The organism is Brachybacterium sp. SYSU DS0246 (assembly GCF_059391765.1).
This window is the reverse complement of the sequence record NZ_JBZXYT010000006.1, coordinates 56,159-112,816: the sequence shown is the minus strand read 5'-3', so window position 1 is coordinate 112,816 and position 56,658 is coordinate 56,159. Positions and strand designations below refer to the sequence as shown.

Here is a 56,658-nt window from a genome sequence, read left to right as displayed (position 1 = left end):
CTCGGCACCACCTTCGCGGCGCTGATGGGGGTGGGCTCCGACGCCCCGCCGGACGGGGTCGAGGTGTGGTCGACCGACGGGGGCAGCTGGTCGGTGCTGCTGGACGCGATCGACACCGAAGGGCTGTCGGTGGAGACGTGGAAGTGGAAGCTGACCGGCGATGACGTCTACCAGGGCGGCTCCGGCGTGCCCTCGCCGGGCACGATGATCCACGTCATCGAGGGCGCTCTCGAGATCGTCGACGGAGATGATGTCCAGCTCATCGAGGCCGGGGGCTCGGGCCGCGTGGTCACCGAGGACGACTACCTCTACCGTGCCCGGGATGCACAGGGGGCCGTGTTCACCTGCGTCTCCCTGCAATCTCGTGGGGGCCCGGCGGCCCCCTGAGCAGCCGGGGCGTCAGTTGCCGGTCGTGCGGCCGATGTACTCGTCCGCCGCAGCGGCGATGCGGGGCCCCATCTCGTAGAGCAGCGCGAGGTCGACCTCTGTCCCGGCGGCCGCGCGCACGTGGGCATCGAAATCCTCGATCGCCGTGCGCAGCGTGGTGAACAGCTCCGTGCCGCGCTCGGTCAGCGCGATCTGCTGTGTGCGCTGGTTCTCGGGTGGGCGGTATCGGGTGATCAGGTCCCGTTCGGCCATCACGCGCAGGTGCTCGCTCAGGGTGGCTTCGCGCAGGTCGACCACCGCGGCCAGCTCGCGCTGAGTGGTGCGGTCCTTCTCGTGGAGCGCGAGGAGGATGAAGTAGATCGGCCGACTGCCGCCGTGGCGGGCGAAGAGGGTCTCCGCCGCCTGGCTGGTGTGCTGATCCATGTGCCGGATCAGCGCCGCCACCGGTTTCCTCGTCCAGTCGATCATGCCGGACAGCTTAGAGGCCACTCGCCGTCACCCGAGCCCTTGACGCAGATCACTTCGGGCCCTAACGTTCAGGGAGCGAAGTGAACTCTGCACTCGTCTGCCGAACCCCGCAGGAGCCACCATGACCGCCGTGCCCGCTCTGGCCCGCTCACTCGGCCGCAGCTTCCTCCGGCCGGGTTCGCCCGGCTATGACCTCGCCACCGACATCCCCTTCGCCACCCCCGGACGTTCCCCGCTCGCCGCCGCTCGACCCACCAGCACGCGGGAGGTCGCCACGATCGTGCGCGGCGCCCGCGAGGCCGGGGCGCCCCTGGCCGTGCGCAGCGGCGGCCACTCCCGCCGTGGCATCGTCGACGGGGCCCTCACCCTCGACATGCGGGGACTCGATCAGCTGTCCATGGACCCCGACTCCCGTATCGCGACCGTCGGCGGCGGGGTGCTGGCCGCCGACTATCTCGCCGCCGCACACGAGCACGGCCTGACCACCGGCTTCGGCGACGCCCCCACGGTCGGCATCGCCGGCATCACCCTGGGCGGCGGTGTGGGTTTCCTGACCCGGCGCGACGGGCTGAGCATCGACAACCTGCGCTCGGCCGAGGTGGTGCTGGCCGACGGCAGCGTGATCATGGCGGGCCCCGACGAGCACCCCGAGCTGTTCTGGGCACTGCGCGGCGGGGGCGGGAACTTCGGAGTGGTCACGCAGCTGAGTTTCGACCTGCACCCGGCAGGCACCGTCGCCGGCGGGATGCTCGCCGTGCCCGCCACCGCCGAGGTGCTCGCCGGCGCGATCCGGGCCGTGCGCACCGGGCCCCGGGAACTCGGGGCGATGCTGAATCTCATGGCCGCCCCTCCCGTGCCGTGGCTGCCCGAACGGCTCCACGGCACCCCCGTGCTGGTGATGGCCCTGTGTTACTCCGGGGCCCCCGAGGATGCGCCATCCGTGCTGGATCCGCTGAGGCAGCTGGGCGAGCCCGCGCTGGATACGGTCGGCCCCACGCCCTACCCCGAACTGATCAAGGGCCCTCCTCCGGCGCCGGCGAAGCTGCATCCGGTGGTGCGCTCCGGGTTCGTCGACGGCGCCGACGCGTCCTGGGCGGCCGCCGCGCTCGAGGCCCTCGGCCGGCGCGCTACAGATATGGCCGCCGTACAGATTCGCTTCCTCGGCGGCGCCGTGGCGGAGGTGGCCGAGGACGCGACCGCCTTCGCCCACCGGCAGCGCGAGGCCACCGTGGCCGTCGTCGCCGCCACCGCGGATCCCGGGCAGCTGGAGCCCGCGAGGCAGTGGGCCGACGCCACCGAGCAGGCACTGGGCCTGACGGGGCGCTACCCCAACTTCCTCTCCGACCCCACCACCGAGGAGGATGTGGCGGCTGCGTATCCGGGCGAGACGCTGACGCGACTGCGCGAGGTCAAGCGCGCCTACGACCCCGACAACACGTTCTTCTCCGCCCTCAACATCGCCCCGCTCTGAGGTGGGCGGCCATGTACGCCGGGCGAGGGTGACGCTAGGGTCGACGGGACGAGTACACGATTGCTGTCGTACTCCCCGCCGCCACCTGCTCGACGAGGAGCATCCGTGCCCCCAGCACCAGTCCGCCTCATCCCCGGCGCCAAGCGTCGCCTGCTCGACGCCTCCCCGTCGGCCGACGAGCCCTGGTACGTCAACGACCACACTCTCATCCGGGACGCGGGCGGCAGCTGGCACGTCTTCGGGATCTGGCATCCCGAACCCGCCGATCCGCTGGGGGAGAACCTCTTCCTCCACGCCACCGCCCCGGACCTGACCGGCAGTGAGTGGACGATCCACGACCCGGTGCTCCACGCCCGCACGGAGATCGGCGAGATGCACGTCTGGGCACCCCACGTGATCCACCACGACGGCCGCTACTGGATGTTCTACTGCGGCGGCCGCGCAGACCACGCCGATTACCGCATCGAGCTCGCCACCAGCACCGATCTGTTCACCTGGACCCATCACGAGGGCGGGTCGCTCTTCGCCGACGGCTTCGACGCCCGCGACCCGATGGTCCTCCGCGACGGCGAGCGCTGGCTGCTCTACTACACCCGCACCTCCGAGCCCACCGGTGGCTTCCACGAGGTCGGCGTGCGCACCGGCACTGATCTGGTGACCTGGTCGGAGCCCTCGGTCGCCTACCGCTCCACGGTCTCCGGCACCGTCGGCGGGCCGACGGAATCACCCTTCGTCATCCGCGCCGGCGACGGCTGGCTGCTGTTCGTCTGCGAATCGGGGGAGTACGACCGCACCCTGGCCTACTACTCGCGCGACCCGTTGCACTTCGGGGACGCCGGGCAGGTCGACGTCGACCTCGACGAGCACTGCGCCGAGATCGTCACCGACCCCGAGAACCCTGCCCGCACCTGGATCACCGGCGGCGGCTGGGACCGGGGCGGGCTCACTATCCGAGACCTGGAGATTCGCGCATGAACCCCACCGACCTGACCGGCCACCGCCTCTCCGCCGTCGAGACCCGGCCGATCCGCAGCCGCTACCCGCGCCCCATCGGCCGCAATGCCCGCCTCGGCGCGCACGGTGAGGGGCCGACGGCGCTCGCCGTCGTGGCACGCACCGACTCCGGGCACGTCGGCTGGGGCATGTACGAGGGGCCCGAGGCGGACTTCACCGCGTGCGTCGGCGCGCCCCTCGAGGAGATCTTCGACCCGGCCATCGGCGTGCTGGACCCGGCGGCACTGCCGCTGGACGTGGCGCTGCACGACCTCGCCGCCACCATCCTCGACGTGCCCGTCCACCAGATGCTCGGCGGGCTCGGCACCGCGCCCGTGCCCTGCTACTCCGGCGCGATCTACTTCGATGATCTCGACCCCGACGACTCCCCGCGCGGCGTAAGCGGCGTGCTGGCCTCCTGCGCCGCCGACTGGGACGCCGGATACCGCGCCTTCAAGCTCAAGATCGGCCGGGGCAACCGCTGGATGCCCTCCGAGGCGGGGCTGGCCCGGGACCTCGAGGTCGTCCGCGCGGTGCGCGAGGCGTACCCGGACGCCCGCCTGCTGGTCGACATGAACGACGGCTACACCCCCGAGCAGACCCTGCGGTTCCTCGAACAGGTCGAGGACTGCGACCTGTACTGGATCGAGGAGCCCTTCGCCGAGCACGCCGAGGGTCTGCAGCAGGTTCGAGCGCACCGGGACCGCAGCGGCTCGAACGTCATGGTGGCCGATGGGGAGTACGACCCCGACGTCGACCACGTGCTCGATCTCGCCCGGGACGGGCTGCTGGACGTACTGCTGATGGACGTGCTCTCCTTCGGATTCACCGCCTGGCGGCGCCTCATGCCCACCGTCCGCGAGATCGGCGTCGTCGCCTCGCCCCACGCGTGGGGGTACCCGCTGAAGACGCTGTACGCCGCGCACCTGGCGGCCGGACTCGGCAGCGTGCCCGTGGTCGAGGCGGTTCCCGGCACCACCGAGGGCGTCGACGCCTCGGCGTACTCGCTGCAGGACGGGCAGATCGTGCTCCCGCAGACCCCGGGCTTCGGGCTGATGCTCGAGAACTGAGGCCTCCCATCGCTGCGTTCCGTGTGTACACAGTGACCGGTAGTGCTACAGTGGCTGCATGTCGAGCGGTGAGAACAGCATGAGCAGTGAAGTGTCCACACGAGAACTCCGGCGCCAGCTTGCCGACGTACTCGGCCGCACGATGTACGGAGGGGAACGAATCGGCGTGACGCGCAATGGAAAGCTCGCAGCAGTCCTGGTGAGCCCTGCAGATTTCCAGGTGCTCGAGGAGTACGAGATGGCTCAGGATGTCGCTGCGTATCGAGAAGCCAAGGCGGCTGATGACGGGGAGCGCATCGACCTCGACGACCTGCGCCGCGACATCGCCTTGTGAGGTACCGAGTCGTCTTCACGAGCGCTGCCGCGCGCCAGGTGAAAAAGCTGCCGAGGCCGGCGCGGGAACGTGTCCTCGCGGCCGTGGAGGACCTCGCTGCGAATCCACGGCCCCACGGGGCCACGAAGTTGGTCGGTGAGCGGACGGCGTGGCGGATCAGGGCCGGTGATTATCGGGTCATCTACGACGTGCTCGACGAAGAGCTCACGGTGACGATCGTCCGGGCAGCGCACCGCCGAGATGCCTACGACCGATAGCAGACTGCCGTCGGGCCGAAGAACGGAGAGGGACTGACTGATGGCAGAGACCGACGGTATGTCGCTGGTGCTCGACACCGACATCGGTACCGACGTCGACGACCTCCTGGCGCTCGCGGTCATCCTGGGTTCCCCGGAGCTGAACGCCACTGCGGTCACGACGGTCTACGGCGACGTGGAGCTGCGGGCCCGCCTGGTGGCGAAGGTCTTCGCCTCCGCCGGGCGGGCCGCCCCGATTATCGCGGCCGGCCTCGCCGAGACCCGGTCCGGCAAGCCCGCGTGGTGGGCCGGGCACGAGGGCTCCACCGTCGAGGACCTGGACGAGCAGGAGTTCGCGGAGAACGTCAGCGCGGTGGATGTGCTGGCAGCCGGCGGCCACGTCGTCCCGATCGGCCCGCTCACCAACGTGGCCGCAGCTCTCGAGCATCCTCGGTGCGCGATCGGAGAGATCACCATGATGGGCGGCGCCTTCGACGGGCGCACGGAGCACAACATCCGCTCCGACGTCGACGCCGCCCGCGTGGTGTTCGATGCCGATGTCCAGCTCACCGCCGTCGGCCTCGAGATCACCGAGCAGGTCCGGCTGACCGAGGGCGACCTGACCGGTCTCGACGGTGAACTTGGACAGCTGCTCCTCGGCGAGGTGCACCGGTACTGGTCCGTGATCGGGCACGACTGGAACACGCCGCACGACCCGATTGCAGTGCTGACGATGGTCGCGCCCGAGCTGTTCCGGTTCGAGCGCGGCCGGATCCGCATCGACGGCGCGGACGGTTGCACCGACTTCGACCCGGATCCCGACGGGCCGCACCGGATCGTGCGGGCGCTGGATATCGAGGGAGTCCGCCACGAGCTGACCACGCGACTGCGACGGGCATGCGCCCGGTGAGACGCGGGACGCGGCCGGAGACGGCCCGGAACGAACCGAGTACCCGGCCGGTCTGATCGGTCAGCGCGGATCCCAGCTGAGCACCGCCTCCACCAGCTCCCCGAGCGGGCGGGCGCTGTCCAGTCGCAGGACGGGCTTGTCGAGTCCCTCCAACCACGCCTCGTGAGCGGTGCGGCTTCGCCCGGTGAAGGACGGGTCATCGTAGTTCCGTGCCCACTGCAGAAAATGAGCCCACGCCCCCTCGTCATGGGGACGTCCCGCGCGCCGAGCGACCTCGCGAGCTTCGAGGCGGCGCAGGCGCTCCTGCGGCTCCAGCGTCAGGAACACCACGGCATCACACTGGGCGACGACGCTCTCGCCCCAGCCGACCATCGATCCGGACAGCACCCACGCCTCACGGGGTACGAACACGTCGTTCATGAGAGCCAGGCGCTGCTCGACCGGACGCTTCTGCGTGTACGGCGGATCCGTGGGAATCCAGAAGTAATCGTCCGCGTCGGCGTGCGGCACCGACCACCGGTCCGCCAGCGCCCGCGCGAGGGTGGTTGTGCCGGAACCGCTGGCCCCCATGATGTGAACTCTGGAGCGTCGCATGGCCCTATTCTCCGGGCTCGGTACCGTCCGACGCTCTGCACGCGCCGGTCGTGACGGCTTCGCGCGCCTGGTCGATCCGTCGGGTCGAGTCGGCGACCATGGGCCCATGGTTCGGATTGCAGTGGCGCAAGGACTGGGTACCCAGAGGTTCGACGCGGCCTCGATCGCCGCGCAGGGGCGCGAGGTCCGGGAGCTGATGCGCGTCGCGGCAGCCGGCTCGGCGCGCCTGGTCCTGTTCACTGAAGGGGCGCTGTCCGGGTATCCCCACAAGCGGCTCATCTCCAGCGATCCCGCGCAGGTTGCGGACGCCGACTGGGCACTCGTGGCGTGGGACGTCCTCGCGCGCGAACTCGAACTGACCGCGCAGCTGGCCGGCGAACTCGAGCTGTGGACGGTCGTCGGATCTGTTCACCCGTCGTCTGAGGGCGGGCGTCCCTCCAACAGCCTGCACGTGATCAGTGACGCCGGGGTGATCGTGGACCGCTACGACAAGCGGTACCTCTCGACCACGGAGAGCTCGTTCCTCTATGCCGCGGGCACTCGGCCGACGACGTTCGAGGTCGACGGGCTCAGATTCGGGTGCGCGCTGTGCATCGAGGCCGGGCTCCCGGAGGTCTTCATCGAGTACGAAGCGATGGGGGCTGACTGCGTACTCCTGGCCAGCTACAGCACGGACCCGGACTCGCTGGACGAACAGCGCCCGCTCGCGCACGCCCTGCTCACCCAGATGTGGATCGCCTTCGCCGCGCCCGGCCTCGAACCCGGCCACCCTCGCTCGGGCGTCGCCTCCGCCGACGCCCGGTGGCTGGCTCGCGGCGCGGAGGACGGGGCGCCCCAGGTCGTCCTCGCCGATCTCGATGCAACCGATGACGCAGCACAGACCGGCTACCGGTACGGCCGTCCCTGGCGCGCACGCCACCGCGCAGCATCCGCCGTTGCCCCTGATTCGGTATGCCCGCCGGGCGCCGAACATCGAGGGGCCGACAGGTCGCGGGGCCGGCCTGCGGCACACTGATCGCCATGGGAACGATGGAGCCGCTCAACTACGCCTGGCGTGACGACGTCTCCGATCAGGAGGTCGCCTCCCTGCACGCCGCAGCCTTCGCGCACGCCGAGGAGATGGAGCCGTGGGTCGAACGGCTGCAACGGCACTCGCTGGGGTGGGTGACGGCGCGCAGAGGCTCGGACCTGGTGGGCTTCTGCAATGTCGTCACCGATGGGGGCCGGCACGCGTTCCTGCTCGACACCTCCGTGCACCCTGACCATCAGGGCTCAGGCATCGGGCGCGAACTGGTCCGTCGGGCGATCGAAGAATGCCGAGCCGGCCCCGTCAAATGGCTCCACGTCGACTTCGAGGTTGCTGCGGGGCCGTTCTACCTGGCTGACGGGTTTTTCCGGCCCACCGCCGCCGGCATCGTCGACGTCTGACGCGGTCCGCCGAAAAGACGGTGCGGTCTTCGCCGGCCCGTGGAAAGGTGGGCCGATGACCCCGAGACTGACCTGGACGGACCTCGATACCTCGCTGCGCCGGCGCCTCGAGGAGCTGCTCGGTGAACCCGTGGTCCACACCCACTCGTGTCGCGGCGGGTTCTCCCCGAGCAGCGCCGAGATCCTGAGCGGAGCCTCCGGCCGCAGCATGTTCGTCAAAGCCGTCCGCGAGCAGGACAACCCCGACTCACCGGCCCTGAACCGCGCCGAAACCACGGTGCTCGAGCAGATGCCGACGCAGGCCCCGGTGCCCCGCCTCGTGGACGCCTTCGACCACGGCGACTGGTTCGTGCTGGTGACCGAGGCGGCGCCCGGCGCCCTGCCGCAGCAGCCGTGGACAGCCCGGCAGCTGGACCAGGTGCTCGCGGCGCTCGAGGCACTGCAGGCAGCCACCACGCCGTGCCCGGTGGCCGGCCTGCCCACGGTGCCGGAGCATCTCGGGCCGGACATGCTCGGCTTCGAGCGCGTCGCCGAGAACCTTCCGGACGATCTGGATCCGTGGCTCGCCGAGCGTCTCGACGCCCTGCGCGCCGCAGCACTCCGCGGCATCGACGCCCTGGCGGGAGACACGCTCTCCCACTCCGACGTGCGCGCCGACAACATGCTGATCACCGACGACGGCGACGTGAGCCTGGTGGACTGGGCCCACGCTTCCCGCGGCAGCCGTGTCTCCGACGCCTCCGACGCCCTCCAGCTGCTCTCCAGCATCGACGACGTCGACGGCACCCTGCGGGTCAACGATCGTGTCGATGAGGTGCTCGCTCGCCACGGACACCCCCGGAGGATGGGCACCGATGTCCTCGTCGGGATCCTCGGGTTCTTCGTCGACGCGGCGCGGTTGCCGCACAATCCGACTCTGCCCCTGCTGGGGGAGCACCGCCGGCGCCGTCGCGATTCGCTCTTCGCGATCGTCCGGGAACGGTGGGGCGGCGGTTGAGCGACGGCTGACGTGTCGATGCCGAATGCGCGACTTGTGTCCGGTCCGTATGACAGGCTCACCGTGTTATCCGGTGTGAGGCAGCGGGCTCGCAGCACACCGTCCGGCTGGTGATCGACGGAGATTCACATGGACGACTGGACACAGACATTGGGAGCAGGTCCGCTGCTCGGCATCGCCGCCGCGGCGGTCGCCCTGATCCTCATCCTCATCATGCGCTTCCGCGTACATGCGTTCATCACCCTGGTGGTGGTCTCGGCGCTCACCGCGATCGCCGCCGGCGTACCGATGGCGGCGGTCTACGAGACCATGTCCGAGGGATTCGGGTCCACGCTGGCCTCGGTCGCCATCCTCGTCGCCCTCGGCGCGATGCTCGGCCGCCTCGTCGAGCACTCCGGGGGCGCCAAGGCTCTGGCCGACCGCATGATCGACACCTTCGGCGAGAAGCGCGCCCCCTTCGCGCTGGGTATCTCGGCACTGATCCTCGGGTTCCCGATGTTCTTCGACGCCGGCCTGGTCATGATGCTGCCGATCGTCTTCGCCGTTGCTCGCAGGCTCTCCAGCCGCTCCGTGCTGCTCTATGCCATCCCCACCGCGGCGGCGTTCTCGGTGATGCACGTCTTCCTGCCCCCGCACCCCGGCCCGGTCACCGCCACCGAGCTCTACGAGGCCAACCTGGGCCTGGTGCTACTGATCGGCGCCCTCATCGCCTTCCCGCTCTGGTACGCCGCAGGCGCCGTATGGGGCCGCATCGTCGCCGCCCGCGTCCCGCTCCCGGTGCCGACCATCTTCGGCACCGTCGACGACGACCAGCCCGCCGCCCCGCCGGCCGTCGGCACCGTCATCGCCCTCCTGCTGCTGCCGATGCTGCTGATCCTCATGAACACCGGCCTGGACGCCCTGGGCTCGGTGGGCGCGGTGGATGCCGACGCGACGTGGGTCGCCGTGCTGTCCTTCCTCGGCACCTCGGCGATGGCGCTGCTGATCACCGTGATCGTGGCGACGTTCGTGCTCGGCCACCGGCGCGGCGAGAGCGGCTCCGCCCTGGAGAAGGTGCTGGACTCCGCGCTCGGCCCCATCTGCTCGGTCGTGCTGATCACCGGCGCGGGCGGGATGTTCGGCGGCGTGCTGCAGGCCTCCGGCATCGGAGATGCCCTGGCCGACTCCCTGGGCGGCATCGGGCTACCGGTCTTCATCGCCGCCTACCTGATCGCGGTGATCATGCGACTGGCCCAGGGCTCCGCGACCGTCGCCCTGGTCACCGCTGCCGGTCTCGCATCCCCGGCGGTCATCGCGGGCGACTTCAATTCGCTGCAGGTCGCCTGCATCGTGCTGGTCACCGCGGCGGGCTCGGTCTTCGCCGGCCACGTCAACGACTCCGGATTCTGGCTGGTGGGCCGGCTGCTGGACATGGACGTGAAGACGACGCTGAAGACCTGGACCGTCCAGCAGGCGCTGCAGTCCGTGATCGCCTTCGCGCTCGTCGGCATCATCTACCTCATCGTCTCGGCCTTCTGACGCGATCGCCGGGGCCCGAGCCGCGCCAGGCTCACTTGAACCCGGAGGACTTGATCGACTCCACGATCTGGCGCTGGAAGAAGAAGAAGATCAGCAGCGTCGGCATCGCCGCCACCGTCGAGGCGGCCAGCACGTAGTTCCAGTCCGAGGCGTATTGCTGCTGGAAGGTGGCGATGCCGAGCTGGACCACGCGCAGGTCCGGATCCGAGGTGATCGTCAGCGGCCATACGAACGAGTTCCAGTTGGTGAGGAAGAAGAACACGGTCAGGGCCGAGAGGATCGGGCGAGACAGCGGCAGGATCACGCTGCGGTAGATCCGCCAGTAGCTGGCGCCGTCCATCAGCGCCGCCTCCTCGAGCTCGGCGGGCAGGGAGACGTAGAACTGGCGCAGCAGGAAGATGCCGAAGGCGTTGAAGATCGCCGGGATGATCAGGCCGGCATAGGAGTCGACCATGCCGAGGGTGCGGACCACCACGAACGTCGGGATCAGGATCACCGGCAGGCTCACCAGCAGGGTCGAGAAGATCAGCAGGAAGATCGTCTCGCGACCGGGGAAGCGCAGCCGGGCCAGGGCGTAGGCCGCCATCGAGTGGAACCACAGCGCCAGCACCGTCACCGCGGCCGAGACGATGAAGCTGTTGAACATGTACCGCAGGAACGGCACCTGGGTGAACACGTAGGTGAAGTTCTCCAGCGTCGGCTCCGAGGGCAGCAGCGCGGAGCCGTTGACCTCGGCGGCGGGCTTGAAGGCACCGGTGACCATCCAGACCAGCGGGAAGATCGTCATCAGCGCCAGCAGCACGCCGAGGATGAACAGGAGCGTCGTCGTCGGCGTCCAGCGTCGCCGGCGGCTCGGGCGCACCGCGGGCCGGTCGGATACGGATCCTGCCCGGTGCGGCTCGCCCCGGTGGGCGGGGGAGGGGTGCGGGGTGGAGACTGCGTCGCTCATTCGAAACGACCTCCCTTGGTCAGAGCGAACATGACGGCGGACCAGGCGAGCATGGCGACCACCAGCACGGAGCCGATGGCGGCCGCATAGCCGAGCTCACCGAACAGGAAGGCCTGCTCGTAGATGTAGAAGATCAGCAGGGACGTGGCACCGGCGGGGCCGCCGCCGGTGAGGACGAAGATGAGGTCGAGCCCGCCGGTCATCACGGCCACGGTCGACGTGATCAGCACGAAGAAGCTCGTCGGCCGCAGCAGCGGCAGGGTGACGCGGCGGAAGCGCTGCCAGGCGCTCGCGCCGTCGATGCGCGCCGCCTCGTAGTACTCGCCGGGGATGTCCTGCAGCCCGGCCAGGAAGATGATCATGTAGTAGCCCATCTGGAACCACACGGTCACCAGCACCACCGTGCCGAGCGCCAGGTTGGGCTGGCCCAGCGGGGAGATGTTCTCGAAGCCGAGCAGGCCCAGCATCCGGCTGAGCACGCCGACCCGGTCGGCGAGCATGAACTGCCAGACCATCGCGACCACCACGAGGCTGACCACGTAGGGCACGAACAGGGCGCTGCGGATGAGGCCGACGAAGGGCAGCTTCTGCTGGACCAGCAGCGCCAGCCCCAGGCCGAACACGAAGATCAGGGGGACCACGGCGACCAAGTACAGCAGCGTCACGCGCACGCTGGACCAGAACTGCGGGTCGCCGATCATGCGCACGTAATTGTCCACACCGATGAAGTCGAAGGACCCGAAGCCGTCGACCCGGAAGAAACCCAGGACGATGGCGAGCACCATCGGCACCGCGACGAAGACCAGCAGTCCGAGGGTGTCGGGCAGGAGGAACCAGAAGGCGGCGCGGCGTTCCCGGCGCGCCCGGGTGTTGCCCAGGGTGGAGGGCCGGGAGGTCCCCGTCCCGGTGGCGGTGCCCGCGGTGCGGGCGAGGCGGACGGTGTTCACAGCAGGGGCCCTCCCTCGTAGGTCTCGAGGTAGCTCTCGATCGCGTCCTGTGCGGTCGCGGCCTCCTCGGCAGGGTCGGCGCCGCCCAGCTGGGTGGCCTGGATGGCGTTGGAGACGGCTTTGTAGATGACCGGTGGGAAGCGCGGCTCGGCGCGGCCGGTCGGGAGGATCTCGTCGCGGAACTGCTGGAGGATCCGCTCCTCGAAGGCGCCGGTATCCCCGATCGCTTCGGTGACCGAGGTGCGGGCGGGGATGTTGCCCTTGGCGACGCCGTTCCACTGGACGCCGGCGTCGATGGAGTCCTGGCTCATCGAGCCCATCACCTCGACCGTGAGCTGGGCGGCGGCCTCGGGGTCGCGGCCACGGGCATTGACGCACCAGGCCCAACCGCCCAGCGTGGTCACGGATTCGCCGCCGGGTGGGGCGGGCAGCGAGAAGACGCCGTACTCGTAGTCCGGCGCGTTCTGGCGCAGCGCCTCCACGTCGAAGATGCCGCCCTGCCACATGGCGGCATAGCCGCCGGTCAGAGCGCTGACGATGTCGCCGTTGGCCGGGCGTGTGCGGGGAGCGGCACCGCTGGTGATGGCGTCCTGGAACAGCTGGAGAGCCTGGATGCCGGCCTCGCTGTCGAAGACGGGGCGCTGGCTCTCGACGTCGATGACGTCCCCGCCGGCCTGCCACAGCCAGGGGTAGAAGGTGAAGTTCTGGTAGTAGCCCGGCAGGGTCTCCAGCACCAGGCCGGCGCGTTCGCCGCCGGTCATGCGTTTGCCGAGCTCGAGCATCTCGTCCCAGGTCGTCGGCAGGTCGCCCTCGGAGAGCCCGTGCTCCTCGAAGGAGGCGACGTCGTAGAAGATCGCCAGCGGCTCCTGCTCCATGGGCAGCCCGTAGATGCCGTCGCCGACGGTGCGGGTGGCCAGCGCCTGGGGGTAGAAGTCGTCGATCGCCTCCTGGCTCATGTACGGAGCGAGGTCCACCAGTACGCCGCCGTTGTAGTAGCGCAGGAAATCGCCGGGGGAGATGAGGAAGATGTCCGGTCCGGCCCCGGAGGCGAAGGCAGTCACCAACCGGGTGTTGGTCGGATCCGTGTAGCCGGGGATGTAGACCGGTTCGACGGGTCGGCCGCCGGCGTCCTCCCAGGTCTTCAGCACGTTCAGGAACCAGTCGTTCTGGGCGACGAGGTTCGGGTCCTGCTGGTCGATGGGCGCGTAGAACTGCCAGAACTGCATCGGATCGGACGCGCCCGCACCGCCGGCGGAGCCGCAGCCGCCGATGGTCAGCGCGCCGCCGGCGCCCGCGGCCGTCGCGGCCCCGCCGCGCAGCAGGTTCCGCCGGCTGAGGAGATGTTCTCTGCTCGCAGGGTGGGTTCTCATGGTCGCCTTCCGTGGCGTGGGGAGGTCTGCACGTGGCCTTCCTCGGAACACGTCGTCGTGGCGCAGCCGCGGTGCGGTGGCGAAGCTGCGGAGGTCTCGACTCGGCCGTCTGGAGGAGGGAGCATGGGCGTCCGCTCCGGCGTCTATGCCCGGCCGTCGTCAGTAATCGATTTATCGCTACGGTAGAGGCAGGGGCGATCGGCGTCAACCACGGCTCGTGGGCCGCTGTCGGACTCCACCCTCCCGCACCCAGGCCCGGGTGGATTGACGGTGCGCGCCGCCTCTCGTATCGTGCCAGTAATCGTTTCCCAACCGCCGTCCTCTGCCCCGGTTCCTCCCTGCGATATGGCGGGGTGGGGCCACCGACGACGAATCACCGTTGATCCGACTCCCAGGGAGTACCCGCGTGACCCACCTTCTCAGCCCCGTCGCCCGCCTGCGTCCCGTGCAGACCCGCTCCATCAGTCCCGAGAACTTCGACGGCTCCCCGGGCGGGGGAGGCCGCGCCACCGAAGGCACCGGCGCGGAGGCCGCGCGCGATCTCGGGCAGGGCTGGAAGGTCTCACCGAGCGTCGACGTGAAGGCGGGGGAGACCTTCACCCTCGCCGACATCGACTCCGCCGGCGTCATCACCCACATCTGGATCACCACCCACACCGACCACTGGCGCCACCTGGTGGTGCGCGCCTACTGGGACGGCAGCGAGGAGCCCGCGGTCGAAGTCCCCTACGGCGACTTCTTCTGCAACGGCTGGGGCGTGTTCTCGCAGGTCGACTCGCAGATGGTCGCCGCCAATCCGCACGGCGGCTTCAACTCGTACTGGCCGATGCCCTTCCGCGAGGGCGCGCGCCTGACCCTCGAGAACACGGCCGACGTCGACGCCCGCGTCTACTACCAGGTGACCTACGAGCTGGGCGGTGACCACAGCGAGGACGCCTACTTCCACGCCCAATGGCGGCGCTCCAACCCCCTCGATGAGGCCACCGAGCACGTGCTGCTCGAGGACGTCGAGGGTCACGGACAGTACGTGGGCACCTACATCGCCTGGGGCGTGAACTCCAACGGCTGGTGGGGCGAGGGCGAGATCAAGTTCTACATGGACGACGACCTCGCCAGCGGCCGGGACGGTGGCTTCCCGACGATCGCCGGCACCGGCACCGAGGACTACTTCGGCGGCGCCTGGAACTTCGACATCCCCGGCCAGGGGTACACCGCCTTCTCCACCCCGTACCTGGGCATGCCGCAGGTGATCCGGCCCGACGGGCTCTACATCGCCCAGCAGCGCTTCGGCATGTACCGCTGGCACATCGCCGACCCGATCCACTTCTCCACCGGCCTGCCGCGCGTGGACATCCAGGCGCTGGGGTGGAAGTCCGCCGGGCGCTACCTGCCGCTGCGCGACGACATCGCCTCCACCGCCGTGTTCTACCTCGACCGGCCCGCCACGGCCCGCCCGTCGGCCCCGACGTTCGAGGACATGGAGATCCACCTGGGATCCGGCGCCGCTCCCCACAGCCCCGCCGGTCCCGCCCGCACCGACCACAACTCGGGAGAGCGCTCATGACCACCACCACCGCCGCCCAGCGCAGCTACGACCTCCCGGCGCCCCGCGAGGTCGCCCCCGCCCCGGAGAACACCGTCTACCTCATCCCCAGCGGTGACTCGCGCGAGAGCGCGAACCTCCCCGCCTGGCCGTTCCAGCAGGAGCTCGAGCGTCTCGTCTCCGACGCCGTCGGCGCCGCCGGAGGGCAGGTGCGGCGCGGCTTCGAACCGGACCCGGAGGTGGGCCACGGCTTCATCCGCTCCCAGCGCATGGGCATCGAGGTGTTCAAGCACATCCCGCCCGAGGCGCCGCTGATCGTGGCCACCGCCAACTGGCAGTACAGCCACCACGTCCTCGCCGGGCTGCGCAGCCACCGCGGCCCGATCCTGACGGTGGCGAACTTCGCGCCCGAGTGGCCGGGCCTGGTGGGCCTGCTGAACCTCAACGGCGGCCTGACCAAGATGGGCCGCGAGTACTCCACCCTCTGGACGGTCGACGGCACCGACGACTGGTTCCGCGAGGGCGTGGCCACCTGGCTCTCCACCGGCCGCCTCGAGCACGACGAGCGCCACGTGCGTCCGCTGCCGCCCCTGCCCGCCAATGCCGAGGTCGAGCTGGGCCGGGCCCTGGCCGATCAGCTCCGCGCCGACAAGGCCATCATCGGCATATTCGACGAGGGCTGCATGGGCATGTACAACGCGATCATCGACGACGAGATGCTCAACCCGCTGGGCATCTACAAGGAGCGGCTCTCGCAGTCCGCCCTGTGGGCCGAGATGCAGACGGTCACCGACGAGGAGGCCGACGCCGTCGGCGCCTGGCTGCAGGAGGCCGGGATGACGTTCCGACTCGGCACCGACGAGGCCACCGAGCTCACCGAGAACCAGCTGCGCGGGCAATACAAGATGTACATCGCGGCGCTGCGGATCAGCGACGACTTCGGCCTGGACGCCGTGGGCATCCAGTACCAGCAGGGACTCAAGGACGTCACCCCGGCCTCGGACCTCGTCGAAGGTCTGCTCAACAACGTCCAGCGCCCCCCGGTGACCAGCCGTGACGGCTCCCGCGTGCTGTGGGAGGGCCAGGCCCTGCCGAACTTCAACGAGGTCGACGAGGGCGTGGCCGTCGATGCGCTGGTCACTAATCGCCTGTGGACCGCGATGGGCATGGACCCCGCCACCACGCTGCACGACGTCCGCTGGGGCGAGGAGTACGACGGGCAGTACGTGTGGGTCTACGAGATCTCCGGCTCCGTCCCGCCCAGTCACTTCCCTCGCGGCTACGCCGACGCGGAAGGCTGGCGGCAGGGCCCGGCGTTCTTCCCTGCCGGCGGCTCGACCATCAACGGCGTCTCCAAGCCCGGCGAGATCGTCTGGTCCCGCGTCTACATCCAGGACGGCGGCCTGCACGTCGACCTCGGCCGCGGCAGCGTCGTCGAGCTGCCCGAGGAGGAGGTGCGCCGCCGCAAGGAGCTCACCAACCCCGAGTGGCCGATCGCGAACGTGGTGCTGCACGGCGTGAGCCGTGACCAGTTCATGGGCCGGCACAAGGCCAACCATGCCCAGCTCGTCTACGCTGATGACCAGGGCGCGGCCGACCGCGCCTTGACCGCGAAGGCAGCTTTCTTCGAGCGTCTCGGGGTCATCGTGCACCTGTGCGGCGATGCCGAGATCGTCCAGGACTGAGCGACGTCCGGGACCGAGCGACGGGCACGGGCTCTCCCGTCGCCGCCCGAAGAGGGCATGAACCGACCGGACCACCGGAACGACCCAGGAGAAGCACATGGTGACGCCACGGCCGACGATCATGGACGTGGCGCGCGCAGCCGGGGTCTCCTCGGCGACGGTCTCGCGGGTGATGAACGGTGCCTCCACGGTCGACAAGGAGCTCACCCGGAGAGTGCGGGCGGCGGTCCGCTCGACCGGGTACGTGCCCAACGCCATGGGCCGGTCCCTCCGCCGCGGCGGTACCTCGCAGATCGCCGTGGTCGCGCCGGATGCGGAGAACCCCTACTTCACCCAGATCATCAGTGAGGTGGAGCGGATCGCCCGCGGCCGGAACCACTCGGTGACGGTCGCCCACACCGAGGACGACCTCGAGGTCGAGCGCGAGTGCTTCGCCCAGCTGGTGGGTCGGCACGTCTCCGGGGTGCTGCTGGTCCCGGTACACAGCACGCTCACGGACCTGACGCCCCTGGCCGATGCCGGCATCCCGGTGGTGCTGGTGGATCGCTGGATCGAGGGGGCGAACACGGACCTGGTCGCCACCGACAACCTCGACGCCGGCCGCCAGGCCGCCCGCCATCTGCGCGAGCGCGGTTTCCGCCGCCCGGCCGTGATCGCAGGGCCGACTGACCTGCGCACCACCGAGGATCGCGTGGCCGGGTACCTCACGGCATGGCGCGAGGCCGGCGTCGACGTGGACGACTCCGCCGTGCTGCGCGGTGACCTCCACGTCGAATCCGGCACCGCGATGATGGAGCAGATCCTCGAGGGCGCCGCGGCGGACTGCGTCTACGTCACCAACAACCGCATGTCCGCCGGGGCCTTCGAGGCGGTGCGCGGCAAGAGCGAGGTACCGGCGCTGCTGGCCACCGACGACGATCTGTGGACTCGCCTGGTCACCCCGTCGATCTCCGTCGTCCACCAGCCGGTGCGCGCCACCAGCCGGGCCGCGGCCCGCATGCTCGGACAGCGCATGGCCAACCCCGACGAGGACCCCTCCACCACGCTGCTGCGCTCACGGATCATCGAGCGCGAGTCCACGCAGCCGCGCTGAGGCCTGGGCGCGTCACCGACCTGCGCGGGAACTGCAGAGAGGCACGGGCGAGGACGGAGACGGGCGGATGCGCGGGCGGGAAGCCTGGGCGCGGCTCGGCCGCCTTGATACGTTCCTCGCATGACCGGTTCCGTGCCCCCGCCGCACCCTGCGGCGCCGGGTGCCATCTCGCGGCGGCGACTGCTGCGTGCGGGAGCGGCCGGTCTCGGCACCGTCGGCCTCGGCACCGCCGGTCTCTCCGGATGCTCCCTGCTGCCTGATCTGCCCGGCTTCGGAGGAGGCGATGGCGGTCTCGAGGGGATGCTGGGGCGGGTCGACGGTCCGACGTTCGGCGACGGCGAGGGGATCGTCGTGAGCTGGAGTCGCCCTGCCGCCGCCGCGGAGGCGCTGGGGGTCGAGGGGTCCGCGGACATCCTGATCGCCTCCGGCCCCGCGAACCGCCTGGCGGCGCTGACGGTCACCGATCCGACGCTGCTGTTCTCGCCGGGCCCGGAGGCTCAGATCGATGCGTCGTTCCTCAGGACGGCCGAGCGTGTGAGCACCCCGTCGGAGGCGGTCGCGGTGCGGCGCGGGCTCCAGGAGGTGGTGCTGTGGCAGGACGCCGCACCACTGCTCGACGAGATGGAGGAGGCTCTGGCGGACACGTTCACGCGGGACGGGGACGAGCTCCGCCGCGATGCTCCGGAGGTCGCGCCCGGAGCGCCGCTCGCTCTGATCGCTGTGGTCGGCGAGGATCTCCTGTTGACCAGCGAGTCCTCTGCCGACGTGGTGGATGCGGGCCACGGCGCCGAGGCACTCTTCGACGATCTGTCGGAACTGGTCGACGCTCTGGATCTCGGGGACATGCACCTCGCGCGCGGCGCATCCCTGAGCCAGGCCACGCAGGAGGACGGCCACGCCGTCGAATGGCTGTGGGCGACGCGCTTCGATGCCGAGGACGAGCACACCACCCGCGGCGCGATCCGGGTCGACGGCGATGCCGAGGCGTACGCGCAGCGTCTCCTGGAGGGAGCCGGCGAGGACCCGGACCGTCGGATCGTCGTCCAGGAGGCCGAGGCCGACGGCGACCTGGTGCGCGCCACCGTCTCCGCCCCGCCGCCCGAGGAGGACGACCAGTGGAACGATGTCTCGACGTTCTACTTCTCGATGCCGGAGATGACGGGGCCGGGGGTGCCTCTCGCCTGAGCACGTCCGGCCCGCCTGGCCTCGTCCGGCCCGCCTGGCCTCGTCCGGCCCGCCTGGCCTCGTCCGGCCCCCGGTCGAATGATGGGATGCCCTGATTGCCGGGTGCGGGAGGGCTAGGGTCGGATCATGACTGCACCCACGCGCCGCATCGGATCCCTGACCGTCTCCGCCCTCGGACTGGGCGCCATGCCCGTCTCCTTCGGCCGCTCCGAGCCCGTCCCGCACGAGCAGGCGATCGCGACCATCCACGCCGCCCTCGACGCCGGGATCACCCTCATCGACACCGCGGACATCTACGCCCCCAGCTGGGACACGATGGGCCACAACGAGAAGCTGGTCGCCGAGGCCCTGGGCTCCTGGAGCGGGGACAGCTCCGCGATCACCCTTGCCACCAAGGGCGGCATCACCCGCAGCGAGGGCGAGGTCAGCGGCCGCGACGGCTCCGCCGCCTACCTCCGCTCCGCGCTGGAGAAGTCGCTGAACGCCCTGGGCGCCGACAGCGTCGACCTCTACTACTGGCACCGGCCCGACCGCAGCATCCGCTACGCCGAGGGTGTCGAGGCCCTGGCCGCCCTGCGCGAGGAGGGCCTGATCCGCGAGATCGGTATCTCCAACGCCAACGTCGAGGAGATCGACGTGGCCCGCGAGGTGCTCGGCGACGGCGGTCTCGCCGCCGTGCAGAACCAGTTCTCGCCCACGTTCTTCCACACCAGCGCCGGCGAGCTGCGCCACTGCGGTGAGCACGGGATCGCCTTCGTCCCGTGGTCGCCGCTGGGCGGCACCGGCGGCGGCGCCCGCGCCGTGGGGGAGCGGTTCCCGCAGATCCAGCGCATCGCCGAGGCCCACGCCGTCAGCCCGCAGCAGGTCGTGCTCGCCTGGGAGCTCTCCCTCGGCGAGCACGTGGTCCCGATCCCCGGCGCGGGCCGCCCGGAGTCCATCGTCGATTCCGCGCGCGCCATGACGCTCGAGCTCACCGACACCGATCTCGCCGAGCTCGGCGAGATCATCGCCTGACCCCGGGGAGTGTCCGTCTGATCCCCAGGGATGCTTGCCTGATCCCGGGAGATGTCCGTCTGATCCCGGTGAGATCATCGCCTGGTCCCTGGGATTGTCCGTGTGATCCTGGCGCCGACACCGCCGTAGTGGCCGCTATGCGTACGCCATAACGACAACGACGGCGGTGTCGACCGGTGGCGGGCAGCAGCAACGGACCTTTCCGGCCCTGGCGGGGCGATGCGCGCCTCAATCGGGTTGCCGGCTGCCCACGCCGGGCGTAGCGTGTCCGCGTCCATGACGGGAGAGGAGCACAGCATGCCCACGACGCATGCAGGAAGCGGGGCGGCCCACGCGGCCTGCTCGGTGTGACCTCGGCGTGCCCGCACGCCACCACGACGCTCACCTGAACACTCTCCCGCGCGCAGGGACACCCGTCCGAGTACGGGGCGGTCCCGCGCGCCCGTCGTGAGGACGCACCCATGAACCCCCTGACCGAATCCCAGATCCGCAGCTCCTTCGTCAACGCCAGCAAGGGCGACGCCAAGCGGGCGAGCCTGCCCGACCTCGCCCAGGTCCGGTGGGACCAGCTGGACTACCTCGGCTGGCAGGACGCCAAGCGGCCCCGTCTGCACTACGTCGCCCTCGAGGTCGACGACTCCGTGGCCTGCCTGTTGCTGCGCGGCAACGACACCGCTCCCACCCGCAAGATGCTGTGCGCGTGGTGCGAGGACGTCATCGACGGCCTCCACGCCGCGTCCTTCGTGGCCCCGCTCGCCGGGGACTCCGGCCGGCGCGGCAACTCCATCGGCACCGCGATCTGCGCGGACTTCCGCTGCTCGAAGAACGTGCGACGGGCGCCGACCCCGGTCGAGATCCGCACCGAGGACCCGGCACTGCTGGAGTACTACCGCGAGCAGAAGATCGCGGGGCTGCAGGAGCGCTCGGCAGCGTTCGTGCGCTCCGTGCGCACCCGCTGACCGGCGTCAGCCGCAGCGCACGACACGGAGCCGTTGCCAGGGCCAGCACCGACGTGCCCCCACCCCGAGCATCCTCGTTGTGGGGCCGCTCCACGTCGAGCAACCTCGTTGTGGGGCCGCTCCACGTCGAGCATCCCCGCTGTGAGGCCGCTTTGAGGTGCCCTTAACGGCCACTCAGAGGGGGTGCTCCGGCGGGCGTGGGGAGACTGACCGGAACGTGCTGGACAACTGGCTCGGGCAGGACCGGGCACGTGGCTCGGCGAGCGCTGGCGGGCGCTGACCGGCAGGCCCGGTCAGCCGCAGCGCACGACGGCATCGGCCCGGTCCCGCGTGGCGGCGACCAGGCGGGCATTGGCCTCGTCCGGGCCCAGCGCCCAGTCGCGGGCCCGGGCGGGGCTCTTGCCGAACCGTTCGTGGCGGGCGATCAGGCGTGCGTGGCGCTGATCGTCGGGCGTCTCCACGAACCAGCGGGCATCGAGCATTGTGCGCACGTGGGCGAACGCATCGTCGGCCAGGAGGTAGTTGCCCTCGGTGATCACCAGCGGCACGTCGCCGGCAACCTCGATCGCTCCGGCCAGGGGCTGCTCGAGGTCGCGTTCGAACATCGGCGCCCACACCGGCGGATCCTGCCGACGCGCGGTGCGCAGCCGCTGCAGCAGCGCCACGTAGCCGTCTGCGTCGAAGGTGTCCGGGGCGCCCTTGCGCTCCAGCCTGCCCAGTCGCTCGAGCGCGACGTCCGCCAGGTGGAAGCCGTCCATGGGGACGACGATGCAGGATCTGGAGGGCAGCTGCTCGGTCAGCACATCCGTGAGCGTGGACTTCCCGGCGCCGGGTGCCCCGGCGATGCCGAGCAGGCGGCGCGTCCCGGACCGCATCGCCTCATCGAGCAGGGTCAGCGCGCGGGCCGTCGCCTCCTCCATCGACAGCACGGGCGGCCCTCCGCCGCCTTCTGCTGGTCTGGCGCGGGTAGTTGGCTCGCTGCGGACGGCGGGCTTGCCACGGTCAGCGGACCTGCCACGGTCAGCGGGCGTGCTCATGCAACATCACCTCCACGATCTCACCGCGAAGGGGAAGGTGGATGAGGATGCGCTGGGGCCGGGTGCCGGCTGCGGTGAGGGCGCGGGAGTAGGTGGACATCTGGCCGAGATACTGTTCGCGCACGTGAGTGACGGGGTCCGTGCCGGGGTAGCTCTTATGGTCGACGAGGACGAGGTCACCGTCGGGAACTCGCAGCAGGGTGTCGATCCAGCCCTCCATCACCTGCGCGTCCTCGTTCCACCAGGTGATGGGCTGCTCGGTGAGCTGCACGGCGCCGGGGAACTCGGCGGCGAGGAACGAGGCCCAGGAGGCACCGGCCTCGAGCAGCACCGATGGGCCGACGGTGCGGGTCACGGACCAGCGCTTCAGCAGCCGCTCGGCGGCCGCCTCGCGCTGCTCGGCAGAGAGCGCCGCGAGCGGCAGGGCCAGGTACGCGTGGACCGCCTCGCCGACCCGTTCCCACTGCGGGCCGCCACCGGAGACCAGAGCGGGGCCGATGGACCGGGGTGGGGCCACCTCGCCGAGGGTGTCGGCCGAGTCTGTGGCCGAGGCCTGGAAGCGCGCGGCGGAGTGCACGACACCTGCTGCGGCGGTCTGCTCGGGCCGTAGGGGCACATCGGTCGCGGCCAGCGGGTCCTCCCCGGGTGGGAGTTTCGTGGGCACGGTATCCATGAGCTCGTCGATGTCGACCCGGGTCACACGAGCGGGCAGCGGGTCCGCCGTGCCGAGGACCGTGATGGCGTCGTCGGACCAGCGCACCAGCTGCGCCGGCTCACCGACGGTGGCTGCCACGGTTGCGCCGGTTGCCCCAGCAGCGTCGGCGCCGGAGCCTCCTGCTGCGCCACCGGAAGCAGAGGCAGAGGGTGAGGCTGCCGCCGCGGCCTGCGGCGGCACGAGCCCGTCCAGGACCGTCGCCGGGCCGGGGACGGCCAGCACCGCGGTGCGGGCGGCGCGGGTGAGGGCGACGTAGTGCAGGCGGCCCGCCTCCTCGGCCTCCGCCCTCGCGCGGCGGGTGGCGAACTCGGAGGCCGCCAGATTCTCGGCGATCTCCTGCGGAGCGGGGACCTCGGGCCAGAAGCGCAAGGTGCGGCCGGCCAGCGGGGAGGTCACGTCGATGTCGCCCGGGGTCGAGACCAGCACGCCGTGGGCGTGGTCGCGCTCCTTCTCGGAAGCGGCCAGGTAGGTGACGACGTGGTCCCATTCCAGGCCCTTCGCACCGTGGATGGTGCCCACCCAGACCGCGTCGGGCAGCCCGGAGAGATCGGGGCCCTCCTCCCAGGCGTCCAGATCTGCCCGCAGGCCCGTCAGGGTCACCGGAGAGCCCTCGGCGCGGCGCCGGGCGGTGGTCTCCTCGGCCAGCGATCGCAGGGCATCCAGGGTGCGGCGGCGCGAGCCCTGCTCGGTCCAGCTCTTCAGTCGCTGGGGCAGGTCGAGGGCGTCGATCAGGGCGCTGATCATCTCGGCGGGAGTGAAGCCGATGCAGGCCCGCCGCACCTCGCGCAGACCGGCGAGGGAGTCGTCGTTCCACCAGGTGGCGAAGACCGCCCGGCGCGCCTCCGCGTCGGGAGCGGCCATCAGGTCGCGGAACCAGCTGTCATGGGCAGCGTGGTCCTCGAGCAGGGTGACCAGCTCGGTCAGGGCGAGCGTGTCGCTGCCGTCGAGCGTGACGGCCAGGGCCGCGCGCACCAGCTGCGCCTCGCGGGTGGCCAGCAGGGGATGGGCGGCACCGGCGGTGGGCACACCGCGTCTCTGCAGGGCGGCGACGACGGCGTTGCGCTGAGCGTTGCTGCGCACCAGGACCGCTGTGCTGGCGGGGGTGAAGGTGCCGTCCTCGATCCGGCGGCGGATCTGTTCGGCGATCATCGCGGCGTGCTTGTCGGCCCCGAGCACTCCTCGGCGCTGCTTCCTGGCCTCCCACACCTCGAGGGCGCCATCGCCGGCGCTGGCCGCGCGGGCCGGCGGAATCGACAGGGTGATGCGCGAGGTGTCCCCGCCGTCGGGTGCGAAGACGGGGGTGAACACGGCGTTGGTCAGCCGCACCAGCAGCTCCTGGGAACGCCAGGAGTGGGACAGGTTCTCGACCGTGCCCTGCCCGAACACGGTGCCGCCGCCCTCGAGGGCGGCGATGATGTCGCCCATCAGACGCGGGTCGGCGTCGCGGAACCCGTAGATGGCCTGCTTGGGATCACCCACCCAGATCTTCTCCTCGATCAGCTGGGAGAGCTCGAGGAACAGGGCGAGCTGGATGGGGGAGGTGTCCTGGAACTCGTCGACCGCGAGCAGGCGGAACCTCGAGGCGACGGAGGCGCGCACGCGCGGGGACTCCTGGAGCAGGCGCAGGGCGCGCACCTCCTGGTCGATGAAGTCGATCAGGCCCAGCTCGCGCTTGTAGTCCTCGTAGGCCTCCAGGGACTCCGCCGCGGTCTCCAGGATCAGCGTGATCAGATCCCGGAGGTCCTGCTGCCAGGCAGGGTTCTGGGCGAAGGTCTCCGAGATCTCGATCGACAGCGGCAGAAGCGCCTGGTTCGCCGGCGCGCGGAAGGCTCCGCGGGACTTCCCCTTCGCATCGGTCTCGGCGCCGCGGGCGAGCTTCAGCCAACTCGACCACGGCGCACGGTCCTGATCGGCGAGCCGGCGCTGCAGCGTCCGCAGCGCCTCGAGGTCACTGCGGGCCCCGGGGACGCTGCGCGCTGCGATGGGCCCGCCGCGCACGGGCTCGCCGTCGGGGCCGACGGAGGCGGTCAGGTCCGCCTCGAGGTCCTCCAGGCACTGCCCCAGCCGGTGCAGCCAGCGGGGGCGGAGGTCCTCGCCGGGCTCCGGCAGCCCGGCCGAGGCCCGGAACTCCTCCCACGAGGCCGGGGCGACGGCGCGCAGCTCCTCGGCGCCGAGGAGGTTGGTGCGGGCGGCGTCGGCGACGTCCTTCACCCGGCCGCGCCAGGCCTGCTTGCGCACCCCGAATCCGGTGTCGTTCTCGTCGCCGTCGTGCTCGGTGCGCGCGAGCATCGCCGCCCAGCGGGCCCCGGCCACGGCGGCCGTGCGGGCGATGGCGGCGGAGAACGCGGCCTTCTGCGTGGTCTGGTCCAGGACCTCGACGTCCGGGGAGATCCCGGCGTCCAGCGCGTACTCCGTCACGAGGCGGCCGGCCACCGAGTTCACCGTGCCCAGCAGGGCGCTGTCGATGCCTCGCGCCGCCTCGATCTGGCCCCGGTCCAGCAGGGTGGAGCGCACGCGCTGGGCGAGCTCGTCGGCCGCCTTGACGGTGAAGGTGGTCGCGATGACCTGGGAGGGATCCAGGCCCGCGGCGATGCGCTGGGCGAGCGCGCGGGTCAGCGTGTACGTCTTGCCGGAGCCGGCGGAGGCATTGATCAGGGTGAAGCTCATGAGTCGTCGCCTCTCAGCCCGCACAGCAGGGCGAAGTCGCAGAAGTCGCAGCGGGCGTCGACCACGATCCCGCCGTCGGCGCGGGCGGCCTCCCGGGCCTTCTCGTAGGTCTTCTTGGCGGTCGTGCGCGCGGTGGCGAGATCCTGGCCGGCATCGAGCAGGATCTGTCCGGAGGCGGCGTCGACCTCGCCGGCGCGGATCGCGTCCAGCGCCTCCGTGATGCCGGCCGTGGTCGTGGACCAGGCGGCGTCGATGTCGAGCGTCGGCCGGCCGTGGGGGTCCAGCGCCGGGTTGGCGGAGACGAACTCGCCCTGCTTGAGCAGGTAGTAGCCGACGTCGGCATCCTCGCGGTGCAGCGACCAGGCGTAGGAGGCCAGCTGCAGCGCTTCGCCGGTCTCGAACAGATCGGGGTACTTGGTGGCGGCGGCCGTCCACTTCAGGTCGATCACCGTGGGCCGGCCCGCGGAGTCCTCGGCGACCACGTCGCGGAAGCCCGTGAACGGGACGTCCACGTCACCGCTGCGCAGATGCAGGGTGAGAGTCTCCTCGAACCTCGACTCGACCGACGTGATGGTCAGCCCCGCCTCGACCAGCCGGGCGAAGAACTCCTGCAGGGAGGTGACGGCGTTCTCGCGGGTGGTGGTCAGCTCGACCTCGCGGCCGGGCAGCAGCAGCTCCGAGGCGAGCTGGGGGACCTTGACGTCGAACGCGGCGCCGATCTCCTCGCCGGTGGGCGGGCCCATCCGGCCCGCGGCCCGGGCGGTGTCCACGAGATCCTCGACCACCGCGTGCACCAGGGTGCCGATCATCTGGTTCCCGGTGGGCACGCTGGAGACCGAGGCGGGGCGGATCCCCAGCCCGGAGCGGTAGGTCCATTTCTGCCGGCAGCCCAGCAGGTTCTCCGCCTGGGAGTACGACAGGGAGCGCGGCAGCAGGTGCGGCGCGGGGCCGGCGTGCTTGGTCAGCGTCCCGGGCAGCTGCGGGGGCCGGGTCCGGGCGGGCATGGTGAGCTCGCGGCGCGCCCCGGCGAGTTCCCAGACCCCGTGGCCGATGGCATCGGCGGGCGCGTGCGTGTGGCGGGACAGCACCGCGGCGACATCCTCGCCGTGCCCGGCCCGCCCGGCCCGCTCCGCCGCGAGGTGGGCGAGGAGAGAGGCCGGGGCGGTGGCCTTCTGCGCGCGGGTACGGGTGCGCACGACGACGAGGCGGTCGGTGCCGGAGAGCCCGCGCAGGCCGGCCTCGGTCTCCAGGGCGGCCACGTGGGCCGGGTCCAGGATGCGCGCCCCCAGGTCCACCAGCGCACCCACCTCGGCATCGTCCCAGGTCACGCCGGTGGCGGCATCGTGGCGATCGGCTCCCCACCACAGCACGTCCCCGCCGCGCGGGAGCAGCTGGGAGGGCCGGGTGCAGGTGCACCACGCGGCGGTGGCCTCCGGCCGGGCGAAGGGGGAGGCGGCGCGGCCGCCGGCGGCCTCGAGGATCTGGGCGATTTCGCGGCGGCCCAGGACATGGCTGGCGGGGAGCGTGTCCAGCACGTCGTGGAAGACCGCGAGATGCGCCGAGGCGCGCAGCAGGTCGGCATCGCCCTGGCCGAGGCTGCGCAGCCGCGTCTGAAGCCACGCAGTCACCTCGCGCAGCCGGGCCGGGGTCAGCGTCTCGGGCTGCAGGGGCGAGGTGACCAGGTCGGAGAGTGACTGTGCGGTGGCCAGGGCGGTCTCGGCCCGGGGCCGCTCCTCGGGGCCGGCCCCCTGGACGTCGGCGGCGAGCTGCTGGAGCACGGCGTTCCAGGCGGGGCCGCCGGTGCCGGGCTCCTGGGCGAGCGCGTCCAGGAAGCCGCGTCGCACGGGCCGCGGGACGAGGCCGATGGGGTCGCGATCGTCCTCGGGCGCATCGAGCACCCGCAGATCGAGGAAGGCCGCGAGCTGCTGCACGTCCACGGGGGCGATGGCGATCGAGAGGTAGAGGGGGAGGATCTGCAGGGCGGTGCGATCGGCCGACGGCTCGGCGACCCCGAGGGCCGCCTGGCCGCGACGATGCAGCTCCTGGTCCAGGAGGACGGTGTCCGCGGTGGCGAGGACCTGCAGTGACGGGGCGCTGCCGACGGGAGCGGGCTCGGCCGCGCGGCCGGCGAGGTACCGGGCGGCGGTCTCGGCGGCCGCCCACTCGTCCTCCGCCTCGACGATGACCAGCTCCGGTCGGCCCGCGTCGCCGGCACCGGAACCGGGATCCGGTCGCACCAGGGCGACGCCCGCGGCTTCCAGCAGCGTCAGCAGGCGTCCCCACAGCCCGGGCAGCCGCTGCGGATCCTCGTGGCAGCGGATGATCTCGATGCCCAGCGGCCACGGCGATCCGCTCGCCACCACGGACTCGAGCAGGTCGACGAGCTCGCGCAGATCGTCGGACGCACCGGGGGAGAGGGCGAGAGCGGGGCCCCCGCTCGCGGACCCGTCGGCCCCGCGGATCTGCTCCTCGATGCTGCGCAGGGCATCGATGCGCGCAGGCAGTTCGGAATGGTCCCGGAGCTCGGCCCCGGCCGCCACGGCGGCGTCGCGCCAGGTCAGCAGGGTCGCCGAGGTCGCCCACGGGTCCGCGGCGAAGGAGGCGCGCGGCCAGGGGTGATCGGCGGCGGCGATCGCCCGGGAGTACTGCGCGATGCGCACCGCCGGGTGGACGTCCGGGCGGGTCAGCGCGAGCCGCGTCTGCAGCAGGTGGACCAGCGAGCGCGGCCCCATCCGCACCGTCCCCGTCGCCGCCGAGCCATCCGCCCAGGCGGCGTTGTCCAGGGACCAGCCGAACTCGATCTGCATCTGGGCTTCCTGCTCCTCGGCTCCTCGCACGCCCGGGCCGGCGCGTGCGGTTCCACAGTAGAGGAGCGGGCCGACGGTTCAGGGCGCGACCCGGCCGAGGCCGATCAGCGGCGGGTGCTCACCGGTTGAACGGGTCGTCCGGGCGGATGCCCCAGCTGAAGCCGCGGTCGTACAGCATCGACCCGGAGGGATCCGGGGCGAGCACGAGGTCCACGCCGTCGCCGGTGACGTGCAGCGTCCCGTCGGCCCGCTCCTCGACGCCCAGGGCGAGGGTCCGGGGCTCGGTGTCCGCATAGTCGGCCACCGACTGGCCGGCCTCCCGCAGCGGCCGCAGCTCGAGCTCGACGGCGGAGTCCCCGGTGCGCCGGTACTGACCGGTCAGCAGGTCGCCGCTGGCCAGTCGCAGCTGGGCCTGGGCGGCGTCCCCGTACAGCGTCGAGCCGAAGGCCACCCGGCTCCAGCGGTCGTCATCGGCGAGCTGGGCGGCGGGCTCGGCGGTGTCCTCCTGGACGCTCCACACCCCGGCCGGCGCGGACCCGTCGGTGGTGCGCTGGGGATACATCTGGCTCACCCCGTACCCGATCAGCGCCACCAGACCGAGAGCGGCGATCGGTCCCAGGACGTCGGTGACCCGGGCCAGGGGACGCCACGGGATCAGGGTCGGCAGGGGGCCGCGCGGGATCTCCCCACGCCCGACGAAAGCCCGGGCCAGCCGCGGCATCCAGGGGATCAGCACGATCAGCGCCATGATCAGCAGTGCCAGCGAGATCTGCTTGACCGGCACGTCGTAGCCGAGGTTCAGCACGAACACCAGGGCCATCGAACCGGCGGCGATGAGGGCACCCAGCGGCACGGAGCGGCGCCACAGCAGGGCGATGGCGGCGCCGAACTCGGCGAGCCCGGCCAGGACCTGGAACAGCGGGGAGAAGGCGACCATCCGCCACAGCATCCCCATCGGGCTCATCTCGCCCTGGGCGATGAGGGCGTCGCCCGCGTCCGCGACGCCGAACTGGCCCAGGACCAGCTTCGCGAAGCCGTAGTACAGCATCGCGGCGGCCAGCAGGAAGCGCACGCCGCCGTGCGCCCACCAGCCCAGCGTGATGACGGCGAGCCGGCCGATGCGCTTCTCGGCCGAGTAGTCGCCGCCGTCGGCCGAGGAGGAGTCGAGGGGAGGGGTCGTGGTCTCAGCAGCGGGAGCGGTCATGCCTGCATCTCATCGCCCCCAGATGCGCACGTCATCTGCCGACGGGTGCGGCGCGGACCGTCGGCAGTCGGCATCCGGCACCGGCCGGCTTCGACTTTCGACGGAGGGCCCGGACGCAGCACGGCCCGCGCAGCACGGCCCGGACACAGCAGAGCCCGGGACGCATGCAGCGTCCCGGGCCCTGCCGGAGAGTGGGTCAGCCCTGGTTCGCGGACCCCGGGTGCGCCCACGGCGGCTGGTCGCCACCGGGGTAGCCGGAGTCCTGCGCCTGCTCGGCCGCGCGGCGAGCCTGGTTCTGGGCCTCGCGGGCGCGGCGCTCGGCCTCGCTGCGAGCACGTTCGGCGCGGGCCTGCTCCTGCTCGCGCAGCTGATCGGCCGAGATCCGCTCGCGGTTCGCGGCGTCGGCGACATCGGCGTCCTGATCGGCCTGCGCCGCGGCCTGGGACTGCAGCATCGCGGTGCGGATCTCCTCGCCCATATTGCCCACCGCGCCCGGGTTCGAGGGCAAGTAGAGCACGTTGGAGCGGCCGTTGCGGGCCACGTCCTGCATGGTGTCGAAGTACTGGGTCATCAGCAGCAGCTGCTCGGCCGAGTTCTCGATGCCCACCTTGCGCAGCATCTCGTACTGCTCGGCGATACCGAGGGCGATCGCCTTGCGCTGACCGGCCACGCCCTCACCCTGGAGGCGCTTGGACTCGGCCTCGGCCTGGGCCTGGGTGACGCGCTTGATCTTGTCGGCCTCGGCCAGGGACTGCGCGGCGACCCGGTCACGCTGGGCGGCGTTGATGGAGTTCATCGAATCGCGCACCCGCTGGTCCGGGGAGATGTCCTGGACCAGGGTGTTGATGATGTTGAAGCCGAACTCCTGCATGCGGGCCGACAGGGTCTGCTCGACGCTGTAGGCGATGTCGTCCTTCGACTCGAACGCGGCGTCCAGCTCGAGGCTGGACAGGGCCGAGCGCACGGTGTCGAACACGTAGGAGCGGATCTGCGCCTCGGGGTTGGACAGCTTGTAGTACGCGTCGACGACCTGTTCTTCCTTGATCACGTACTGCACCGCCACCGGGACGGTGACGAACACGTTGTCCTTGGTCTTGGACTCGATGTTGACCTCGAGCTGCTGGACGCGCAGCGAGATCGGCTTGGTGATGTTGTCGATGAAGGGCGCCTTGAAGTTCAGGCCGGCGTGCGCGACGCGGCGGAACTTCCCGAAGCGCTCGACGATGACCGCTTCACGGGAGTGCACCGTGAACATCAACGAGGTGCGCAGGCCGCCGAACAGCAGCGCCGCGATGATGGCCAGGGCGATGATGACGCCGACGGCCAGGACGAGGAAGATGATGACGCCTTCCATGGGTTCCCCTTTCACGAGGGATGGTGTTGTGGCCCAGGTTACCAACCTGGGCGTTCGCACCGTGCCTCAGCGCAGGCCGAGCTCCATCTCGATCCGCCGGGCGATGCGCACCGGCGGCACCGGCGGGGCGTAGCGGCGCAGAACGCTGCCGTCGGGGGCGACGAGGAACTTCGTGAAGTTCCAGGCGATCCGGCCGCCCATCACGCCCGCCTTCTGCTGGCGGATCCACTGCCACAGCGGGTGCGCGTCGGGGCCGTTGACGTCGACCTTGGAGAACAGCGGGAAGGTGACGTCGTAGGTGGAGGTGCAGAACTCCCGGGTCTCCGCATCGGTGCCGGGGTCCTGGTGGAACTGGTCCGACGGGAAGCCGAGGACCGTGAAGCCGTGCTCGCCGAAGCGGTCGTGGAGGCACTGCAGGCCCTGCAGCTGCGGGGTGAAGGCGCACTCGGTGGCGGTGTTGACCACCAGCACCAGCTGCCCGCGGTACTCGCTCATCTCACGGCATTCGCCGTCGATGGTCCGCGCCCGGAAGTCGTGGAACGTCGACGCGTCGTGGGTGCCCATCGGATCATCGTAGGCGGGCGGGGCTCAGGACAGGAACGCGTCGACCTCGTCCCGGGTGGGGGCGCTCTGCGGTCCCCTCCGGGTCACGGCGATCGCGGCGGCGGCATTCGCGCGGGTGGCGGCGGACTCCCAGTCGGCGCCGCGGGCACGCTCGGCCAGCAGCACCCCGGTGTGGGTGTCGCCGGCGCCGTTGGTGTCGACGGGGGTGCGGGGGAAGGCGGGGATCTCGGTGCCCCGGCCGTGGTGGAAGACGATGCAGCCGCGCGCGCCGTCCCGCACCACCACGACGCACTGCGAGCCGATGCGCCGCCGCAGCGCCTCCGGGGTGTCCTCCAGGGCGTCGAGCCCGGTCAGGCCCCGGGCTTCCTCGGCGTTGGACGTCCACACGGTGGTGCGCGCGAGCACGCGCTCCTGCACCTCGCGCGGGAACGTCGAAAACGGCGCGCCGGGGTCGAGAACCACCTCCACGCCCGCGGGCACGGTCTCCAGGAATTCCAGCAGCGGTTCCCGAGTGGGCTCGAACAGGCTGTACCCCGACAGGCACAGCAGGTCGCCCGGCCTTGGCGCGAGCGTTCCCAGTGACTGCGCGGTGATCTCCCGCTCCGCGCCGTAGACGGTCACGAAGGTGCGTTCGGCCGACGGTTCCAGCAGCACCAGGCAGTGGCCGGTGTCCTGGCTCCGGCGCGGCTCGTCGGACAGCGCCACCCCGTCGGCCGCCAGTGCCCGGCGGATCAGGTCGCCATGGGGGCCGACGCCGTGCGCGCCGCCGTGGACCGCCTCGGCACCGGTGCGAGCGGCGGCGACCAGCGTGGTCACCGCGCCCCCGGCGTAGTGGTGCTCGCTGCGGGCGTTGGCGTTGCCGCCGCGCGGGGGCAGCTCGTCCACCTCGACGACGACGTCGACGAGCGCCTGGGCGGTGTGCAGCACGCGGGCCATGGGGTGAGTGTAGGCGGCGCAGTGTCCGCGGCGTGGCCCGTGTGGACGGACGGCGCCGGAAGCTGGACGATACGACCATGGACGCCTCACCTACCCGCTCCCGTCGTCGGGCGCCGCTGCTCATCGCCCTCGCCGTCGCCGTGATCGCCGCCCTCGTGCTCGCCGTCGTCCTGTGGCGCGACCGCTTCGGCAGCGGCGAGGAGGAGGCGCGCGCCCTGGCCGCGGCGCTGCCCGCGGGCGACTTCGCCGACGTCCCGCTGACCGGCGATGACCCGGCCGCCGCCGCGGAGGAGCACGAGCGCATCCTCGGGCCGCTGCTGGAGGCCACCGACGCCCCGCCGCAGGTCGAGCTCACCGATCCCGGCACCGCCGAGGACGGGACCCGCACTGCCACCCTGGAGTGGACCTGGACACTCCCGCACGAGGCCGGGACCTGGAGCTACACCACCGAGGCCACCCTCGAGCGCACCGGCGAGGGCTGGGCCGCGGACCTCAGCCCGGAGACGTATGCCCCGGGCCTGACCGCCACCGAGCACCTGGAGGCGAAGACCCTCCAGCCGACCATGGGCACCGTCACCGACCGCGAGGGCACCGACCTCTACGGTCCCCGCGACGTCCGCGTGCTCGGCCTGGACAAGACGCTCCTGGACGGCGCGGACCCGGAGGCCACCGCGCGGGACCTCGCCGGACTGCTCGGCATCAATGCCGACAACTACGCCCAGAAGGTCGCCGGCTACGGGGACGACGCCTTCGTGCCCGCACTGACCATCCGCGCCGAGGACGAGGGGAACTACCCCCTCGGCGAAGCGGAGGACATCACCGGCTATCGCGCCCTCGAGCAGAGCCAGCCGCTCGCGACCGAGCGCGACTACGCCCCGGGCGTGCTCGGTTCCCTGCGGGAGGCCACCAAGGAGGACATCGACGCCTCCGACGGGGAGATCGAGGCCGGTGACTACGTGGCCACCGGCGGGGTCGTCTCCGCCCGTCACGACGAGCTGGTCGGCACCCCCGGCGTGGACGTCGTCGCCGCCGACTCCGAGGCGGGCGGCGAGCGCTCCCTGCACACGGTCGAACCGACCGACGGCGCCGACGTGGCCACCACGCTGGACGATGACCTGCAGCGCCTGGCCACCGACGCCATCGCCGACGAGGACGCCCCCAGCGCGGTGATCGCGATGCAGCCCTCGACCGGTGACCTGCTCGCCTCCGCGCTGGGGCCGACGGGCCAGGAGTACCCCATCGGACTGGTGGGCCAGTACGCGCCCGGATCGACGTTCAAGACGGTCACCGCCCTGTCCCTGCTGCGCGCCGGGCTCACCCCGGACTCCACCGTCGAGTGCCCCGAGACGGCCACCGTGGAGGGCCGCAGCTTCAAGAACGCCGACTCGCTCTCGCCGGACCTGTTCGGGTCGATGCCGCTGCGCCAGGCGATCGCCCACTCCTGCAACACGGCGATGCTGCTGCAGTACGACACCGTCGATCAGAGCTCGCTGGCCGACGCCGCGACCACCCTCGGCATCGGCCAGGAGGCCCCCGACGGCCTGGAGGCGTTCATGGGCTCGATCGACCCGGAGGACACCGGCACCGAGCACGCCGCCGCGATGATGGGCCAGGGCCGCGTGCTGACCTCGCCGCTGGCGATGGCGACCGGGCTGGCCAGCGTACAGAACGGCAGTACCGTCAGCCCCCGCATCCTCGCCGACGACGATTCCGCCCCGGCCGAGGTGCCGACTCCGCTGACCGAGGACGAGACGTCCCAGATGCAGGAACTGCTGCGCGGCGTCGTCACCGACGGCAGCCTCGACGACTTCGCGGACATGCCCGGCGACCCGGTCATCGGCAAGACGGGCACGGCCGAGTACACCGACGAGAACGGTGATCTGGCGCTGCACTCGTGGGTGATCGTCGCCCAGGGCGACCTGGTCGTCGCCGCCTTCGTCGAGGACGGCAGCTACGGCTCGGTCACCGCCGGCCCGATCGCCCGCGAAGTGCTCGAGGGCGTCCAGGCGAGCTGATCGCGACCTCAGCACCTCGAGACCAGGTCGTCGGCGGTCCCGGAGCCCGAGACCTCGTGACCCCGAGACCTAGCCTCAGTACTCGGTGCGGTCCTCGAGTGCTTGCCACGCCTCGAACGGTTCGAGCGCCTGCGCGGGACGGCTCTGCTCCGTCGGCAGCAGGGCGCGGTGGCCGGGCGATTCGAAGAACTCGTAGAACGCGGCGTCATCGAAGCCTGCGCGGGCGGCGTCGGCCCGGTCGGCGGCGAACACGACCCGGTCCACGCGGGCCCACAGCGCCGAGGCCAGGCACATCGGGCACGGCTCGCAGCTCGCGTAGAGCACCGCGCCGGTCAGCTCGAACGTGCCGAGCTCCTGGCAGGCGGCCCGGATCGCCATCACCTCGGCGTGCGCGGTGGGATCGAGCGTCGCGGTCACCCGGTTCGTGCCGTCGACGAGGCGGCCGTCGGCGGTGCGGACCACCGCTCCGAAGGGGCCGCCTCCGGAAGCGACGTTCGCGCTCGCCAGGTCGACGGCGCGGGCGAGCAGTTCCTCGTCGTACGGCGTGAGGGTGCTGGGAGGGTTCATGTGGCCAGTATCCCCTCAGATGCGCAATCCCCCCTCAGATGGCCGCCGCGACCTCGACCGCCTGGCGGATGGCGCGCTCCGCGTCGAGCTCGACGGCGAGGTCGGCCCCGCCGATCACGTGAACCCGGGGCGTGCGACCCCGCCGGGCCTCGCGGACGTCGCCGGCCAGCTCGTCCACGCTGATCTGCCCCGCGCAGACCACCACGGTGTCCACCTCCAGGACCCGCTCCTCGCCGTCCTCCACGAGGTGCAGCCCGTCGGCATCGATCCGCCGGTAGGAGACGCCGCGATGCTGGATCACCCCGGCCCGGCGCAGCTCGGCGCGGTGGACCCAGCCGGTCGTGCGCCCCAGGCCCGCCCCGATCCGGGTCTGCTTGCGCTGGAGCAGGTGGATCTCGCGGGCCAGCCGCCCGTCGGCCGGATCACCGTCTCCGTCGCGCCGGCGCGGCACCACCCCTCCGCGCTGCTGATCGGGATCGACGATGCCCCAATGCGCTTTCCATGCCGCAGCATCCAGCGTCGGCGAGGGGCGCGGGGAGGAGAGGAACTCCGCGACGTCCACGCCGATACCGCCGGCACCGATGATCGCGACGCGCTCGCCGGCCTCGGAGCGGCCCTCGAGCAGATCGGCGTAGCTGACCACGTCCGGCCCGCCCTCGGACCTGCCCGGGGCGAAGCCGGGCAGGTCCACCACGCGCGGCTCGACCCCGGTGGCGACGACGACATCGTGGAAGCCCGTCAGGTCCCGGGCCGACGGCCGGGTCCCGAGCCGGATCCCCACGCCGGCCGCGGCCAGCCGCATCCGCCAGGACTGTAGGGCCTGGGCGTAGTCCTCCTTGCCGGGGATGCGGGCGGCCAGTCGCAGCTGCCCGCCGATCTCCTCGGTGGCCTCGAACAGGGTGACCACGTGGCCGCGCTGGGCGGCGGTCACGGCCGCCTCGAGCCCGGCGGGTCCGGCGCCGACGACGGCGACCTTGCGGGCGCGGCGCTGGATCACCGGAGTCAGCTCCAGTTCGGTCTCGTGGCCGGCGCGCGGGTTGACCAGGCAGCTGGCCCGCTTGCCCTCGAACACCTTGTCCAGGCAGGCCTGGTTGCAGGAGATGCAGGCGACCACCTGCGAGGCGCGGCCGTCGGCCAGTTTCGCCGGCAGCTGCGGATCGGCGAGCAGCGGCCGCGCCATGGAGATCAGGTCCGCCTGTCCCTCGGCCAGCACGCGCTCGGCGACCGCCGGGTCGTGGATCCGGTTCGAGGCGATCACGGGCACGTCGAACTCCTCGCGCAGCATCCCGGTCTGCTCGGCGAAGGCGGCGCGCGGGACCGAGGTGACGATGGTGGGCACGCGGGCCTCGTGCCAGCCGATGCCGGTCGAGAGGACGTCCACGCCGCGCTCGGTCAGGCCGCGGGCCAGGGCGACGGTCTCCTCCCACGTCTGCCCGTCCGGCACCAGGTCCAGCAGCGAGATGCGGTAGCTGAGCAGGGCGTCGTCCCCGATCGCCTCGCGCACCGCGGCCGCGATCGCCAGCGGCAGTGCCCGTCGGCCCTCGGGTCCGCGGCCCCAGCGGTCGCGGCGCCGATTCGTGGCGGGGACCAGGAACTGGTTCAGCAGGTATCCCTCCGAGCCCATGATCTCGACCCCGTCGTACCCGGCCTCGACCGCCCGGTGGGCGGCGGCGGCGAAGTGCTCCACGGTGCGGCCGACGCCGCGGCGGGTCAGGCGGCGCGAGCGGAACGGGGAGATGGGGGAGCGGCCGGCGTGGGCGGAGGCCGCCAGCGGATGGAAGGCGTACCGGCCCGCGTGCAGCAGCTGCAGGATGATCCGCCCGTCGGCCTCATGGACCTCGCGGGTGATGACGTCGTGGGCCCGCAGCGTGCGGGCGTCGGCCTGGGCGCCGCGCGGCGTGAGCCGGCCGGTGCGGTCCGGGGAGTATCCGCCGGTGACGATCAGTCCCGCTCCGCCCCGGGCGCGCTCTCCGAGGTAGGCCGCGAGCTTCTTCGCCTCCCGCGGCTGATCCTCGAGGCCGACGTGCATGGAGCCCATGACGATCCGGTTGCGCACCTCGAAGCGCCCCAGGTCCAGCGGCGAGAGCAGCCTCGACAGCGCGGCGGGCGAGGGAGGGCCGACGGTCGGGCGGGGAAGCGGCGCGGACATGCGGCGATTGTGCCAGGCTGGGCCGTATGAGCCGGAGACTGCTGATCATCGTCGACGTCCAGAACGACTTCTGCGAGGGCGGCGCGCTCGCCGTGGACGGCGGTTCCGCAGTGGCGACCCGGACCGCCGAGTTCGTGCGCGAGCACGCCGCCGGCTACGACCGGATCCTCGCCACCCAGGACTGGCACCGCGGCGACACCGACAACGGCGGCCACTTCGCGACCCCGCCGGCCGAGCCAGACTTCTCCGAGACCTGGCCCGTGCACTGCGTGGCCGGCACCCGCGGCGCCGAGTTCCATCCCGAGATCGAGGCACTGGTCGCTGACGTGGGCCGCATCGAGATCGCCCGCAAGGGCTACGGCATCCCCTCCTACAGCGCCCTCGAGGGCGCCACCGTCGGGACCGAGGAGAGTGTGCAGCAGCTGATCGGATCCGGCGACTGGGATCAGGTCGACGTGGTGGGCCTGGCCTACGACTTCTGCGTGCGCGCCACCGCCCTCGGTGCGGTCGCCACCGGCGCCCCGGTGCGGGTCCTGCGCCGTCTCACCGCCGCCGTGCACCCTGCCGGCAACGAGCAGCTCGAGGCGGAGCTCGCGGAGGCCGGGGTGCAGGTAGCGTGAAAAGGGTGGGCCCCGCGCCGGGTAGGCACGTGTCAGGCGGGGTTGGCGACGCGTGCCAGGGCCACCGCGATGTTGTCCGGCCCTCCCGCGTCCAGGGCAAGAGCAATCAACCGCTCGGCGAGCGCACCCGGTGCGGACCCGTCGGTCAGGGCTGTCCCGAGCGCGGCAGGGTCGACCACCGCGTGTAACCCGTCGGAGGCCACGACGACGAGGTCTCCCGGTTCGAGGCGCCTCACCAGCAGGTCGGGCGCGGTCGGGGCGCCGGCTGCCAGGGCGCGGTTCAGCACCGCACGGTCGGGGTGCGCAGCGGCCTCATCCGGGGAGAGGCGTCCGGCCGCCATCAGAGACCGCACGTGAGTGTGGTCCTGCGTGACCGCCTCGATCCGCTCCCCGTGCACGAGGATCACTCGGGTGTCCCCGATGTGCGCGATGTGCAGACGATCGCCCTGGACCAGTGCCGCCGTGAGGGTGGCCCCGCCGGAGGCCGGGACGCACTCCTCCGCAGCGGCCCACGCGTCCTCCAGCGCACTCGACGATGCGGGGTCGACGGCGCCCGCGAACGCCTCCAGCATCCGGGTTGCGAGTTCGTCGTCGTCGCCGAATCCGTCCACGACGACGAGCAGGGAGCTTCCTCCCGGGAGCTCACGGGCGAGCACGGCGTCCTGCTGAGTCGGCCGTTCCAGACCCTGGTGCGCTGCGCCGGCGAGTTCAGCCGAGCCGGTGGTGGCGATTGGTGTGGTCATGGTTCCCTCCTCAGGGAGTTCCCCGAGCTGCCGGGCGAGACGCTCGACGGCGATGCCGCGGGAGAGGACGTCGGCCTCTTCCTGCCGCCACCAGGAGCGCAGTTCGGCGACAGCCGCGGCCGCGTCCAGGTCGCACAGCACGTGGATGCGGGCGAGCCCCATCCCGATACCGCGCAACGTAGCGATCAGCCGTGCCCGCTCGACCTGGTCGCGTCCGTAGGAGCGATAGCCGGAGAACGGGTCGACCTGCCGTGGGGGCAGCAGCCCCGACTCGGCGTACATCCGCAGCGCCTTCGGGCTGAGCCCGCTCGCGGCGGCCAGCTGCCCGATGCTCAGCAGATCATCGTCCCGCGCCATGCGTTCCTCCGTCGTGTCTCGCCCGACCTCGCGGGCACCGGGTCCCTCCCGGCACGAACCACGCTCGGGATTGCCGTCGGGGAAGAGTCAAGTATCTCCGAATATTCCGTCGACCTGCACGGATCGCGTGTGGTCCACTTTTCTCCATGCGCTTCTCGATCCGGCCCCTGGAGGCTCTCTCCCACGTCGACCTCGTCCAGTACAACGCTCTGGACGAAGCGCTGGACGAGGCCAACTACGGCGGCAGCGAGGCGTTCACGGTCCAGCAGCGCAGGGCCTCGCTGCAGGACTCCCCGTACTACCGCACCCGGCGCTGGGTCGCCGTGACCGAGCTGATGGAGGGTGGCGAGACGATCGTCGGCCGCGCCTCGGTCTACCTGCCGCAGCAGGAGAACCTCGAGACGATCTCCGTCGCCGTCGCCGTGCACCCCGCCTTCCGCGGTCACGGCGTCGCCACGGCCCTGCTCGAGGAGGCGCTGATCCCGGCGATCCGGGAGTCCGGGCGCAGCCTGGTGGAGGCCTACGGCGAGATCCCGGCCGACGGGGACGTCGACGACCCCGCCCAGCCGGTCAACCGCCTGGCCGCGCGGTTGGGCATCACGCGCAAGAACGTCGCCGTCTGCCGCACCCTCGCCCTGCCCCTGGAGGAGCAGCTGCTGGACCGGCTGCAGGCGGAGGCCGAGGAGAAGCTGGGCGACTACCGGGTCGAGCTGTGGGACGAGGGCGTGCCCGAGCAGCACCTCGAGGCCTACGGGGTGCTGCTGCGACAGCTCGAGCTCGACGAGCCGGACGAGGACGTCGAGCATGAGGCGCCGGAGTACACACCGGAGCGGATCCGCATCATCGAGAAACGGCTGCGCGAGATCGGGGTGCGGCCGATCCTGGCGGTCGCCGTCGCCCCGGACGGCAGCTTCGTCGGCAACTCCGAGATCCACGTCCAACGGTCCCCGCGCACCACCGTGGCATGGCAGGAGAACACCCTGGTGATGCCCGAGCATCGCGGGCACCGACTGGGACTGGCGCTCAAGGTCGCCACCCACCGGCAGCTGCGCGAGCGCGCCCCGCAGGTGCGGGCGCTGGTCACATGGAACTCGCACGTGAACCCGTGGATGATCGCCATCAACGAGAAGCTCGGGTACCAGGTCGCCTACCGCGAGATCGCCCTGCAGGGACGCCCGCAGCTCTGAGGTGGCACGATAGGGACATGACCCAGGGCAGGGCAGAGGCAGACCGCGTCGTCAGCGTCTCACGAGTGATCGCGGCGCCCGCGAGCGTGCTCTTCGAGCTGATCGCCGATCCGGCCCAGCAGCCCCGCTGGGACGCCAACGACAACCTCGCCGAGGCCGCGGACGGCCAGCGCGTGCGCGGCGTCGGCGACGTGTTCCGCACCAGACTGACGATCGACTCCGTGCGCGAGAACCACGTCGTCGCCTTCGAGGAAGGCCGCGAGATCGCATGGAAGCCGGCCGAGGAGGGCACGCATCCACCAGGGCATATCTGGGCCCTGTCCCTCGAGCCGGTGGATGAGCATCGCACGCGCGTCATCCACACCTACGACTGGACGGACATGCGCGATCCGCACCGCGTGTCCACGGCGCAGGGCGTCACCGCGGACTCGTTGCGCGCCTCCCTCGACCGTCTGGCCTCGCTGGTCGAGGGGGGCAAGGGATGATGAGCGAGACCGACGGACCCCGCCGGCCGCCGATGGCCCCGGACGTCGCCCGCGTCGAATCCGCGCTCGAACAGGCGCGTGCCCGTGGGGATTTCGACGACCTGCCCGGCGCCGGCAAGCCGCTGAACCTGCCGGACACCCACGACCCGGACTGGTGGATCCGGCAGCGCGTCCAGGACGGGGACATCGACCGCGACGCGCTGCTGCCGGTGGTCATGCTGCTGCGCCGAGAGTTCGAACGACGCGAGGAGACCCTCGCCGAGCTCCCCACCGAGGAGGCCGCCCGCGAGTACGCGGAGGACTACACGCGCCGCGTCCACGACGACCGGCGCGCGAATCCCCTGCAGCGCACCATCGCGCCCGAGATGTACCCGGAGGACGCCGCGAAGCGCTGGCGAGAGCTGCGCGAGGCCGCGGCCGCGGCCCGACCGGCCCCGGAGCCGACGGAGACCGAGGATAAGCCGCGGCCCCGCCGGCGCTGGTGGCCCTTCGGTCGGAGCTGACCCGCTCTGCCAGCTCACCCCGGCACGGCGGCCTCGAACCACTCCTGCGGGTCAGCGGCCGATGCCGGCGCTCCGTGCGCTCGCAGCCAGGTGCACATGTTCTCGCAGTCCCGCCGCAGGAACTCGTTCCCGTGCGGGTTGGCGACGAGGTCGATGACCTGCGGAACGTCGATCACCACCGGATCCGGCTCGGCGAGACGGGTGTCGGCGAGGACGTTGTAGGGGGAGAGGTCGCCGTGGACCAGTCCCAGCTCGGCCAGGTCGATCACGACGTCTCGCAGCCGACGCGCCCAGCGTTCGGCTTCCTCGAGGGTGGGCCGGCACTCCTGCAACCGTGGGGCGGCGACCGCGCCGTGCTCGTCATCGGTGCCGATGAACTCCATGCACACCTCCGTGCCGACGATCTGGGCGGGGTAGGGCACCGGGAGCCCGGCGGACCACAGCCGGGCGAGCACGTCGAACTCCGTGCGGGCCCATTGCGCGGCCGCGGCCTGGCGGCCGAACGCGGTGCCCTTGGCGATGGCGCGGGCCTCGCGGGAATCCTTGGTGCGACGGCCCTCGGTGTACTGGTGGGAACGGTGGAATGTGGTGTGTTCGGGGGAGCGGTAGCGCTTGGCGACCATGAGGTTTGCCTCACCGGCAGTGCCGGTGCGGTGCTCCTCGGGCAGGGCGCGCTCGAGCAGGAAGGCGTCGGCCTCCTTGCCGGATTTGAGGATGCCGAGCTCGGTGTCGATCGCACCGTCGTGCTGGACGACCCACTCGGGGAAGGGCTGCGGGCCCCGATCGAGGGTGTGGGCGGTCTCGGGCCACGTGGACCAGCGCTGGTCCTCGTCGAGGTCAGCGATGTAGGCGGTCAGAAGGGACTTGGCGAAGAAGTCGTCCCGGTCGAAGGACGGGGTCATGGCAGATCTCCTGGAGGGAAGGAAGACGGCAGGGGTCAGCACGGCGACAACCATCAGTTCCTCCTTCCCTCAGGGCTCCGGGCCGGAGCTGGGACCACGGTACGACCGGGGCCGATGACCGAGCGAGCGAATTTCTTGTCGGAATCCGGAACGGAGGCATGGTCACGTCGGACGTCCTCGCGGAAAGCGGTAGCGGCCGGGGAGGGCGCGGGGCGAAACTGAATCCATGTTTCTGGAGAACATCGGCATCGACGCCACGGATCCGGTACGACTCGGGCGCTTCTGGGAAGCGGCGCTCGGCACGACGGCGCTGACCGTCGAGGACGAGGTCTATGAGACGCGCCTGCCCCTCACCGATGACGCGTACCTGGACTTGTGCTTCGTCCGCGTCCCCGAGCCCCCGGTCTCTCCTGTGAGGCTGCACGTCGATCTCGCGGGCGGCGCCGAACAGTCCGAGGTCGCTGAGAGACTTCGCGAACTCGGAGCGAGGGATCTCGACATCGGTCAAGGTGACGTGCCGTGGATCGTGCTCGGCGACGTCGAAGGCAACCCCTTCTGCGTGATGGAGCACCGCGACGTCTATGTCGAGACAGGCCCCATCGCGGCTCTGCCGCTGGACTCAGCGGACCCGCAGCGGGACGCCGACTTCTGGTCCTGGCTGAGCGGGTGGGGCGACGCGCCGGGCGTCGCACCTCGCAGCCTGCGGCACCCCTCGCAGCGCGGGCCGTTGCTGGAGCTGTGCCACGAGTCCGCACCGAAGGGCGAGGGGAAGAATCGGATGCACCTGGACATCCGCCTCGAGCCGACCGACGACGCCGACGAGGTCGCTGCGGGGATCGCTGAGCGCGGGGGTCGGGAGCACCATCCCGACTGGGGCGAACTCCCATGGCGCGTATACGCCGACCCCTCGGGTAACGAGTTCTGCGTGCTGCCTGCGCCCAGCACGGCCTGATCGGCAGGCCCTGGCCGGACTCGCCCAGCTCGCCCGGACCCGAGGGCCCGCCGTCACCGAGCCCGCGCCACGATTCCGTGCCCTCGGCTCACTCCGTGCGGTCCAGCAGAAAAGTACGCGCCAGGTCGCACACGTCCTTGACGGGGGAGTCGTTGTGGTCCTCGCGCTGCAGGGTCCGCACCGTGCGCTCACGCACCGCGTCCCGCAGGATCAGCGCCAGCATGGCGCGGCTGGCGAATTCCGGATCCACGCAGCTGCGCAGCTGGCCGTTCTTCTCGAGCGCGACGAAGCAGTGCTCGAGCACGTGCTCGTGCACGCGGCGCAGCCGAGCCATCCGGAATCGGCCGGGATGGTCGTCGCTGATGGCGTCGGCGTCGAGGGTCGCCAGGAGCTGGATGAGGTGCGAGCCCGGGTTCCACATCTCTGTCAGGCCCCGCAGGAGCGCGTCGCCGTCGGCGCAGAACTCCTCCTTGCGATCGAGCGCTTCCTGAGCATGCGCCTCGAGCCGGTCGATCACGCCTCCGAGCAGCTCATCCTTCGAGGAGAAATGATGGAGCATCCCGGGATGGGAGAGCCCGACCCGGCGGGAGATGTCGCGCAGGCTGGCCCCGTAGTAGCCGTACTCCGCGAACAGCTCTGACGCGCCGTCCAGAATGGATTCACGCCGGGACCCGTGCTCGATCTTCGCCGGTGCCTGTGCCGGCGCATCGCCGACGACGTTGAGATCGGGCCGTCCCGACCGGGCGCCGGCCGGGGTCGCCGAGCGCGGGGACGTGGTCCCGGTGGCCGGGGTGGCCGTGGTCGCGGTGGTTCGGCTGGACGTGACCAGGGAACCTTCATCGGTGGAGGGTGCGCGCGTCATGACTGCACCCCCGCGGTGTCGGCCGGGCCATGCTGGGCCGGCCGGATTCCTGCGGTCGCGGGCCCCGGGGTGGAACTCATCCCGGTGGGCGACTGCGTATGGGGTCTCCACCCGCCATCGGCGGGGTGGTTGACGAGTAGCGGAGGGTTCATGGCAAGCCTCGATTCGCGCAGGACGAAAACTCTTGGCCACTTGCCGGACCTACTGGTGAAAGTACTTCGTCTCGCGATGGTGCGCAAGCCCACAGCGGGCACGCACGGACGCGACCGATAGGAGACGACGGGCGGGTCAGGGCGGGGAATTGCGTCGTCGGGCGGGGTTTGTCGTAACCTGCCCGCCAACGAGAGGACTGCACGATGACCGGTTCCGGCGACCCCGCCGATCCGATGCGGCGCATCGGCGATCACGAGATCGCCCGCGCGGGTTTCGAGGGTCTTCCGTACCCCGTCGTGATCGTCCACGGGTCTGCTCACCTCATCGCGGCGGCGAACGCCGCCTACCGGTGCTTCGCGGGCCGGGACGACCTGCTCGGCGTCCCACTGGGCGAGGTTTTCCCATCCCCGCAGGGACAGCGGCTGCTCGAGGCGACACAGCAGGTCATGTCCACCGCTGAAAGCGTCACGGTCAGGGAATGGCTCGTGCCCCGTGGTGCCTCCGGGGGCACAGGGGAGTCGTTCGTCGACGTCAATCTCCGGCCCCGGCGCGACGACCAGGGGCGGATCGACAGCGTCCTGATCGTTCACATCGACGTGAGCGAGCGGGTGCGCCGGCGCCGGGAGGCCGACTCCGCGCTCGACCAGGCGTTGCTGCCCGCCGAGCTCCCGGTGCTGCCACTGGTGGACATCGCCGTGCAGTACACGACTGCGCACGACGGAGAATCCGGTGAGCAGGAACGCGGGGGCGACTGGTTCGACGCCGTGCCACTCGCCGGTGGCCGAGTCGCGCTGATGGTCGGCGACAGCCCCGGCCAAGGGCTGGGGGCTGCGGTCGCGGCAAGTCATCTTCGCCTGCTGCTCGCCGAGACCCTGTTCGAGACCGGCGATGTGCGGAACGCGGTAGGGAAGGTCGATTCCGTCGCTTCCCGGGTGCGCACGATCCGCACCGCCACGGTGTGCCTCGCTGTGTTGGACCCGGCAGGTGGTGAGCTGACCTATTGCACGGGAGGACATCCGCCTCCGCTGATCGTCTCGGCCGACGGGTCGCGGCGCTCCCTGGTGGCGAGCGGATCGCCCCCGTTGGGCACCGGATGCCCGCCGCTGGTGACCACGGTGCGTCTCGAGCCGGGTGAGACGGTGGTGCTCTGCACCGGGAACATCCGCGATCTGCCGGGAAATGCCACGACGCCGGAGGGGACGGCAGCGATGGGGACGGTCGAGGACCCCGAGTCGACGGCGGAGCAGATCTGCCGTGAGGCGATCGAGCGGTTCGCCGGCCCCGGCCCCGATGGGGATATCGCCGTCCTTGCGGCCCGTCGTCGAGAGGAGGCCATCCCGCCGTTGCGCTGCGACGTCGTCGCCTCGGCCGCCGGCCTGAGCGAGGTGCGCACCGCACTCGCGGACTGGCTCGCACAGCTGGGATGCTCGGATGCGGACAGGCAGGACGTGGACGTGGCCGCCGTCGAGCTGGTGACGAACTCGATCGAGCACGCGTACCGCGACCGCCCCGCCGGGACCGTGAGCGTCGACGGAACCCTTGAGGTGGACGGCGTGCTCACGCTGACCGTCGCGGATCAGGGACGGTGGCTGGTCCCCGCCGCGCCCGGAGTTGCCGGGGGTCGCGGTCTGTGGATCGCTCGGACCTTCACCGACGCGCTCGACATCCGGCGCGGCCAATCTGACGGGGACGAGGACGGCACCGTCGTGATCCTGCATCGACGCCTGCGCCGGTCGCCGCGGTCCTCACCGCGCCCCGTGCGCGCACGCGCTGACGTGCAGGAACTGCGGCTGCGCGTCGACGGGATGCCGCCGACGGTCACTGCCTCCGGCGAGGTCGATACCACGAACTCGCAGCGGTTCGCCGACCATCTGGACGGTGCCTGCCGGGGCGGATTGCACCCCCTGACCGTCGACTTGACCGCTGTCGAGTTCCTGGCCAGGGCAGGAGTCCGGGTGCTGCTCGAGATGCGGGAACGGCTCGTCGCCTATGGGCACGAGCTCGATCTGCTCGCGAGCGAGGACACGCCTGTCCAGGAGGTGCTGGACCTCGCCGGCCTCGCATGGCGGCCGAACGGGAGCTCGACGAACGCAGGTACGTGACTGTGGGAGCACAACCGGAAGGAAGGCGCGCGGATGCCTGGCAGGACTGTTCACGAGCTGGCACTCGAATTCCGTCGCCTGAGCACGTACCTCACCTCCGGGGGCTCGCCGGCCGTCGCTCGCCAGCGTCTGATCGATCTCGCGCCCACGTCCATCCCCGGCTGTGACTGGGCCGGCATCACGGCCCGTCCCGAGAACGGCCAGGCGCGCCTGGTCGCCTGCAGCGATGACATCGCCCGCCGGCTCGACGAGCTTCAGGACCGCACCGGCCAGGGACCGTGCCTGGAGGCCGCCGCCGGATCGGAGTCCGTGCGCAGCGTTGACCTCTCGACGGAGGCCCGCTGGCCGGAGTTCACGGCTCTCGCCCTGGAGGACACACCGGTGCGGGGTGTGCTCGCCTTCCACCTGATGGAGACTCCCTCACCCACCGCGCTGAACCTCTATGCGGGCACCGGCGAGGCCTTCGACGACGACGCCGTCACGCTCGGTGCCCTGTTCGCGACCCACGCCTCCGTGCTGATGGCCCTCGCGGACAGCACGCATGAGGCAGCGACGCTGGGTGCGGCGCTGAGCACCAGCCGGCAGATCGGGGCCGCTGTGGGAATCCTGATGTCGGTCCATCGGGTCACCGAGCCGGAGGCGTTCGAGCTGCTCAAGCACGCCAGCAACCACCTGAATCGGAAGCTGCGGGACATCGCCCGCGACGTCACCGAGACCGGGCAGCTCCCGGAGTCCGACGCGCGCTGACCGGCCCGGCCGGCTCGGTCAGCTCGTGCCGATCGTCCCGCCGACGACGGTCGCCAGGACCTCCGCGGCCCGCAGCTTCTCCGCCGCCTCGCGCGCCGCGGTGTCGACCATGAGCCCGTCGGGCCCGAGCGGCACGTCGGCGAAGGGATCCTCGGCCAGCAGCACCACGTCTCCGGGGCCGCCCGCGCGCAGGGCCGTGATCCCGTCGGTCGAGGCGGCAAGAGCCTCGAGCGGCTGCAGCTGCTGCTCAGGGTGCCAGCCCTCGCGCTCGTCGGCGCTGCGGTGGACGGCGGCGGCCATCGCCAGCCACGGATCCAGCGGCGCCACGGGGGCGTCGGACCCCAGCGCCAGCGGGACGCCGGCCTCCAGCAGGTCCCGCAGCCGGAAGGCCTCGCCACCGCGTCCGGGCCACAGGTTCTCGGTGACGTCCCGGTCCTCGAGCAGGTGCGCGGGCTGGACCGAGGCCGTCACTCCCAGGGCCGCCATCCGCGCCACGTCGCGGTCAGTGAGCATCTGCGCGTGCTCGATGCGGGCGGCGATGCCGACCTGCTCGACGGCGTCGAGGGCGACCGCGGCGGCGGCGTCCCCGATCGCGTGGATCGCGGCCGTCAGCCCCAGCGCCTTCGCCCGGGCCAGTGCCGCGGTGAGCTGCTCGGGGCCGACGCTGAGCACGCCGCGGCCGGCGTACCCGTGCCCGTCGGTATAGGCCTCGCGGGTGTAGGCGGAATGGGAGCCGAGCGCGCCGTCGACGATCACCTTCAGCGGGCCCATCCTCACCAGTCCGGTCTCGTCGAGCACGGTGCCCGTCGGCCCCGGAGCGTTCTCGAGCTCGGCGATGTACACGGCGGTGCGCACCCGCAACCGGGGAGAGCGGGCTGGCCACTCGAGCCAGGGCCGCCCCCATTCCATGTCGACCAGGCCGACGACGCCGCGCTGGAGCGCCTGCCGCTGCATCATCGCCGCGCCGGTGGCGAAGGACTCGGCGACGCCGGGCAGCGCTGTCAGCTGTGGGGCGAGGTCGAACCACTCGTCCTCGGCGACGATTCCGTCCCGCGCCGGGAGCCCCAGCAGCTCCAGCGCCGCGGAGTTCAGCCAGGCGTGGTGGGCGTCGCCGCCGATCAGCACGGTCGGCACAGGGCCGGTGGCCTCGTCCAGCGCCGGCACCGTCGGCGGGACCGCGAAGTCGATCAGCCGGTGGCCGAATCCGATCAGCGCCTGTCGAGGATCGGTGCCGGTCTCGCGGCGGCGCCCGAGCTCGCGCCGGACCAGCTCGAGGATCACGCCGACGCTCCCGGCACCGCTGGTGTCGAGGCGCGAGTGCGCCTGGGCGAGCTGACCTGTGTGGACATGCTGGTCCCACAGGCCGGGGATCGCCGGCGCCCCGCCGCCCTCGAGGACCTCCTCCCCGGGGGAGCGGGTCAGCTCGGCGGCCACCTCGGTGATCACGCCGTCACGAACGCGCAGGTCCACCGGCCGGGCCGGGACCTCGCCGGAGGCGGCATCCAGGAGCCGCACCTGTCTGATCAGCACCGATCCAGCGTAGCTCCCCGCGCCATGACGACTGTCATGGGTCGAGGATGATCGCAGGGTCTGGGACCGGGGGCCGAGGCTCGCAAGACTCGCTGCCATGAACACCACGACCGCTCCCGGCCCCACTGCTCCCGCCCCCGGCCGTGCACCGCACGAGCCCCCTCCCGCCGCCGCCATCAGCCTGCGCGGCGTCACCAAGCACTACGGCCAGGTCCGCGCCGTCCAGGACCTCGACCTCGAGATCGGTCACGGCGAGATCGTCGCGCTGCTGGGCCCCAACGGCGCCGGCAAGTCCACCGCCATGGAGATGATGGTGGGCCTGGCCGGTCCCGACACCGGGGCGGTCAGCGTCCTCGGCGCCGACCCCGTCACCGCCACCCGCACCGGGCTGATCGGCGCCATGCTCCAGGCCGGGGCGCTGCTGCCGGACCAGAAGGTGCGGGCGATGCTGCAGATGCTGCACGCCCTCCAGGCTCACCCCATGCCGCTGGCCGACGCGGTCGAGCAGGCCGCCGTCGGCGATCTCCTCACGCGCCGCATCGGCGCCCTCTCCGGCGGCGAGGCGCAGCGGGTCCGTTTCGCGATCGCGCTGCTCGGCGACCCGCAGGTGCTGCTGCTGGACGAGCCCACCGTGGGCATGGACGTCGGCGCCCGCCGCGCCTTCTGGGACCAGATGCGCGCCGTCGCCGCCACCGGCCGCACCATCGTCTTCGCCACCCATCACCTCGAGGAGGCCGAGCGGGAAGCCGCCCGCGTGGTCGTCATGGACCGCGGACACGTCGTCGCCGACGGCACCGGAGCCGAGATCAGCGCGATCGTCGCCGGCCGCGTGATCACCCTCCGCGGCGCCGGGCCCGAGCAGCTCGCGCAGCTGCCCGGCGTCGAGAGCGCGGGGGTCGACGAGACCGACCCCGGTCGGGTCCGCGCGGTCTGCTCGGATTCCGACGCGGCACTGGCCGCCCTGTTCACGGCCCCCCTCGCCGAGGACGTCCACGAGGTGCTGGTCTCCGCGCCCGGCCTCGAGGAGGCGTTCCTGCACATCACCGACCACACGGACCCCGATGATCCCGAAGGAGCCCAGCGATGAGCACCGCAGCCCCCACCCTCCCCGTCCGCGCCTCGGCCGCCCCGTCGGCGGCCACCCGCACCGTGCGCTACGCGCTGCACACCACCCGCATGACCGTCAGCAACGTCATCTTCATGGTCTTCACCATCGCCCTGCCGGTCGGCATGTACCTGCTGTTCTCGATGATGCTCGGGGACATGGACGGCGGCCAGGCCCGCGGCATGGTCATGATCAACATGGCCGCCTACGGCGGGCTCGGCGCCGCCGTCACCGCCGGCACCCAGATCCAGGAGGACCAGCGCAACGGATTCCTGCGCCAGCTGATCGTGGCCGGGCTGTCGCCGCGCTCGTTCCTGGTCGGCTCCGTGATGGCCGCCAGCGCCGTGATCGTCCCTGCGCTGATCGCCGTGGGCCTGGTCGGGGCCGTCACCGGCGTCGAGACGGCCGTCGGCCCGCTCCTGGTGACCCTGGCCGTGCTGTGGCTGGGACTGCTGCCCACCATCCTGATCGGACTGGTGCTGGGCATGGTCCTCAAGGGCGGCGCCGCGATGGCCGGCGGCGTGGTCACCATGATGGCGATGGCGATCTTCGGCGGGCTGTGGATGCCGCTGGAGATGTTCCCGCAGTGGATGCAGGACTTCGGCCGCGCACTGCCCACCTACTGGATCTCCAGCCTCGGCGAATGGACCCTGTACGGAGGCGACCTGCCGGTGACCGGGCTGCTGGTGATCGGCGCCTGGACCGTGGTGCTGGCGGTGCTGTGCGCGGTGAGCATGTCCCGGGCCGTGGGCCTGACCCGCCGCTGAGGTGGCCGCTGACACAATGGCCCGCATGGAGACCACCGAGGCGCCGAGCTGGGGATCCTGGGCGCGCGGCAGCGAGAGCGAGGCCGCCGCCCGGCCCCTGACGCCGCGGGCGATCCACCGGGCGGCCGTCGACTCCGGCGGGCTGCCCTTCGCGCTGCCTCCGGTGATGTTCACCGCCGTCCCCATCGTCATGGCCTGGATCGACGGCCCCGGGCCGCGCGCCGCGGCCGTGACGCTGCTGCTCATGGTCTACGCCGCGCTGTTCATGTACGCCACCGGCGTCGGCCTCTACCCCCAGCGGGTGCGGCTGGCGTGGTTCGCGGTCTGCACGGGGCTGCTGCTGGTGCTCGTGCCGATACTCGGCGTGTACGTGCTGTACATGGTGATGTTCCAGGCGATGACGCACGTGCTGCTGCTGCCGTGGCGGTGGGCCGTGCCCTCCATGGTGGTGATGTGCATTCTCGTCGGCTCCACCGCGATCGCCGTGGGGGAGTACGTCGCGGCGGGACTCGCGATCATGGGGATGGTGATGGCCTGGGGGATCGGCTACGGCATCCGCCAGCAGATGCTGCAGGAAGAGCTCGAGGCGGCCCAGCAGCGCAACGCCGTGCTCGCCGTCGCCGCGGAGCGCGAGCGCATCGGCCGCGACCTCCACGACCTGCTCGGCCACTCCCTGACCTCGCTGACCATCTCCGCCCAGCTGGCGCGCCGGCTGCTGGAGAGCGACCCCGAGGCCGCCCGCGAGCAGCTGGTGCACATCGAGGACACCGTCCGTCAGGCGCTGTCGGACGTCCGCGCCACCGCCAGCGGGATGCAGGCCGTGCGCGCCGCGTCCGAGATCGCCTCGGCCCGTTCCGTGCTCGCCACCGTCGGCATCCAGGCCGAGGTTCCGACCGCGCTGCCGCCGCTGCCTGACGAGCGCGCCGAACTGTTCGGCTACGTCATCCGCGAGGGCGTGACCAACATCGTGCGCCACTCCGGCGCCACCCGCGCCACGATCGCGGTGGACGAGAACTCGGTGAGCGTCAGCGACAACGGCACCGGCTTCCCGGAGACCGCCCGCCGCTCCGGGCTGCAGGGCCTCGAGGCCCGTGTCGCCATCGCCGGCGGGCACCTGGACGTCGACTCCGGGGAGGGCGGCACCCGGCTGACCGCGACCATGGGGGCAGTGACCATGGGGGAGGCGGCATGATCCGGCTCGTGGTCGCCGACGACCAGTCGATCCTGCGCTCGGGCCTGGTCGCTCTGCTGCGCCTGGAACCGGACCTGGAGGTGGTCGGTGAAGCGGCCGACGGGGCGAGCACCCTCGCGGCCGTGGCCGCGCACCGCCCCGACGTGCTGCTGCTGGATGTGCAGATGCCTGCCGGCGCCTCGGCCGACGGCACGCCCGGCCCCGAGGACGGCATCGCCGTCGCCGAGGCGCTGCGGGAAGCACCTGGCACCGGCCCCCGCATCATCGTGCTGACCACGTTCGGTCGCGCCGGGTACCTGCGCCGCACCATGGAGGCCGGGGCCCAGGGCTTCATGGTCAAGGACACCCCCGTCGAGCGGCTGGTGGACGCGATCCGCCGCGTCGACCAGGGGCTGCGGGTGGTCGACCCCGAACTGGCCGCGCAGTCCCTCGCCGTCGGCCCCAGCCCGCTGACCCCGAAGGAGACCGAGGTACTGCAGGCCGCCGCCACCGGTGCCGGCACCGCGCAGATCGCCGCCACCCTGTTCCTCAGCGAGGGCACCGTGCGCAACCACGTCTCCGCCGCGATCGGCAAGCTCGGGGTCAGCAGCCGCGCCGAGGCCGTGAGGACCGCCTCGGACAATGGCTGGATCTGACCATCACGCGCCGTGCGCGCGTAACCTTTCGTGGTGCACACGATCGGATCCCTGCTGAGTCTGCTGATCGACGTCAGCGTCCCCGCATTCGCGATCGCGTCGATGCTGTCCATGGGTCTGCGCACGCCGCTGCGCGCCTTCGCCCTCCAGATGCGGGACCGGCGCACCGTCTTCTCCGTGCTCGGCGCCAACTTCGTGGTGATCCCGGCGGTGGGCACGCTGATCGTCTGGCTCCTGAACGGGCTGCTGCCCCACCACACCGGCGAGGGCTTCGTCATCGCCCTGTGCGCGGCGGGCGCGCCGTTCGTCCTGCAGCTGGGAGCGATGGCCCGCATCCCCTACGGCGAGACCGCCGGGCCGATGGCGGTGCTGCTGCTCGGCTCGATCGTCTTCATGCCGCTGGTGGTGCCGCTGCTCCTGCAGGACATCGAGGTCGACGGCTGGGCCGTGGCGCGGCTGCTGCTGGGCACGATGCTCTCCCCGATGATCGCCGGTATCGCCATCGCTGCGGTCTTCCCGCACCACGCCGACAGATTCGCGCGCACCGCAGGCACGGTCGCCGCCGTCGCCGCGGTGCTGATGTTCCTCTCCGGTTTCGGCTCCAACTCCGCCCTGGTGCTGCAGCTGATCCTCTCCCCGGTGCTGCTGGTCGCCGCGGGCCTGGTGGCGCTGGCCTTCGTCGCCGGCCGGGTCGCCGGCGATCTCGCCGGGGACGTGCTGACGGTGCCCGACGGGCCCGCGATCCTCTCCAGCCAGCGCAACATCGCCGCCGCCCTGCTGGTGGCCCGCTCCGACGGCGTCACCGATTCGGTGACCATCGCGATCCTCCTGCTCAGCGCCGTGGGCTTCGTGATGCTCGTGCCCTATGCCCTGGTCACCGGCCTGGCCCGGCGGCGCCGGGCGGGGGAGAAGAGCTCGGTCGGGGTGCTGCTGGGCGTCGTCGGCCCCAAGACGGACTGAGGCGCGGCCACGTCGCACGTTCCGGGCCGTCCCCGCTCGCACGTGGCAGCCGCCTCCTCACGCCGGAGCGCCCCGGGATCCGTGAGTCGGTTGGATCCGGGCACCCATACCAACAACCTCGCGGATCCCGCGGTCGCGTTCTGCTCAGCTCGGGGCGGAATCCAGTGGGCTCGTCGGGGTCGGCGACATAGGCTGGCAGGGTGTCGTCCCTCCTGCGCATCATCCGTTTCACCCGCTCCCTCGCCCCTCTGTACGCCGCGGTCATCCTCGCCTCGGTCCTCACCGCGGTCGCCGGACTGGTGGTGCCGTTCCTGATCGGGAACGCGACCGACACCGTCGCCTCCGCCGTCAATGGGGAGACGCCCACCGGCACCGCTGTGCGCACCGTCCTGCTGATCGCCGGCGCGGTGCTGCTGGCCGAGCTGGCCAACACCGTGGTCTCCAACGTCGGCGGCTGGTTCGGCGACGTGATGAGCAACCGGATGCGCACCATCCTCTCGGTGCGCTACTACGACAAGCTGCTCCACCTGCCCCAGCGCTGGTTCGACGGCGAGGTCACCGGCACCATCGTGGCTCGGCTGAACAGGTCGATCACCGAGATCACGAACTTCGTGAAGATGATGTCGAACAACTTCGCGTCGATGCTGATCACGACCTTCGCCGTCCTCGTGATCAGCGCCTGGTACGCCTGGCCGCTGGCGCTGCTGCTGCTGATCGTCTTCCCCGTCTACGTGTGGCTGACCTCGCTGACGTCGGTGAAATGGCAGCGGCTCGAGGGGGAGAAGAACGAGCAGGTCGACATCGCCTCCGGCCGTTTCGCGGAGGTGGTCGGGCAGATCCGCGTGGTGAAGTCGTTCGTGCGCGAGCGCGGGGAACTGGCGGACTTCTCCCGTCGCTTCCGCTCCACCGACGCCACCACCCGGGAGCAGTCCTCGCACTGGCACCGGATGGACATCATCCGCCGCGCATTCCTGAACCTCATCTTCTTCGGCATCTACGCGATCATCTTCGTGCGCACCGTCCAGGGTCAGTTCTCCCTCGGTGAGATGGTGCTGCTGGTCCAGCTGATGACCATGGCCAAAGCACCGGTGGAGTCGATGAGCTTCGTGATCGACTCCGCGCAGCGCGCGATCGCGGGCTCCAAGGACTACTTCCGGGTGATGGAGACCCCGGTCGATCCGCGCACCGCCGCCGTGATGGCTGCACGCCCGGCCGATGCTCCGGACGCCGGTTCGGCCGACGGGCGGGCGGCCGAGGCCCCGATGCTCGTCGGTGCCGGCGCATCGGGTCCCGGCGCTGCCGACGGATCGGCCTCGGGTTCCAGCTCTGCTCCCGCCGACGGGTCTGCTCCCGCGGCCGGTTCCGCCGTCGCCACGCTCACCGAGTCGCCGCTGATCGAGCCGGTGCCCGGCGCGCCCGTGGTCGCCTTCGAGGACGTCAGCTTCGCCTACGAGGACGGCGAGGACGTGCTGCACGGGATCGGCTTCCACATCGAGCCCGGCGAGAAGATCGCCCTGGTCAGCGAATCCGGAGGCGGCAAGTCCACCATCGTGAACCTGCTGCTGGGACTGTACGAGCCGCGCACCGGCAGCATCGAGGTGATCGGCCACCCCAGCGCCGACCTGCCCCTGGACCAGCTGCGCGCCCACATCGGCGTCGTCTTCCAGGACGCCTCCCTCTTCTCCGGCACGATCCAGGAGAACATCGCCTACGGTCGCCCCGAGGCGAGCGAGGAGGAGGTCCGCGAGGCCGCCCGCCGCGCCAACGCCGACGCCTTCATCCGTCGCTTCCCCGAGGGCTACCAGCAGGTGATCGGCGAACGCGGCCTGAAGCTCTCCGGCGGTCAGCGCCAGCGCATCGCCGTGGCCCGCGCGATCCTCAAGGACGCCCCCGTGCTGGTCCTCGACGAGGCCACCTCGGCGCTGGACACGAAGGCGGAGATCCAGGTGCAGAAGGGCCTGGACGAACTGATGGCCGGCCGCACCTCGCTGATCATCGCCCACCGCCTGTCCACGATCGCCGAGGTGGATCGCATCATCACCCTGCGCGAAGGCGTCATCGACGAGATCGGCTCCCCGTCCGAGCTCGCCGAGACCGGGGGCATCTACGCCCAGCTGCTGGACCTCCAGAGCTCCGGCGACACCCGGCGCCTCGCCAAGTACGACATCACGGGCTGAGTCGCTCGATCGGCGCCCGACGGCCCAGATCTGGAGCACCCCCTCGTTGAGGCCGGAACTGACCTGTCAAAACGGCCTTCCAGAGGGGGTGGTGGGGTCCGCGCGGGTGCGTCGGTCAGGAGAAGATGGAGCCATGGCATGGGACGGCGTGGCAGAGGCGTACCGGCGGTCATTCGCGACCCTCTGCAGGGGCGCCGTGCCCGCTCTGCTGGAGGCCACGGCACCGGCCGTCTCGCATCTCGACGTCGGCTGCGGGACCGGTGATCTCGCGCTCGCCGCGGCCCGGGCCGGGCGGCGGGTGGTCGCGGCGGACCCGGAGCCCGACATGGTGGCGCTGACCCGTCGGACGGTCGAGGCCGACGGCGCGGGCGTGAGCGTCGTGGAGGCCGGGGCCCCGGGACTGCCGTTGCCGGACGCGGTATTCGACGCGGTCACCGCCAACTTCGTCGTCAACCACGTGCCGGAGCCCCGAGCCACCATGGCGGAGCTCGCGCGGGTCGCGACACCCGGAGGACGGCTCGCCATGACCATCTGGCCGGCCGAGCCCGGGCCCCATCTCGCGGCGTATGGGCAGGCCGCCCGGGACGCGGGTGCCGTGCCCGTGGCGAGCACGCGCCTTCCTCCGGAGCTCGACTTCCCGCGCACGCCGCACGGCCTGGCAGACCTGGCGCGTGGTGCCGGGCTGCGCGTCGAGAGCGCCGGGGAGATCACCTGGACCTGGCACATCACCGCCGACGACCTCATGGCCGGGATCGCGGGAGGCGTCGCCACCCCTGGCCGAATCCACCGCGCCCAGAAGCCAGAGGTCCGCGCCGCCATCGAGCGGCGAGCGCGGGAGCTGTGGAGCGCGTACGCCACGGACGGCGGAGGTGGCGTGGCCGACGCACCAGGCATAACCGGCGCCACGCTCGCCTTCCCCGTCTCCGCCGTGCTCGTGTCCGCCGTCGTCCCCGTCGAGACCGCCTGAGTTGTCGCTGACCGAGGGTCATAGCGACCACTGAGAGGCTCTCGAGGGGACAGAAGCTCCCATCGCGAGCCGACTCACCCCTTCAGCAGCCGCGGCAGCGCCCGCACCAGCACCACCATGCCCACGAGCTCCACGACCGTCTGCGTGACCACCGCCGCCGGGACCAGCGCCAGCTGCGCAGGCATCGCCAGGGCCAGCGGGAGGACCACCAGCGAATTCCGGGTGGCACCGGAGAAGGTGAGCGCCCGTGCCGCGCGCACCTCGAGGCGGGCCACGCGCGAGAGGAGCAGGCCCGCTGCCGTGGCGAGGGCGAGGAAGGCCGCATAGACGGGCACCAGCGCCAGCAGCTGCATCCCACCGGTGCGGATCAAGGGGACTTGGGAGCCGATCGCCGTGACGAGGACCAGCACCATCAGCGGCACCATCGTCGCCGAGAGATCCCAGCGCGGTGCGACGCGCTGGATCAGCATCGCGGCTGCCAGCGGCAGCAGGATCAGCAGGACGAGAGCGCGTATGAACGGGCCGACGTCGATCAGGTCCGCGATA

The 56,658-nt window shown here is 71.6% G+C and carries 51 protein-coding genes (2 of these 51 only partly in view); 32 read left to right on the top strand and 19 right to left on the bottom strand.

The features are described from left to right. Nucleotides 1-387 carry the 3' portion of a helix-turn-helix domain-containing protein gene (locus AC5020_RS04645; RefSeq protein WP_377015774.1) on the top strand. It extends 189 nt beyond the left edge of the window, so only the last 387 of its 576 coding nucleotides appear in the window; the start codon falls outside the window, past its left edge; its stop codon occupies nt 385-387. 12 nt (nt 388-399) lie between these two features. On the opposite strand, the gene AC5020_RS04640 is transcribed toward AC5020_RS04645, so the two are convergent. Beyond that, complete coding sequence (locus tag AC5020_RS04640; protein ID WP_464987409.1) at nt 400-855, bottom strand: MarR family winged helix-turn-helix transcriptional regulator; 456 nt, start codon at nt 853-855, stop codon at nt 400-402. 121 nt (nt 856-976) lie between these two features. Between AC5020_RS04640 and AC5020_RS04635 the strand changes: the two genes are divergently transcribed. From AC5020_RS04635 to AC5020_RS04610, 6 genes are all read left to right on the top strand, one after another. Further along, entirely contained in the window at nt 977-2,326 is a 1,350-nt protein-coding gene (locus AC5020_RS04635; RefSeq protein ID WP_377015780.1) for an FAD-binding oxidoreductase, read from the top strand. 105 nt (nt 2,327-2,431) lie between these two features. Beyond that, nucleotides 2,432-3,301, top strand: a complete 870-nt coding sequence (locus AC5020_RS04630) for a glycoside hydrolase family protein (protein WP_464987408.1) — start codon at nt 2,432-2,434, stop codon at nt 3,299-3,301. Beyond that, entirely contained in the window at nt 3,298-4,389 is a 1,092-nt protein-coding gene (locus AC5020_RS04625; protein WP_464987407.1) for a mandelate racemase/muconate lactonizing enzyme family protein, read from the top strand. Before AC5020_RS04630 ends, AC5020_RS04625 begins: the two co-directional genes overlap by 4 nt. 58 nt (nt 4,390-4,447) lie before the next feature. Then, nucleotides 4,448-4,723: a type II toxin-antitoxin system Phd/YefM family antitoxin gene (locus tag AC5020_RS04620; RefSeq protein WP_377015789.1), complete on the top strand. Its 276-nt coding sequence runs from the start codon at nt 4,448-4,450 to the stop codon at nt 4,721-4,723. Further along, nucleotides 4,720-4,980: a type II toxin-antitoxin system RelE family toxin gene (locus AC5020_RS04615; protein ID WP_377015792.1), complete on the top strand. Its 261-nt coding sequence runs from the start codon at nt 4,720-4,722 to the stop codon at nt 4,978-4,980. The genes AC5020_RS04620 and AC5020_RS04615 overlap by 4 nt, the downstream gene beginning before the upstream one ends. Before the next feature lie 40 nt (nt 4,981-5,020). Further along, a complete protein-coding gene (locus tag AC5020_RS04610; RefSeq protein WP_464987406.1) occupies nt 5,021-5,869 on the top strand; it encodes a nucleoside hydrolase in 849 nt (282 codons plus the stop codon). A gap of 60 nt (nt 5,870-5,929) precedes the next feature. Here AC5020_RS04610 and AC5020_RS04605 read toward each other — a convergent pair whose 3' ends face one another. Beyond that, nucleotides 5,930-6,463 (bottom strand): AAA family ATPase, encoded by a 534-nt coding sequence (locus tag AC5020_RS04605; protein WP_464987405.1) that lies wholly within the window; start codon nt 6,461-6,463, stop codon nt 5,930-5,932. Between the two features lie 106 nt (nt 6,464-6,569). Between AC5020_RS04605 and AC5020_RS04600 the strand changes: the two genes are divergently transcribed. The 4 genes from AC5020_RS04600 to AC5020_RS04585 all read left to right on the top strand — a co-directional run bounded on the left by AC5020_RS04600 (nt 6,570) and on the right by AC5020_RS04585 (nt 10,406). Further along, nucleotides 6,570-7,478 carry a carbon-nitrogen hydrolase family protein gene (locus AC5020_RS04600; RefSeq protein ID WP_464987404.1) on the top strand — a complete coding sequence of 303 codons (909 nt, stop codon included), beginning with the start codon at nt 6,570-6,572 and terminating at the stop codon, nt 7,476-7,478. Nucleotides 7,479-7,483: 5 nt separating this feature from the next. Continuing rightward, nucleotides 7,484-7,891, top strand: a complete 408-nt coding sequence (locus tag AC5020_RS04595) for a GNAT family N-acetyltransferase (protein WP_377792696.1) — start codon at nt 7,484-7,486, stop codon at nt 7,889-7,891. A 55-nt stretch (nt 7,892-7,946) separates the two neighbouring features. Continuing rightward, complete coding sequence (locus tag AC5020_RS04590) at nt 7,947-8,888, top strand: phosphotransferase (protein WP_464987403.1); 942 nt, start codon at nt 7,947-7,949, stop codon at nt 8,886-8,888. A 129-nt stretch (nt 8,889-9,017) separates the two neighbouring features. Further along, nucleotides 9,018-10,406 (top strand): GntP family permease, encoded by a 1,389-nt coding sequence (locus AC5020_RS04585; protein ID WP_377015807.1) that lies wholly within the window; start codon nt 9,018-9,020, stop codon nt 10,404-10,406. Nucleotides 10,407-10,437: 31 nt separating this feature from the next. Here the strand turns inward: AC5020_RS04585 and AC5020_RS04580 are convergent, their stop codons facing one another. The 3 genes from AC5020_RS04580 to AC5020_RS04570 are packed head-to-tail and all read right to left on the bottom strand — an operon-like array spanning nt 10,438 to nt 13,672. Continuing rightward, nucleotides 10,438-11,355, bottom strand: a complete 918-nt coding sequence (locus tag AC5020_RS04580) for a carbohydrate ABC transporter permease (protein WP_464987402.1) — start codon at nt 11,353-11,355, stop codon at nt 10,438-10,440. Beyond that, the gene (locus tag AC5020_RS04575; protein ID WP_464987401.1) at nt 11,352-12,302 is read right to left on the bottom strand and encodes a carbohydrate ABC transporter permease; all 951 of its coding nucleotides are present in this window, start codon (nt 12,300-12,302) and stop codon (nt 11,352-11,354) included. Before AC5020_RS04575 ends, AC5020_RS04580 begins: the two co-directional genes overlap by 4 nt. Continuing rightward, the gene (locus AC5020_RS04570; RefSeq protein ID WP_464987400.1) at nt 12,299-13,672 is read right to left on the bottom strand and encodes an ABC transporter substrate-binding protein; all 1,374 of its coding nucleotides are present in this window, start codon (nt 13,670-13,672) and stop codon (nt 12,299-12,301) included. The genes AC5020_RS04575 and AC5020_RS04570 overlap by 4 nt, the downstream gene beginning before the upstream one ends. 406 nt (nt 13,673-14,078) lie before the next feature. Between AC5020_RS04570 and AC5020_RS04565 the strand changes: the two genes are divergently transcribed. The 6 genes from AC5020_RS04565 (at nt 14,079) to AC5020_RS04540 (ending at nt 21,151) form a co-directional block, all read left to right on the top strand. After that, on the top strand, nt 14,079-15,236 hold the full coding sequence (locus tag AC5020_RS04565) for a glycoside hydrolase family 172 protein (protein ID WP_464987399.1): 1,158 nt from the start codon (nt 14,079-14,081) through the stop codon (nt 15,234-15,236). After that, nucleotides 15,233-16,900 (top strand): hypothetical protein, encoded by a 1,668-nt coding sequence (locus AC5020_RS04560; protein ID WP_464987398.1) that lies wholly within the window; start codon nt 15,233-15,235, stop codon nt 16,898-16,900. Before AC5020_RS04565 ends, AC5020_RS04560 begins: the two co-directional genes overlap by 4 nt. Before the next feature lie 97 nt (nt 16,901-16,997). Further along, entirely contained in the window at nt 16,998-17,993 is a 996-nt protein-coding gene (locus AC5020_RS04555) for a LacI family DNA-binding transcriptional regulator (RefSeq protein ID WP_464987397.1), read from the top strand. Nucleotides 17,994-18,113: 120 nt separating this feature from the next. Further along, on the top strand, nt 18,114-19,178 hold the full coding sequence (locus AC5020_RS04550; RefSeq protein ID WP_464987396.1) for a hypothetical protein: 1,065 nt from the start codon (nt 18,114-18,116) through the stop codon (nt 19,176-19,178). Nucleotides 19,179-19,304: 126 nt separating this feature from the next. Then, the gene (locus tag AC5020_RS04545; RefSeq protein WP_464987395.1) at nt 19,305-20,192 is read left to right on the top strand and encodes an aldo/keto reductase; all 888 of its coding nucleotides are present in this window, start codon (nt 19,305-19,307) and stop codon (nt 20,190-20,192) included. Between the two features lie 461 nt (nt 20,193-20,653). Continuing rightward, the gene (locus AC5020_RS04540) at nt 20,654-21,151 is read left to right on the top strand and encodes an FBP domain-containing protein (RefSeq protein ID WP_377804194.1); all 498 of its coding nucleotides are present in this window, start codon (nt 20,654-20,656) and stop codon (nt 21,149-21,151) included. Between the two features lie 293 nt (nt 21,152-21,444). Here the strand turns inward: AC5020_RS04540 and AC5020_RS04535 are convergent, their stop codons facing one another. From AC5020_RS04535 to AC5020_RS04505, 7 genes are all read right to left on the bottom strand, one after another. Continuing rightward, nucleotides 21,445-22,071, bottom strand: coding sequence for a nucleoside/nucleotide kinase family protein (locus AC5020_RS04535; RefSeq protein ID WP_494564393.1), 627 nt, complete (start codon nt 22,069-22,071; stop codon nt 21,445-21,447). 100 nt (nt 22,072-22,171) lie between these two features. Further along, the gene (locus AC5020_RS04530) at nt 22,172-25,570 is read right to left on the bottom strand and encodes a UvrD-helicase domain-containing protein (RefSeq protein WP_464987393.1); all 3,399 of its coding nucleotides are present in this window, start codon (nt 25,568-25,570) and stop codon (nt 22,172-22,174) included. Then, on the bottom strand, nt 25,567-28,377 hold the full coding sequence (locus tag AC5020_RS04525) for a PD-(D/E)XK nuclease family protein (RefSeq protein WP_464987392.1): 2,811 nt from the start codon (nt 28,375-28,377) through the stop codon (nt 25,567-25,569). The genes AC5020_RS04530 and AC5020_RS04525 overlap by 4 nt, the downstream gene beginning before the upstream one ends. A gap of 118 nt (nt 28,378-28,495) precedes the next feature. Continuing rightward, on the bottom strand, nt 28,496-29,581 hold the full coding sequence (locus AC5020_RS04520; protein ID WP_464987391.1) for a hypothetical protein: 1,086 nt from the start codon (nt 29,579-29,581) through the stop codon (nt 28,496-28,498). A gap of 196 nt (nt 29,582-29,777) precedes the next feature. Then, nucleotides 29,778-30,935, bottom strand: coding sequence for an SPFH domain-containing protein (locus AC5020_RS04515; RefSeq protein WP_377015840.1), 1,158 nt, complete (start codon nt 30,933-30,935; stop codon nt 29,778-29,780). Between the two features lie 66 nt (nt 30,936-31,001). Then, complete coding sequence (locus tag AC5020_RS04510; RefSeq protein WP_377804200.1) at nt 31,002-31,499, bottom strand: glutathione peroxidase; 498 nt, start codon at nt 31,497-31,499, stop codon at nt 31,002-31,004. A gap of 24 nt (nt 31,500-31,523) precedes the next feature. Beyond that, entirely contained in the window at nt 31,524-32,435 is a 912-nt protein-coding gene (locus AC5020_RS04505; protein WP_377804202.1) for a PfkB family carbohydrate kinase, read from the bottom strand. A gap of 77 nt (nt 32,436-32,512) precedes the next feature. Here AC5020_RS04505 and AC5020_RS04500 point away from each other — a divergent pair, with 77 nt between their 5' ends. Continuing rightward, nucleotides 32,513-34,450 carry a penicillin-binding transpeptidase domain-containing protein gene (locus tag AC5020_RS04500; protein WP_464987390.1) on the top strand — a complete coding sequence of 646 codons (1,938 nt, stop codon included), beginning with the start codon at nt 32,513-32,515 and terminating at the stop codon, nt 34,448-34,450. Nucleotides 34,451-34,525: 75 nt separating this feature from the next. Here the strand turns inward: AC5020_RS04500 and AC5020_RS04495 are convergent, their stop codons facing one another. Continuing rightward, nucleotides 34,526-35,017, bottom strand: a complete 492-nt coding sequence (locus AC5020_RS04495; RefSeq protein WP_377015848.1) for a nucleoside deaminase — start codon at nt 35,015-35,017, stop codon at nt 34,526-34,528. 34 nt (nt 35,018-35,051) lie between these two features. Beyond that, entirely contained in the window at nt 35,052-37,166 is a 2,115-nt protein-coding gene (locus tag AC5020_RS04490; protein ID WP_464987389.1) for an oxidoreductase, read from the bottom strand. 26 nt (nt 37,167-37,192) lie between these two features. Between AC5020_RS04490 and AC5020_RS04485 the strand changes: the two genes are divergently transcribed. Then, nucleotides 37,193-37,786 carry an isochorismatase family protein gene (locus tag AC5020_RS04485; protein WP_464987388.1) on the top strand — a complete coding sequence of 198 codons (594 nt, stop codon included), beginning with the start codon at nt 37,193-37,195 and terminating at the stop codon, nt 37,784-37,786. Between the two features lie 32 nt (nt 37,787-37,818). Here AC5020_RS04485 and AC5020_RS04480 read toward each other — a convergent pair whose 3' ends face one another. Further along, nucleotides 37,819-38,886, bottom strand: coding sequence for a MerR family transcriptional regulator (locus AC5020_RS04480; protein WP_464987387.1), 1,068 nt, complete (start codon nt 38,884-38,886; stop codon nt 37,819-37,821). Nucleotides 38,887-39,032: 146 nt separating this feature from the next. On the opposite strand from AC5020_RS04480, the gene AC5020_RS04475 reads away from it, so the two are divergent. The 3 genes from AC5020_RS04475 to AC5020_RS04465 are packed head-to-tail and all read left to right on the top strand — an operon-like array spanning nt 39,033 to nt 41,061. Next, nucleotides 39,033-40,073 carry a GNAT family N-acetyltransferase gene (locus tag AC5020_RS04475; protein ID WP_464987386.1) on the top strand — a complete coding sequence of 347 codons (1,041 nt, stop codon included), beginning with the start codon at nt 39,033-39,035 and terminating at the stop codon, nt 40,071-40,073. 17 nt (nt 40,074-40,090) lie between these two features. Then, complete coding sequence (locus AC5020_RS04470) at nt 40,091-40,558, top strand: SRPBCC family protein (protein ID WP_464987385.1); 468 nt, start codon at nt 40,091-40,093, stop codon at nt 40,556-40,558. Continuing rightward, entirely contained in the window at nt 40,555-41,061 is a 507-nt protein-coding gene (locus AC5020_RS04465) for a DnaJ family domain-containing protein (protein WP_464987384.1), read from the top strand. The genes AC5020_RS04470 and AC5020_RS04465 overlap by 4 nt, the downstream gene beginning before the upstream one ends. Nucleotides 41,062-41,075: 14 nt before the next feature. On the opposite strand, the gene AC5020_RS04460 is transcribed toward AC5020_RS04465, so the two are convergent. Continuing rightward, nucleotides 41,076-42,017: an RIO1 family regulatory kinase/ATPase domain-containing protein gene (locus AC5020_RS04460; protein WP_464987383.1), complete on the bottom strand. Its 942-nt coding sequence runs from the start codon at nt 42,015-42,017 to the stop codon at nt 41,076-41,078. Nucleotides 42,018-42,189: 172 nt separating this feature from the next. Between AC5020_RS04460 and AC5020_RS04455 the strand changes: the two genes are divergently transcribed. Further along, a complete protein-coding gene (locus AC5020_RS04455) occupies nt 42,190-42,915 on the top strand; it encodes a VOC family protein (RefSeq protein WP_464987382.1) in 726 nt (241 codons plus the stop codon). An 88-nt stretch (nt 42,916-43,003) separates the two neighbouring features. Here the strand turns inward: AC5020_RS04455 and AC5020_RS04450 are convergent, their stop codons facing one another. Continuing rightward, complete coding sequence (locus AC5020_RS04450) at nt 43,004-43,777, bottom strand: TetR/AcrR family transcriptional regulator (RefSeq protein WP_464987381.1); 774 nt, start codon at nt 43,775-43,777, stop codon at nt 43,004-43,006. Nucleotides 43,778-44,133: 356 nt separating this feature from the next. Here AC5020_RS04450 and AC5020_RS04445 point away from each other — a divergent pair, with 356 nt between their 5' ends. Beyond that, complete coding sequence (locus tag AC5020_RS04445) at nt 44,134-46,032, top strand: SpoIIE family protein phosphatase (protein WP_464987380.1); 1,899 nt, start codon at nt 44,134-44,136, stop codon at nt 46,030-46,032. Between the two features lie 33 nt (nt 46,033-46,065). Then, the gene (locus AC5020_RS04440) at nt 46,066-46,779 is read left to right on the top strand and encodes a GAF and ANTAR domain-containing protein (protein ID WP_464987379.1); all 714 of its coding nucleotides are present in this window, start codon (nt 46,066-46,068) and stop codon (nt 46,777-46,779) included. Between the two features lie 18 nt (nt 46,780-46,797). Here AC5020_RS04440 and AC5020_RS04435 read toward each other — a convergent pair whose 3' ends face one another. Beyond that, entirely contained in the window at nt 46,798-48,309 is a 1,512-nt protein-coding gene (locus tag AC5020_RS04435; RefSeq protein WP_464987378.1) for an amidohydrolase, read from the bottom strand. Nucleotides 48,310-48,406: 97 nt separating this feature from the next. Here AC5020_RS04435 and AC5020_RS04430 point away from each other — a divergent pair, with 97 nt between their 5' ends. From AC5020_RS04430 to AC5020_RS04400, 7 genes are all read left to right on the top strand, one after another. Then, nucleotides 48,407-49,396: an ABC transporter ATP-binding protein gene (locus AC5020_RS04430; protein WP_464987377.1), complete on the top strand. Its 990-nt coding sequence runs from the start codon at nt 48,407-48,409 to the stop codon at nt 49,394-49,396. Then, complete coding sequence (locus AC5020_RS04425) at nt 49,393-50,181, top strand: ABC transporter permease (protein WP_464987376.1); 789 nt, start codon at nt 49,393-49,395, stop codon at nt 50,179-50,181. The genes AC5020_RS04430 and AC5020_RS04425 overlap by 4 nt, the downstream gene beginning before the upstream one ends. Nucleotides 50,182-50,206: 25 nt before the next feature. Continuing rightward, nucleotides 50,207-51,373, top strand: a complete 1,167-nt coding sequence (locus AC5020_RS04420) for a sensor histidine kinase (protein WP_377792677.1) — start codon at nt 50,207-50,209, stop codon at nt 51,371-51,373. Further along, nucleotides 51,370-52,008 carry a response regulator gene (locus AC5020_RS04415; RefSeq protein ID WP_464987375.1) on the top strand — a complete coding sequence of 213 codons (639 nt, stop codon included), beginning with the start codon at nt 51,370-51,372 and terminating at the stop codon, nt 52,006-52,008. Before AC5020_RS04420 ends, AC5020_RS04415 begins: the two co-directional genes overlap by 4 nt. Before the next feature lie 33 nt (nt 52,009-52,041). Next, nucleotides 52,042-52,968 carry a bile acid:sodium symporter family protein gene (locus tag AC5020_RS04410; protein ID WP_464987374.1) on the top strand — a complete coding sequence of 309 codons (927 nt, stop codon included), beginning with the start codon at nt 52,042-52,044 and terminating at the stop codon, nt 52,966-52,968. Nucleotides 52,969-53,168: 200 nt separating this feature from the next. Further along, nucleotides 53,169-55,145, top strand: a complete 1,977-nt coding sequence (locus tag AC5020_RS04405; RefSeq protein WP_464987373.1) for an ABC transporter ATP-binding protein — start codon at nt 53,169-53,171, stop codon at nt 55,143-55,145. Between the two features lie 133 nt (nt 55,146-55,278). Beyond that, on the top strand, nt 55,279-56,112 hold the full coding sequence (locus tag AC5020_RS04400) for a class I SAM-dependent methyltransferase (RefSeq protein ID WP_464987372.1): 834 nt from the start codon (nt 55,279-55,281) through the stop codon (nt 56,110-56,112). Between the two features lie 74 nt (nt 56,113-56,186). Here AC5020_RS04400 and AC5020_RS04395 read toward each other — a convergent pair whose 3' ends face one another. Continuing rightward, nucleotides 56,187-56,658: the final stretch of a bile acid:sodium symporter gene (locus AC5020_RS04395; RefSeq protein WP_464987371.1), read on the bottom strand. Its footprint extends 530 nt past the window's final position; 472 of the gene's 1,002 nt are visible here — the last part of the coding sequence; the start codon falls outside the window, past its right edge; the stop codon is at nt 56,187-56,189.

Bases quoted from the DNA above. Each gene is read 5' to 3' on its own strand.
- AC5020_RS04470 (WP_464987385.1), top strand. From the start codon at position 40,091: ATGACCCAGGGCAGGGCAGAGGCAGACCGCGTCGTCAGCGTCTCACGA.
- AC5020_RS04560 (WP_464987398.1), top strand. From the start codon at position 15,233: ATGACCACCACCACCGCCGCCCAGCGCAGCTACGACCTCCCGGCGCCC.
- AC5020_RS04520 (WP_464987391.1), bottom strand. From the start codon at position 29,581: ATGACCGCTCCCGCTGCTGAGACCACGACCCCTCCCCTCGACTCCTCC.
- AC5020_RS04400 (WP_464987372.1), top strand. From the start codon at position 55,279: ATGGCATGGGACGGCGTGGCAGAGGCGTACCGGCGGTCATTCGCGACC.
- AC5020_RS04425 (WP_464987376.1), top strand. From the start codon at position 49,393: ATGAGCACCGCAGCCCCCACCCTCCCCGTCCGCGCCTCGGCCGCCCCG.
- AC5020_RS04545 (WP_464987395.1), top strand. From the start codon at position 19,305: ATGACTGCACCCACGCGCCGCATCGGATCCCTGACCGTCTCCGCCCTC.
- AC5020_RS04515 (WP_377015840.1), bottom strand. From the start codon at position 30,935: ATGGAAGGCGTCATCATCTTCCTCGTCCTGGCCGTCGGCGTCATCATC.
- AC5020_RS04510 (WP_377804200.1), bottom strand. From the start codon at position 31,499: ATGGGCACCCACGACGCGTCGACGTTCCACGACTTCCGGGCGCGGACC.
- AC5020_RS04490 (WP_464987389.1), bottom strand. From the start codon at position 37,166: ATGTCCGCGCCGCTTCCCCGCCCGACCGTCGGCCCTCCCTCGCCCGCC.
- AC5020_RS04640 (WP_464987409.1), bottom strand. From the start codon at position 855: ATGATCGACTGGACGAGGAAACCGGTGGCGGCGCTGATCCGGCACATG.
- AC5020_RS04555 (WP_464987397.1), top strand. From the start codon at position 16,998: ATGGTGACGCCACGGCCGACGATCATGGACGTGGCGCGCGCAGCCGGG.
- AC5020_RS04465 (WP_464987384.1), top strand. From the start codon at position 40,555: ATGATGAGCGAGACCGACGGACCCCGCCGGCCGCCGATGGCCCCGGAC.
- AC5020_RS04440 (WP_464987379.1), top strand. From the start codon at position 46,066: ATGCCTGGCAGGACTGTTCACGAGCTGGCACTCGAATTCCGTCGCCTG.
- AC5020_RS04535 (WP_494564393.1), bottom strand. From the start codon at position 22,071: ATGGAGGAGGCGACGGCCCGCGCGCTGACCCTGCTCGATGAGGCGATG.
- AC5020_RS04620 (WP_377015789.1), top strand. From the start codon at position 4,448: ATGTCGAGCGGTGAGAACAGCATGAGCAGTGAAGTGTCCACACGAGAA.
- AC5020_RS04500 (WP_464987390.1), top strand. From the start codon at position 32,513: ATGGACGCCTCACCTACCCGCTCCCGTCGTCGGGCGCCGCTGCTCATC.
- AC5020_RS04485 (WP_464987388.1), top strand. From the start codon at position 37,193: ATGAGCCGGAGACTGCTGATCATCGTCGACGTCCAGAACGACTTCTGC.
- AC5020_RS04600 (WP_464987404.1), top strand. From the start codon at position 6,570: ATGGTTCGGATTGCAGTGGCGCAAGGACTGGGTACCCAGAGGTTCGAC.
- AC5020_RS04605 (WP_464987405.1), bottom strand. From the start codon at position 6,463: ATGCGACGCTCCAGAGTTCACATCATGGGGGCCAGCGGTTCCGGCACA.
- AC5020_RS04505 (WP_377804202.1), bottom strand. From the start codon at position 32,435: ATGGCCCGCGTGCTGCACACCGCCCAGGCGCTCGTCGACGTCGTCGTC.
- AC5020_RS04625 (WP_464987407.1), top strand. From the start codon at position 3,298: ATGAACCCCACCGACCTGACCGGCCACCGCCTCTCCGCCGTCGAGACC.
- AC5020_RS04430 (WP_464987377.1), top strand. From the start codon at position 48,407: ATGAACACCACGACCGCTCCCGGCCCCACTGCTCCCGCCCCCGGCCGT.
- AC5020_RS04570 (WP_464987400.1), bottom strand. From the start codon at position 13,672: ATGAGAACCCACCCTGCGAGCAGAGAACATCTCCTCAGCCGGCGGAAC.
- AC5020_RS04450 (WP_464987381.1), bottom strand. From the start codon at position 43,777: ATGACGCGCGCACCCTCCACCGATGAAGGTTCCCTGGTCACGTCCAGC.
- AC5020_RS04635 (WP_377015780.1), top strand. From the start codon at position 977: ATGACCGCCGTGCCCGCTCTGGCCCGCTCACTCGGCCGCAGCTTCCTC.
- AC5020_RS04480 (WP_464987387.1), bottom strand. From the start codon at position 38,886: ATGGCGCGGGACGATGATCTGCTGAGCATCGGGCAGCTGGCCGCCGCG.
- AC5020_RS04540 (WP_377804194.1), top strand. From the start codon at position 20,654: ATGAACCCCCTGACCGAATCCCAGATCCGCAGCTCCTTCGTCAACGCC.
- AC5020_RS04580 (WP_464987402.1), bottom strand. From the start codon at position 11,355: ATGAGCGACGCAGTCTCCACCCCGCACCCCTCCCCCGCCCACCGGGGC.
- AC5020_RS04590 (WP_464987403.1), top strand. From the start codon at position 7,947: ATGACCCCGAGACTGACCTGGACGGACCTCGATACCTCGCTGCGCCGG.
- AC5020_RS04495 (WP_377015848.1), bottom strand. From the start codon at position 35,017: ATGAACCCTCCCAGCACCCTCACGCCGTACGACGAGGAACTGCTCGCC.
- AC5020_RS04455 (WP_464987382.1), top strand. From the start codon at position 42,190: ATGTTTCTGGAGAACATCGGCATCGACGCCACGGATCCGGTACGACTC.
- AC5020_RS04585 (WP_377015807.1), top strand. From the start codon at position 9,018: ATGGACGACTGGACACAGACATTGGGAGCAGGTCCGCTGCTCGGCATC.
- AC5020_RS04610 (WP_464987406.1), top strand. From the start codon at position 5,021: ATGGCAGAGACCGACGGTATGTCGCTGGTGCTCGACACCGACATCGGT.
- AC5020_RS04475 (WP_464987386.1), top strand. From the start codon at position 39,033: ATGCGCTTCTCGATCCGGCCCCTGGAGGCTCTCTCCCACGTCGACCTC.
- AC5020_RS04420 (WP_377792677.1), top strand. From the start codon at position 50,207: ATGGAGACCACCGAGGCGCCGAGCTGGGGATCCTGGGCGCGCGGCAGC.
- AC5020_RS04525 (WP_464987392.1), bottom strand. From the start codon at position 28,377: ATGCAGATCGAGTTCGGCTGGTCCCTGGACAACGCCGCCTGGGCGGAT.
- AC5020_RS04445 (WP_464987380.1), top strand. From the start codon at position 44,134: ATGACCGGTTCCGGCGACCCCGCCGATCCGATGCGGCGCATCGGCGAT.
- AC5020_RS04550 (WP_464987396.1), top strand. From the start codon at position 18,114: ATGACCGGTTCCGTGCCCCCGCCGCACCCTGCGGCGCCGGGTGCCATC.
- AC5020_RS04460 (WP_464987383.1), bottom strand. From the start codon at position 42,017: ATGGTTGTCGCCGTGCTGACCCCTGCCGTCTTCCTTCCCTCCAGGAGA.
- AC5020_RS04415 (WP_464987375.1), top strand. From the start codon at position 51,370: ATGATCCGGCTCGTGGTCGCCGACGACCAGTCGATCCTGCGCTCGGGC.
- AC5020_RS04595 (WP_377792696.1), top strand. From the start codon at position 7,484: ATGGGAACGATGGAGCCGCTCAACTACGCCTGGCGTGACGACGTCTCC.
- AC5020_RS04530 (WP_464987393.1), bottom strand. From the start codon at position 25,570: ATGAGCTTCACCCTGATCAATGCCTCCGCCGGCTCCGGCAAGACGTAC.